Below are 57093 nucleotides of genomic sequence, written 5' to 3'. Positions count from 1 at the left end.
GGCGCGTCGAGCGACCCGCCGACGATCAGCTCGCCGCGCTGCTTGATCTTCTCCATCGTGGAGCCGGGCAGGATGTCCGCGGCGGCGGCGACCGGCGCCGAGGCGATCAGGTCGTTCCCCTTGGCCTCACCCGGTACGGCCGGGCTTCCCGAATCGGTACCGGCACAGGCCGAGAGGCCGAGCATGGACACAGCGGCGACAGCGGCCAGCCGCTTCATGGACACCATCGGGCCCACCATCCTTTTCGATCGATCTGATCAATGAGTGAGAACTTTGGCCAGGAAGTCCCTGGCCCTGTCTGTCTTGGGAGCCTCGAAGAAGGCGCCGGGCTCGCCCGTCTCGACGATCTGGCCCGCGTCCATGAAGACCACGCGGTCGGCGGCCCTGCGGGCGAAGCCCATCTCGTGGGTGACGACGACCATGGTCATGCCGTCGGCGGCGAGCCGGACCATCACGTCCAGCACCTCGCCGACCATCTCCGGGTCGAGCGCCGAGGTGGGCTCGTCGAAGAGCATCACCTTGGGCCGCATGGCCAGCGCGCGGGCGATGGCGGCCCGCTGCTGCTGCCCGCCGGACAGCTGAGCGGGCAGTTTTCCCGCCTGCTCGGCGATGCCGACGCGCTCCAGCAGCTTCCGCGCCGCCGCCTCGGCCTCGGCGCGGCTGTCGCCGCGGACCTTCATCGGCGCGAGCACGATGTTCTCCAGCACGGTCTTGTGCTGGAAAAGGTTGAACGACTGGAACACCATGCCGACGTCGGCCCGGAGCCGGGCCAGCTCGCGGCCCTCGACCGGGGCGGGCACGCCGTCGACGAGGATGTCCCCCGACCCGGCGGTCTCCAGCCGGTTGAGGCAGCGGCACAGCGTGGACTTGCCCGACCCCGAGGGGCCGACCACCACGACGACCTCGCCCCGCGCCACATCAAGGTCGATGTCGCGCAACACGTGGTGGTCGCCGAACCACTTGTTCAACCCTTTGACCTGAATCATTGCCATCTTCCTTCGAAATCGAAGATAAAGCGGAAGGTAACGGATGATTCTCACGCAAGTCAACACGTTGCCGTAGTAAGTACAGACGTGGTATTCCTCTAGTTCATGTCAGGCAAAGAGCGGCTGCTGGTGCGGGGAGCACAGGGTGACCTTCTGCGTCTCGTCGCCACCGGTCACGCCGAGTCGCGCGCCCAGCTGGCCCGCGTCTCCGGCCTGGCGGCGTCGAGCGTCTCCCTCCGCGTCGAGGAGCTGATCGACACCGGGCTCCTCGTCGAGGAGGGCTCGGGGACCTCCAGCGGCGGGCGGCGGCCCCGGCGGCTGCGGGTCAGCCCGACCGCCGGACTGCTCGCGGTGGCCGACCTCGGGGCGCACCACGCCCGCCTCGGCCTGCTCGACCTCAGCGGCGTCCCCCTCGTCGTCGAGGAGCGCGCCTGCGACATAGCGCTCGGCCCCGAGGCGACCCTCGACTGGATGGCCGCCGCGTTCGACGAGCTGCTGCTCTCCCACGGCCCGGCAGGCGTCCCGCTGCGCGGCGTCGGCACCGGCGTACCCGGCCCCGTCGACCCGGGCAGCGGCCGGGTGGTGTCCCCCTCGCGCATGCCCGGCTGGAACAACTTCCCCGTCGCCGAGCACCTCGGCGCGCACTACGACCTGCCCGTGCTCGTCGAGAACGACGCCAACCTCCTGGCCGTCGGCGAGGCCCGCTCGTGGCCGGGGTTCGACAACCTCATGGTGCTCAAGGCCGGCAGCGGCATAGGGTGCGGCGTGATCGTCGACGGCCGCCTGCACCGGGGCAGGGGCGCGGCCGGCGACATCAGCCACGTCCGGGTCAGGACCGACTCCTCCACCATGTGCTCGTGCGGCCACCCCGACTGCCTGGAGGCCTACGCGAGCGGCGCCGCGCTCATGGACGCCCTGTCCGGGCTCGGCATCGCGACGCGGCGCCCCGCCGACGTCGTCGCCCTGGTCGAGGACGGCGTGCCCGAGGCCACCGCCCTGGTCAGGAACGCGGGCCGCCTCATCGGCGAGGTGCTCACCGTCCTGGTCAACTTCCTCAACCCCGACGCCATCGTCGTCGGCGGCAGTCTCTCCACCGCCGAGCCGCTGATCTCCTCCATCCGCGCCGCCGTCTACGAGCGCTGCCTGCCCCTGGCCACCCGTGACCTGGAGATCGCCGTCACCCGGGGCGGCCCCGACGCCGCTCTCCTCGGCGCGGGCTCCCTCCTGCTGGACGCCGTCCTCAGCTGAGGGGCCACGGGCGGTACGCCCTGCTCAGGCGAGGGACCGCAGGCGGTACGCCCTCTTGCGAGGGAACACCGGCGGTACGGAGGAGGCGCGGCGGACCCCTTTACCCAACGGGGTTAAATGTGTCCTTTTAGCAGGTTTTACCACTAATAACGCCATATAGACCTATATGTGCGTAGATGAAAGGGAGGAAGGTACCAGCTCTGCCCGTGGATTGATCGACGGAGGATCCGATGGTTCGAATGATGATCATCCTGCTCGCCATCGTCATGGCCGCGATGGCCGGCACGGCCGGTGCCGCCGTCTCCCCCACCCCCCGGCCTGTCAGCCCGCAGGACTGGGAGTTCCTCATCAAGGCGCACCAGGGCAGCCTGGCCGAGATCGAGGCGGGCCTGGCCGTCAGGCGGAAGGCCGGCGAACAGGACGAGAAGGTCGGCCGGGCCGTTCGCGAACTGGGAGAGCAGCTCATCGTCGACCACATGAGACTCGACAGGCTCATCCAGCAGGTGGCCGGGGAGGTGGGCGTCAAGCTCCCCGACGAGCCCAGTGCGGCGCAGCGCAAGCAGCTCGAAGAGGTGATGGCGCTGGACGGAGCGGAGTTCGACAGGGCCTGGATCGACATGGAGATCGCCAGCCACCGCCACGGGGTCATCCTCGTGAGGCAGCAGGTGGAGAACAGCTCCGACCCCAGGATGAGGAAACTCGCCTTCGCCGTCGAGCAGGTCGTGCGGACCCACCTGAACATGTTCCTCCATGTCCAGGTGTCCCCCGCCCCCAGCCCCTCGGAGAGCTGAGGCGAGCCGAGACCCGTCCGCGGCCCGCCCTGGTCCGAGGACGGGCGGGACCTGAGGAGCCTGTTCGAGGCGGGGCCTGTGCTAGACAGGGAGTCAATCAAAGGGAGCCCCATGGATCAGCTCAGCCTCGGAATCGTGTCACGATCACGCAAGGAGAACGAGCACCGGCTGGCGATCCACCCGCTGCACCTGGAGCGGATCGCCCCCGATCTCCGGGGGCGCGTCTACCTCGAACGCGGCTACGGCGAGCACTTCGGCGTCTCCGACGGGCAGCTGGCACCGTACGTCGCCGGCCTGCTCCCCCGGGAGCGGCTCCTCGCGGAGTGCGACGTCGTCCTGCTCCCCAAGCCGCTGGCCGAGGACCTCGAGGGGATGCGCGAGGGGCAGATCGTCTGGGGCTGGCCGCACTGCGTCCAGGACGAGAGGATGACCCAGCTCGCGATCGACCGGCGGCTGACGCTGATCGCCTTCGAGGCGATGAACCACTGGACCAGCGAGGGCGCGTTCAACCTGCACGTCTTCCACAAGAACAACGAGCTGGCGGGCTACTCCTCGGTCCTGCACGCCCTGGAGCTCATCGGGACGACGGGCGTCTACGGCCGGAGGCTGCGGGCGGTCGTCATCGGCTTCGGGGCGACGGGGCGCGGCGCGGTGACGGCGCTCAACGCGCACGGCGTGAACGACATCGATCTCCTCACCTTCCGGGACGTCACCGCGGTCGCCTCGCCGATCCACTCGGCGCGCATCGTGCGCTTCGAGCACGAGGCCGGCGACCCCAACCGCAGTTACGCGCTCACCGGGAGCGGGCGGGTACCGCTGGCGGCCTTCATCGCCGACCACGACATCGTCGTCAACTGCGTGCTGCAGGACACCGCCGCCCCGCTGATGTTCGCCGACGAGGGGGACCTGGCCGCCTTCGCGCCCGGCACCCTCGTCGTCGACGTGTCCTGTGACGAGGGGATGGGGTTCAGCTGGGCGCGGCCCACGACGTTCACGGACCCCATGTTCGAGGTGGGCGACAACGTCCACTACTACGGCGTCGACCACAGCCCGTCGTATCTGTGGGACTCGGCCACCTGGGAGATCAGCGAGGCCCTGCTGCCCCACCTGCGGACGGTGCTCGACGGCCGGGCGGCGTGGGACGCGGACGACACCATCCGGCGGGCCGTCGAGATCCGCGACGGCGTCGTCCAGAACCCCGCCGTCCTGTCCTTCCAGCACCGCTCGCCGGTTTACCCGTACCCGCGCGGGCAGAGCCCGGCCCCGGCACTCGCGGCCGGCGCTCAGCCGTGACCGGCTGAGCCCCCGGGCGGGGCGGTGGAGCCGCGTACCACCAGCTCGGTGGCGAGCTCGACGTGATGGGAGTCGACCCGTTCGCCCGCCGCCAGGCGCAGGGCCGTGCGTACCGCGACGCCGCCCATCTCCCGCAGCGGCTGGCGTACGGTCGTCAGCGGGGGCGAGGCCATCCGGGCGACCTGGGTGTCGTCGAAGCCGACGATGCTGAGGTCCTCGGGCACGCGCAGCCCCCGCGCCCTGGCCGCCTCCAGCACGCCGAGCGCGATGTCGTCGCAGCCGGTGAAGATGGCCGTGGGGGGCTCGGGCAGGTCGAACAGGGCCGCGCCGCCCGCGACCCCCTCCTGGTAGTGGAAGGGCCCCTCCCGCACGTGACTCGGGGGGACCGGGGCGCCCGCGGCCTCCATGGCCGCGCGGTAGCCGTGCAGCCGGGCCTGGTTGCAGGCGGCGGTGGCCGGTCCGCCGAGGTAGGCGATGCGCCGGTGTCCGAGCGCGAGCAGGTGCTGTGTCGCGGCCAGGCCCCCGGCGAAGTTCGTCGAGCCGACGCTGGTGACCCCCCTGGTCTGCGGCAGGTTCAGCGGGTCGATCACGACCAGGGGCAGGCCCGCGCGGGACAGGGCGGAGAGCTGCCCGGCGGTCAGATCGCTGGTGATGGCGATCACGGCCCGCCGTCCGGCCGTGGCCAGGCCGCGGGCCCAGGCTCCGGCGCGGTCGGCGGTCGTCCGGATGCTCACCACGATCGCCGCGTCGGCCTCGGCCCCGGCCCGCACCGCGCCCTGGACGATCTCGGTCGAGTACGGGTTGAGGTCGGCGTCGAGTTCCACCTCGATCGTGGCCGGCACGGCCGTGCCGCCCCGGTCGCCCCGGTCGCCCCGGCGGCGCTGCGGCGGCGCGACGTAGTCGTGCTGCTCCAGCAACGACTCCACGAGGGAGCGGGTCCCCGGGGAGACGTCACCCCGGCCGTTGAGCACCTTCGACACGGTCGCGATCGACACGCCCGCCGAGGCCGCGACCGTGGCCAGCGTGGCCCGTCTAGGACTGGCCGGCATCTGTTCCTCCCTGCTGTGTGGCGGAAGAGCCCGGTGCCGGTTCCACGTCCGCGCGGGTGACCAGCCGCCGGCCCACGCCGACGTGACGCAGCGGGCCGGTCAATCGTATGTGGCCCCGACAGGGCAGGTCGGACGCCGACGCGCCGACGAACACCTCGAGATCCCCGGGTTCGACGACGCGCCGCAGGTCACGCCCGGTGAACGCGGTCCGGTCGGCGGGCACGGTGAAGGTCGCCACGGCGCTCGCGCCGGGCTCCAGCCTGACCCGGGCGAACCCGGTGAGCTGCCGCACCGGCCGGGTCACCTGGGCGAGCACGTCGCGCAGGTAGAGCTGGACGACCTCCTCACCCGCCCGGCCGCCGGTGTTGCGCACGCGCACCGACACGGTGAACTCGCCGTCGGTGGGCACCTCGGCGTCGCTGATCCTCAAGGAGTCGATCGCGAAGGTGGTGTACGAGGTGCCGTGCCCGAACGGGAACAGCGGGGTCGGGTCGAGGTTGCTGATGCCGTGGCTGTCGGCACCGAGCGGCGGCTGCAGGTAGGTGCCCGGCTGCCCGCCGGGGCCGCGCGGGATCTGCACCGGCAGCTTCCCGCTGGGCTGCACCCGGCCGGACAGGACCCCGGCGATGGCCGCCCCGCCCTCCTGGCCCGGCATGAACGACTGGACGAGCGCGGCGGCCGTCCCGGCCACGCCGCCCAGCGCGTACGGGCGGCCCGAGACGACGACCACCACGACCGGTGTGCCGGTGGCGGCCAGCTCGGCCAGCAGGTCCTCCTGCGCGCCGGGCAGCCGCAGGTCCTCGGCGTCGCAGCCCTCGCCCGAGGTGCCCAGCCCGAACATCCCCGCCAGGTCGCCGACGACGGCCACGCACACGTCGGCCTCGCGGGCCGCCCGGAGCGCGGCGGCGAAGCCGGAGCGGTCCTCGCCCCGCACGTCGCAGCCCCGCTCGTGGACCAGCTCGGCGCCGGGCAGCTCGGCCCGCAGCGCGTCGAGCAGGCTGGGCGCGGACACGCCGAGCCCGAGCCCCGGGTGACGGGGCAGCACGTGGTTGGGGAAGGCGTAGCAGCCCATGAACGTGCGCGGGTCGTCGGCGCAGGGGCCGACCACGGCCACCCTGCGCGGCTCGGGACGTCCCTCGCCGAGCAGCGGCAGCGCGGTGCCCGCATCGAGCAGCACGATCGACCGCTCGGCCAGTTCCCCGGCCAGTGCCCGGTTGGCCGGCGAGTCCAGGTCCACGGCCCGCGCCCCGGCCACCGAGCTCTCCGGCGTCCAGTCCGGGTCCAGCAGCCCGAGCTCCACCTTCTGCGTGAGCAGGCGCCGGGCGGCCCGGTCGACCAGGGACTCCGGCAGCTCGCCCCGCCGCACCCGCTCGGCGAGGTGCCGGCCGAAGCCGAGCGTGTCGGGCAGCTCGACGTCGATGCCCGCGGTCAGCGCCTGCACCCCGGCCTCGTCGGTGTCCGCGGCGACCTGGTGCATCGTCGCCAGGAACGGGATCGCCCAGTAGTCCGACACCACCGTCCCGGTGAACCCCCACTCGTCGCGCAGCAGGTCGGTCAGCAGCCACGGGTCGGCCGCGGCGGGGACGCCGTCCAGGTCGGAGTAGGAGTTCATCACCGAACGCGCGCCGCCCTCGACGATGGCGGTCTCGAACGGCGGCAGGATCATGTCCATCAGCTCGCGCCGGCCCATCGGCACCGGCCCGTGGTTGCGGGCCGCCCGGGAGGCGGAGTAACCGGCGAAGTGCTTGAGCGTGGCGATGACCCCGGCGCCCTCCAGGCCGCGCACGTAGGCGGCGCCGAGCATCGCGACGAGGTACGGATCCTCGCCCATGGTCTCCTCGACCCGGCCCCAGCGGTAGTCGCGCACCACGTCCAGCACCGGCGACAGGCCCTGGTGGACGCCCACGGCGCGCATATCCCGCCCGATGGCGGCGGCCATCCGCTCCACCAGGTCCGGGTCGAACGTCGCGCCCCAGGCGATGGCCGCCGGGTAGACGGTCGCGCCGTAGGTGGTGAAACCGGTCAGGCACTCCTCGTGGACCAGCGCCGGGATGCCGAGCCGGGAGTGCCTCACCACCTCGGACTGCAGCCGCACCACCTCCGCGGCGCCCTCCGCCGCGGTCACCGGAGCGCTGCCGAACACCCGCGTCAGGTGGCCGAGCCCGTGGCGGATCGTCTCCTCGAAGGGCACCCGCCCCGAGGCCGCGAAGACGTCCTGCAGCGGGGCGACGTTCGCCGTGCCCTCGGACCTCTCCTCGGGCTCCCCGTCCCGGTCTGCCTGCATGGCGTTGCCGGGCCACCGGCTGCCGAGCTGGCCGATCTTCTCCTCCAGGGTCATCTCCGCGAGGAGGGCGTCGACCCGCTCGGCCACGGGAAGTGCCGGGTCCTGCCACGACCGGAGGGTCCGGCCGGTCGCGGGGGTCCCATCTAGCGCCGTCATCTGCTCTCCTCAAGAAAAACCCGCTCCGGCAACTTCTCGAAACATTTCGGTAAGTTGCGGTAGCTCTGCTCACATCCTGGCGCACCCGAGGTGACCAGGAAAGTCCCAGATGAGAGTACCCCAGGTCCTTCACATACCAAGCTCATGCCGACATGGAACCACCCCTTGACAGGTAGGTAGCTGAAATCTAAATTGACGTGCCACGCGGCCTGTTTCGGAAATGTTTCGACATGCTGGGCTCGGGGGGGGACGGACGCCTGGTAGCAGAGGTGCCGATCCACGACCAGACGGCCACCGCCACTCATGTTTCACCTGAAGCCCCGCCCCGCCTCGGCATTCGACATACGGAGATCAGCGTGGAGTCAACGACACCATCCCGCCGCACCTTCCTCACCCTCTCCATGGGCATCCCCCTCAGCGCCGCGCTGGCGGCCTGCGGCACGTCCGGCCCCGCCCCGGCGGGCGGGGGCGCGACCAGCGGGAGCGGCGGGAACGCCGCGAACAAGGCCACCTACTGGTTCCTGTCGACCCAGCCGCAGGAGGGCGTGCGCACCAGGGCCGTGGAGCGCTTCAACAAGGCCAACCCCAACGGGCAGATCGAGTTCACGGCCATGCAGAACGACGCCTACAAGACGAAGATCAAGACGGCGATCGGGGCGGGCCAGGCGCCCACCATCATCTGGGGCTGGGGCGGCGGGACGCTGCGCACGTACGTGCAGGCCGGCCAGGTGGAGGACCTCACCCCGTGGTTCGAGCAGAACTCGGCGGTGAAGGACCGGCTGTTCGCCTCCTCCTTCGGGGCGGCCACGATCGACGGCAAGATCTACGCGATGCCGGCCGAGACCATGCAGCCCATCGTCCTGTTCTACAACAAGAAGATCTTCGACCAGGTCGGAGTGAAGCCGCCGGAGTCGTGGGGCGACATCATGGCCCTGGTCCCCAAGTTCAACGCCGCGGGCATCGCCCCGTTCTCGCTCGGCGGCCAGTCCCGCTGGACGAACATGATGTGGCTGGAGTTCCTCTTCGACCGCATCGGCGGCCCCGAGGTGTTCCAGGCCGTGTTCGACGCCAAGAAGGACGCCTGGTCCCACCCCGCCGCCCTCGACGCCCTGACCAAGATCCAGGAACTCGTCAAGGCGGACGGGTTCATCAAGGGCTTCTCCTCGATCACGGCCGACTCCAACGCCGACCAGGCACTGCTCTACACCGGCAAGGCCGCGATGATGCTGCACGGCGGCTGGACGTACGGCAGCATGTCGACCGACGGCGGCGACTTCGTCTCCGGCGGCAACCTCGGCTACATGAACTTCCCGCCGGTCGAGGGCGGCAAGGGCGACCCCGGCAACACCGTCGGCAACCCCGGCCAGTACCTGTCGATCTCCTCCAAGGCGACCCCCGAGCAGAAGGAGATCGCGAAGAAGTTCTTCGCGACCGCCGTGCTCAACGACGAGGACGTCAAGGAGTGGGCGGGCACCGGCGCGGTGCCGATCGTCAACGGCGCCGACAGCGCGTTCACCGGCGCCAAGGACGCGGACTTCCTGAATTTCGTCTACGGCATCGCCAGCAACGCCAAGTCCTTCGCCCAGTCCTGGGACCAGGCGCTCAGCCCCACCGCGGCCGAGGTGCTGCTGGACAACATCGCCAAGCTGTTCCAACTGTCGATCACGCCGCAGCAGTTCGTGTCCAACATGAACGCGGTCATCGGCAGTTGAGCGCGCTCGCCACCCCCGCTCGGAGAGGGACGCCGCCGGCCGCCGCGCGCAGGGCCCGCGGCGGCGTCCTGCCGTGGCTGGCCGTGCCGGCCCTGGTGATCTTCGTCGCCTTCGGGGTGATTCCGCTGGTCGGGGTCCTGTTCCTCAGCTTCACGTCCTGGGACGGACTCGGCGAGATCCAGATGTCCGGGTTCACGAGCTGGCGGGCCGTGCTCGCCGACCCCGGCCTCCCGCACGCGCTGTGGATAACGCTGCTGGTGATGGCCGTCTCCTGGGCGGTCCAGACCCCGATCAGCATCCTGATCGGGGTGTTCCTGGCCGGGCCGCAGCGCTACCGCTCGCTGCTGGCGGTGCTGTACTTCATCCCGCTGCTGCTCAGCTCGGCCGCCATCGCGATCGCCTACAAGGCGCTGCTCGACCCGAACTTCGGGCTCGGCGCCGGGCTGGGCATCGACCTGCTCGTGCAGGACTGGCTCGGCGATCCCGTCCTCGCCTTCAGCACCGTGATCTTCGTGGTGTCGTGGCAGTTCGTCCCCTTCCACTCGCTGATCTACCAGGGCGGCGTGCGGCAGATCCCGCGCTCCATGTACGAGGCCGCCGAGATAGACGGCGCGGGCCGCGTCCGCAAGTTCTTCAGCATCACGCTGCCGCAGCTCAAGTACACGATCATCACGTCCTCCACCCTCATGGTCGTCGGGTCCCTGACCTTCTTCGACCTGATCTTCGTGCTGACCGCGGGCGGTCCCGGCGACGCCACCCGGGTGCTCGCCCTGGACATGTACAAGCGCGGGTTCCAGGCCAACCTCATGGGACCGGCCAGTGCCATCGCCGTCATCCTCGTCCTCGTGGGCCTCGCCCTGGCGTTGCTCCTGCGCAGGCTCGGCGGCCGCGACGCCAACGCCAGCCAGATGGAAGGGGCCTGACCATGGGCGTGACCCAGACGACAAGGCCCAAGCGGGCCACCGCGGCCGGACCGGAGACCCACCGGCACCGGCGCCGGCCGCGGGCGGGCGGCGAAGCGCGGACCCGGGCGCTCGGCGAGCGCCCCAACTGGCTGGGCGGGGTCACGGGCTGGCTGTGGCTGGCGATCGTGATCGTGCCGATCTACTGGATCGTCATCACCAGCTTCAAGGCGCAGAGCAGCTACTACGCCACCAACCCGCTCGCGCCGCCCGCCGAGCCGACCCTCGACAACTACCGGCTGGTCGTCGAGTCCGACTTCCCGCTGTACTTCCTCAACAGCCTCATCGTCACCGTCGGCGCGGTCGTCCCGGCGGTCGCGGTCGCGTTCATGGCGGCGTACGCGATCGTCCGGGGCAGCACCGCCTTCCGCTTCCTGCGCGGGGTGAACGCGCTCTTCCTCATGGGCCTGGCCATCCCGTTGCAGGCGACCATCATCCCGATCTACCTGATCATCATCCGGCTGCGGCTCTACGACTCGCTGACGGGACTGATCCTCCCGTCGATCGCCTTCGCGATCCCGCTGTCGGTGCTGGTCCTGACCAACTTCATCCGTGACGTGCCCAAGGAGCTGTTCGAGTCGATGCGGCTGGACGGCGCGAGCGAACTGGCGACACTCTGGCGCCTGGCGTTGCCGCTCACCATGCCTGCCGTGGTGACGGTGACGATCTACAACGCGCTGACGATCTGGAACGGGTTCCTGCTACCGCTGATCCTCACCCAGAGTCCCGACAAGCGCACGCTGCCGCTCGCGCTGTGGACCTTCCAGGGGCAGTACAGCGTGAACGTGCCGGCGGTGCTCGCCTCCGTGGTGCTGACCACGCTCCCCATCCTGATCCTGTACGTGGTCGGCCGCCGCCAGCTGCTCAGCGGCCTGACGGCCGGTTTCAGCAAGTGACCGGTCACTCCCCGGCCAGGCCGGTGTGGGCGACGCCGCGAATGATCTGGCGCTGGAAGAACACGAAGACGACGAGCAGCGGCAGGCCGGCCAGCACCACGGAGGCCATGATCTGCGCGTAGCGCACGCCGAAGGTGCCCTGCACCACGTTGGCCAGTCCCACCGGCAGGGTCATCGTGTTCGGGTCGGTGGAGACCAGGAACGGCCAGAGGAAGTTGTTCCAGGTCGTGATGAACGTGAAGATCGCCACCGCGGCGAGCACCGGCCGCGAGAGCGGGAGCACGATGGTGAAGAACACCCGCCAGCGGCCGGCCCCGTCGACGAACGCGGCCTGTTCCAGCTCCGGCGGCACGGCCTGGAAGAACTTGTAGAGGATGTACACGATGACGGGCGCGGCGACCTGAGGCAGGATGATGCCCCACCAGGTGTCGACCAGTCCCAGCGCGACCATCTCGGCGAACAGCGGGGCGATCAGCACCTGCGGGGGAACGATGATCCCCGCGAGGATCACGGCGAGCAGCACGCGCCGCCCCCGGAACCGGGTGCGCGCGAAGCCGTAGGCCGCCATCGCCGAGACCAGCACGGTCATCACCGTCACGATGACCGCGGTGACGGTGGAGTTGATCGCCCACTTGACGAGGCCGCCGGTGCCCAGGACCAGCCGGTAGGCGTCAAGGGTGATCTCGCTGCCGACCCACTGCAGCGGGATCTTGTTGGTGTCGGCCTCGGGCTTGAGCGAGGTGGCGACCGCCCAGGCGAGGGGCGCGAGCCAGACCACGGCGAGCGCCCCGGTGACGGCGAGCAGGACCAGCTGGCCGGGGCCGAATCTCTTGGTCATCGGAGAGACTCCTCACGCTTGCGGAACAGCCGCAACTGCACCAGGGACACGGCGACGATCAGGACGAAAAGGATGTAGGAAACGGCCGAGGCGTAGCCGACGCGGTACCCCATGAAGCCGATGTCGTAGGCGTACTCGATGATCGGGCGGGTGGAGTTCTCCGGGCCTCCGCCGGTCATCAGGTAGATCTGGTCGAAGACCTTCAGCGAGGCCAGCAGCTGCAGCACCACGATGAGGCCGGTGGTGCGGCGGAGCAGCGGCAGCGTGATCGAGCGCAGCTTGTGCCAGGCCGAGGCGCCGTCGATCGAGGCGGCCTCGTAGAGCTGCTCGGGGATGCTCTGCAGGGCGGCCAGGTAGAGCAGGAAGTTGAAGCCGACCGTCCACCAGACGGTGGTCATCACGACCGACCACATCGCCAGGTCCGGATCGCCCAGCCAGAGGATGTCGGTCCCGAACGTCCCGTTCAGCAGGCCGAAGCCGGGCTGGTAGATCATATGCCGCCAGAGCAGCGCGACCACGGCGGAGGGCAGCAGGAACGGCGCGAAGAACGACAGCCGCCACAGCCAGCGCACGAAGCGCAGGTTGTGCACCAGCAGGGCGAACACCAGTCCCAGGACGACCAGGGGCACGGTGCTCAGCGCGGTGAACAGCACGGTGTTCCAGAGAGAGCGCCACATCCTGGGGTCGGCGAACGCCTCGGCGTAGTTGGCGAAGCCGACGAACCCGGCGTTGGTCCCGGCGATGTTGACGCTGGACAGGCTCATCCTCAGGCCCAGCAGCAGCGGCCAGACGAGGAAGGCCACGTAGACCACGAGGAAGGGCGCGACGAACAGCAGCCCGTGCTGGGTCCAGCGGCGTCCCGTCCCGATCTTCGCGACCGGTGCGGCGGTGGCGGCGGGGGCTTCGACGCCGGTCGTCATCGGGGCTCCTCGGGGAAGGGGTTGGGGGTCTCCATGAGCCTGCGCAGGGCGGCCTTGGCCAGGGCCAGGCCCTGCTCGGGCGTCCGGGTTCCGCCGATCACCGGGGAGAACGCCTCACCGAACTCGATCCACAGCCTCGAGGCCGATCCGGTGAACCACACCTGCGGATCGAGCGCCACCTCGGTGATGACCGAGCGGTACTCCGACTGCGGGCTCAGCGCCAGGTACTCCGGCTCCTCCAGCGCGGGGAGGTACGCGGGCACGTGACCGGCCACCGCCCAGTCGGCGCTGTTCTTGACCAGGTAGGCGATGAACCGGTAGGTCTCCCGCTCGATCCGCGGATCGCGGTCGCGCTGGTGGGGCAGGACGAAGACGTGGCAGTCGCCCTGGGCCGAGGCTCCGCCGAAGACCGAGGGGAAGCGCGTCATGTTGAAGGGTGTCTTCGCCTGCTTGAAGGTCGTGATCTCCCAGTCGCCGTTCCACAGGAAGGCCGCGTCACCGCTCTGGAAGGCGGCGACCGACGACGCGTAGTCGGTGGTGGGGTCGCACAGTCCCTCCGCGCCCAGCGTGCGCATGAAGGACAGCGCCTCCAGCGCCTTGGCGTCGTCGATCGTGATCTGGGTGCCGTCGTCCGACAGGAGGGTGCCGCCGCTCTGGGGGTACAGCGACCACCACAACCGCCACGGCCCCACCGTCCCGAGGCCGAGCGCGTCGAAGGCCAGCGGGGGCTTGCCGCCGAGCGCCTCCTTGGCCTTGCGCAGCGACTCCAGCAACTGGTCGGCGCCCTTGGTCGCCAGCAGCTTGCCGTCGCCGCCGAGCAGCCCGGCACGGCCGCAGACGTCGGTGTTGTAGTACTGGACCATGGGGTGGGCGTCGAACGGCACCGCGTACAGCACTCCGTCGACGTGGGCGCGCTCCCAGATCGGGGGGCTGAAGTCCTCGGCCCGCAGGCCGTTCTCGGCGAGCAGGTCGAGGTTGATCGGGTCCAGGATCAGGCCGGGGCCGATGCCGGGCAGCCGGGCGAGGTGGAAGGTCGCGAGATCGGGGGAACGGCCTCCGGCTCCCGCCATAGCGACCTTGGTGTAGAAGGCCTCACCCCACTCGAGGACGTTCTCCTCGACGAACAGATCGGGGTTCTCCTTGGCGAACGCCCCGACCATCTCGTTCATGATGACCCCGTCGCTCGCGCCGAGGAAGTGCCAGTACCTGATGCGGGTCCGGGAGGAGCCCAGATCCACGGGGAGGGAGCATCCGGAGCCGAGGAACCCGAGGGCGAGGGCTCCGCCCAGCAGGTTCCTGCGGGTGATCCGGGACGGGGTCGGCGGAGTCCGGGGTGGGGTCGCTGGAATGTCGTCCACTGCTGTCTCCAGGGGGCGAGGCCGCGCCTCCCCTGACGAGCGCGGCCGGATGGATCTACGGGCGGATGAGACGGATCACGTTCCACGAGACGGCGGGCAGTGTGATCTGCAGGGTCCCGCCGTCGAGGCGGACCTCGGTGTTCGTGCGGGGCGCCACCGTGTCCGGGGCGTCGGCGGTGTTGCGGGCGTAGGGGTCGGGACCGGACAGCACCGTGGCCCCGGCGAGCGCCACCGGGCCGAGGGCACGCAGGTCGGCGGTGAGGGTGAGCGGCAGGTCGGTCGAGCGGTTGACGGCGAACAGCGTGGTGGCGCCGGTCTCCTCGTCGTGGGTGGCGACGGCGTCGAGGGCGGCGACCTGCCCGAACCTCGCGGTCTCGTGGGTGGGAGAGGCGGGCTCGACCCGCAGCACCTGGCCGGCCGCGTACCGGGAGGCCTGGGCGAACGGGTGGAAGGTGGTCTGCCTCCAGGCCCTGCCGCCCGGTTCGGTCATGATGGGGGCGATGACGTTGACCAGCTGGGCCAGGCAGGCGGACGTCACCCTGTCGCTGTGCCGCAGCAGCGAGATCAGCAGCCCGCCGAAGGCCACCGCGTCGGCCAGGTGGTAGTGGTCCTCGAGCAGCGGCGGGGCGACCGGCCAGTCGCGCGGCGGCTCGGCGTTCTGGAAGCGGGACAGGTACCAGACGTTCCACTCGTCGAACGAGATGTTGATCTTCTTCTTGCTCCTGAGCCGGGCGCCCACGCTGTCGGCCGTCGCCACCACCGCGTCGACGAAGTGGTCCATGTCCGCCGCCGAGGCGAGGAAGCTCGACAGGTCGCCGTCGTGCTCCTCGTAGTAGGCGTGGCAGGAGATGAAGTCCACCACGTCGTAGGTCTCCTCCAGCACGGTGGCCTCCCACGCGCCGAAGGTCGGCATGGCGGAACCGGAGCTCCCGCAGGCCACGAGTTCCAGGCTCGGGTCGATCATGCGCATGGCACGGGCGGTGCCGGCGGCGAGCCGCCCGTACTCGCGGGCGGTCATGTGGCCGATCTGCCACGGGCCGTCCATCTCGTTGCCCAGGCACCACATCCGGACGTCGTGCGGCCTCTTGGCACCGTGGGCGACCCGCAGGTCCGACAGGTGGGTCCCGGACTCGATGTTGCAGTACTCCAGCAGGTCCAGCGCCTCGGCGATGCCCCGGGTGCCGAGGTTGACGGCCATCATCGGCTCCACCCCGGCCTTGCGCGTCCAGGCGACGAACTCGTCCAGGCCGAACTCGTTGGTCTCGGTACTGTGCCAGGCCAGGTCGAGCCGCCGGGGCCGCCCGGCCCGGGGGCCGACGCCGTCCTCCCAGCGGTATCCGGACACGAAGTTCCCGCCGGGGTAGCGGGCCGTGGTGACGCCCAGCTCGCGGGTGAGCTCCAGCACGTCGCGCCGGAGGCCCTCCTCGTCGGCGGTGGGGTGACCGGGTTCGTAGAGGCCGGTGTAGACGCACCGGCCGAGGTGCTCGACGAACGTCCCGAAGGTGCGCCGGTGGACGGGGGCCACCCTGAACGCGGGGTCAAGGGTGAGGTGCGCGGACAGCACGAAGGTCTCCTCATGAGCGGCCCGCGCCGGCCTCCGGCGCGAGATCGCCAGGCTCGTGGATCAACGGGAAGTTGGGCGACTCCAGTTGTGAGCGTTAACACCAAAAAGGGCCAACCGTTACCTGGAGTGAGTGTTAACGCTCCCATCGTGGCGGGTCAAATCACGATCCGGTAACTACGAAAGATTCCCAGCTCATCGCATGTGCTGTCCGACCTGCCGATTTCACCTCCGCGCGCCGTGAACGATCCGCTCCGTCCCGGACACGCCAAGTGACCGGAACCCGCCCCACGCCTCTCGTGCCCGAATAGAGGCAAGCGTTTACCGGGAAATCAGGGAAACCCTTGGGCTGCTGTTGACAGCGCTATCGAACGGGGTTCCGCTCAGGAACTGTTCCGAGTCCGGATCTCTGGGCGGAGCGGGGCCGGCGCTTCCTGCCGCAGCCCGGTCGTTTCCGCCCGTGGCGCGAAATCCTCCCGCGCTTCTCCATCCGCATCGGTAGGCTCGCAATGTCTGCGAGGCGAGGGCGTGGAGAGAGCGATGCGGCCGGCGGCGGGTGACCCGTTGAGAATGTGCCCGGCCTGCGACTGCTGGGAATACGGCGGAGCTCCCGACTGCGCGCGTTGCGCCGCCCTCGTGGACGACATCGTCGAGGACACCTGGCGAGAGTTCTTGCGCGTGGAGATCGGCCCCGTTTCTCCCGGCGAGGAGAAGACCATCGGGGAAATGGTCGCCGATGAGCCTGACCGGCACGACTGGCGGGTCGTCGACGCGGCGCTCGACAGAATGGTGTGCCCGCGGTGCCACGGTGTTCTGAGCCGCGGGCCGGTCGGTTGCGGCCCCTGCGACCTCGCCCACGGCTTTCGCTACGTGGCGATCGAGACCGACCGGCCCGGAGTCCCCCGGTTGAACGAGCACGCGGTCCGCGTGAACGTCTCGGTCCTGCGCCGCCCCCACGCCGTCTCCGGCCCGGAACTACTGGCCCGCCGGCTGTTCCTGCCGATGCTGCTCGTGGGTGTCCTGCCGAGGACACAGGGCGCCCAGAACTTCAGCGCGCAGGTCAAACAGGGTGCTGGTTACCGGGAGATGATGCCGAAGGTGCTTGCCATCATGAAGGCGGCCAACCATCCCTGCTAGGACTTGTACGGAATTCGATCTTTAGATGGGTTGAAGGTCTCGGATCCGCACGATGGCCTCCGGGATTCACCGTGATTGCAGCACCATGGACATGTAGGCCAGCAGGTCGGCACGGCGGCGGAACGGATCGCGATACAGCGGTGGGCCGCCGACCCTCAGGCGCAGCCCCTCCCGGATGATCCGGTGCCGGCGTTCGTCGAACACCTTCAGCGCGTACTCGCCCGCGGCCGTCTTGGAGGTGACCTCGCCCGCCGCGAGAGTGTGGTGGAGCCGGGTGACACCGAGCACCCCCCACGTGGTCTGGTAGCCGGTGAGAGCGGCCACTCCCCACAGCGACGCCGATCGGGAGCTGCGCTCGACCCAGCGCGTCCAGTAGCCGTCCAGGTTCTCCCGCGTCCGCTGGGCCAGGGTGTCCCAGTCGGTGTGGATCCCCAGCTCCGCGACCGCGGGCCCCCGCACCGCCACCCCGCCCTGGGCCAGCACGTGCCAGGTCACCAGATGCCGCTCGGACCTGCTCTCCTCCTCAAGACGCCACTCGTGCACGGCCGGCCCCGCCGGGGTCAGCTCAGGGTCGCGGCGCAGGTCGTCCCACGTGACGTAGAGACCGTCGAAGTACGGCTTCGCGTACCGGCTCTTCAACTCGGCATGCACCCTGCGCAGGATCCGCGCGTCAGGGGGAGCGCCGACCACGGCGACGAAGTCGATGTCGCTCTTGCCGGGCCGGTAGTCACCGAGGGCGATCGAGCCCTGCAGGTAGAGACCTTCGACCAGGCCCGGCGCGTACCGGTCGGCCAGCTCCAGGTAGGTCGCGCACATACGGGAGGGCATCTCGCCGAGGCTGTTCACCACTTTCGCACCTTAACCGCCGGGCAACGGATCGGACCTCGAAACGGACGCCACGACGATTCAGGAGTGGGAGCCGGGGCGCCGCCCGCCGATGTCCCGGCGTGAGCCGGAGACGATCCTCTACGCTCTGCGCATGATCCACCGAGAGGAAGAGGGGACTTCCGTGGCGGAGGAACTGTCGAGGCTGACGGGCCTGCTGTACGAGATCGGCCTGCTCAAGCGCTACAAGCGCACGGGCTGGCTGGTCGCCGGGGTACGGGACCCCGAGAGCGTCGCCGACCACTCCTTCCGGACGGCGATCATCGCGAGCGTGATCACCGCGCTGGAGGGCGGCGACCCGGAGCGGGCGGCGTTCATGAGCCTGTTCCACGACACCCAGGAGACCCGGATCACCGACATCCACCACCTCGCCAGGCGCTACCTCACCGCGGCCTCCAACGAGGAGGTCACCGCCGACCAGGTACGCGGCGTCCCCGGGCCGGTGGCGCGGATGGTGAGCGGCGCGGTCGGCGAGTACGAGGAGAAGGCCAGCCTCGAGGCCGTCTGCGCCCGTGACGCCGACAAGCTGGAGTGCCTGATCCAGGCCATCGAGTACCGCGAGCAGGGACACCAGAACATGCAACCGTGGATCGACAGCTCACTCGCGGCGCTGAGGACACCCTCCGCCAAACGCCTCGCGGACGAGGCGCTCGGCACGGGCTCGCTGGAGTGGGTGAAACGCGTCCTCGACAACGAGGACCCGGACACCTGACATCGAACCGATCCCGGGTGACGAGACATCCCGTGGCCGACACCTGCGAGCCCGGTCAACGTCACTACGCGACGTCGGGCCGTGTCATCAGCGGCGACCGCAGATGCGACGCCAGGCTGGGGCCGGTCAGGGGCACGGTGTTCCACGTCGCCACCGCTGTCCCCGCCTCGGCGTCGACCACCAGCCGAACCCGGTGCGGGGTGGTGATGACGTAGAGCTCGGCGACGAACGTGTCGCCCCGCCAGGCGCCGGTCGCGACGACAGGGCGGCCGAGCGGCGAGCCTTCCCGCCATTCGCCGTGGCCGACCTCGACGTCGAGGAACGACCCGAATCGCAGCAGCCATCCACCGTCCACGGGATCGACGATCACCGTGGTTCCGTCGGGCAGAGCCGAATCCTCGGCGGAGGCGTCGAGTCTCGCCTTGACGGAACGCTCCGGGGCGGCCGAACCCGGCACCGGCGCGAACGACAGCCGCCGCAGCCGATCGGCGAGGACCTCGTCGTCCCGGGTGCTTCCCGCGTGGTCCGTGCCGGGCAGCAGGCACTCCCATATCGCGTCGAGCATTGCCTGTGCCTGCGTGTGGGCGCCGGTCACGGCGACCACGAGATCGTGCGACGGGACGACCACGCATTGCTGGCCGAAGGAGCCGTCACCGTGGTAACCGTGACGCGACATCCAGAACTGGTAGCCGTAACCGCAAAGGTAGTCGGCGTCCCCCGACCCGTCCTCGAATCGCAGTGTCTCGATGTGCCGTCTGGTCGCGAGCTCCACCCATTCGCGCGGGACGAGCCGCCGGTCGCCCCAAAGGCCTCCGCGCAGCAGCAGTTCGCCGAAGGCTGCGACGGCCTCGGTCGTGAGGTGCAGTCCGTGGAATCCGAAGGCGGCACCGCTCGCCACCCGGTCCCATTCGGCGTGGTCGACGCCCATCGGCGTGAAGAGGCGCTCGTCGAGCAGTTCCGGGAGGCCACGGCCCGTGACCCGTTCCACCATCCGGGCCAGGACGAAGGTGGTCGGATTGTCGTAGGCGTGCCGTGTTCCCTCGGCCTCGGGAAACGGTACGCGCAGGAAGCCCTTCACCAGGTCGCCCGGTTCCAGGCGCCAGGCCTCGGCGAGGCTGTCCGTGCGGTGTCCGGCCGTCATGGACAGCAGGTGGTGAACGGTGAGGCGGCGTCCCCGCTCCGAGATGCCGGCCGGAACGTGGTCGGGCAACACGTCCACCACCCGATCGTCCAGCGAGAGCAGCCCGTCGGCGATCGCGAGCCCCACGGCGATCGAGGTGAACGACTTGGTCAGCGAGTAGAGAAGGTGCGGGCGCTCGGCCGAGTACGGCGCCCACCAGCCTTCGGCGACGACGTGACCGTGGCGTACGACCATGATGGAGTGACACTCGACGGATCGCGCTTCGAGCCGGTCCAGCAGCGCGGTGACCGCACGGGACGACATCCCCGAGGCGGCCGGTGTCGAGCGCGGCAGCAGGGCGCGCTGAGAAGGCATCCGGGCACCCTAACAAAACCGTCCGACCGAGTTACGAGACATGCCTCGGAGCCGCCGACTACGCGAGGCCCGCGCCGGGCGAACGCCGGTTCCCAGGGCTCTCGTTGCGATCCGACCCCGTTCGGCCCCGTTCCTGAGGGGCCGGCTGCGCCCGTCGGTCCAGGTGGAACCGATCTAAACGGGCAGGATCAGAACTGCCGACGCGGTTTGTTCTTCCCGCGCGGCATCCAGTCGGTCATGACAGGAAGCGACCCAGAAGGTTCCGCTGGAGTGCGCCGCCTTAGGCTTGACGCATGCCGGGCTTTGAGATTGTCACGCATGTCATGGCGCCACCGGAACGAGTCTTCGACATCTCGCTGGACGTGGATGTCCACGCGGCATCAATGGTGGGATCTTCCGAGAAAGCAGTCGGAGGTGTGACCACCGGCGGCTTGAGACTAGGCGATACCGTTACATGGGGGGCGCGACACTTCGGCATCCGTTGGCGAATGACGTCTACGATCAGCGCCTACGATCGCCCTGCTCATTTCGTCGATGAGCAGGTGTCAGGACCTTTCGAGCACTGGTATCACGCTCACCATTTTCAGCCTTGCGGCCACGGCGGCACGGTGATGAGCGATGTCGTCGAATTCGCCGCGCCTCTCGGTCCTCTCGGAAGGATCGCCGAAATGCTGGCTCTCCGTCACTACATGCCGAAGTTGATCCGGGTTCGCAATCAGTACATCAAGCAGGTCGCCGAAGCCACGCTCACGGCTGATTGAGAATATCCCCGTTACCGGGGTGCAGAGGATATGCCGCGTGCAACGGGACCGCCGGCCCACGCTCCGGTGGTTACGACCCAGGACTCACCGTTGCCTCCGCGCGGGAACTCGTCGAAGCTCTCGCCGCCGCTCCAGCCACTGTGAGGTCCAGGGATCGGTGGCGTGCCGTCTACGTCGTCATGAAGCGGGTGTCTTACCCCGGAGGTGAGTCCGAGGTCTCGGGCAGTGGCGTCTTCCTTACACGCGACGACGCCGAAGACTTCCGAACCCTCGTCCAACAAAAAGTCACCGACTGCTGGATCGAGCAACTGCCGATCGCTGTCTGAGCGTCCGCGCGGGAGCAATGCTCAGAACCTGTGGATCGGCTCGGGAGCCTACCCTCCCGGGTGATCGGTTCGAAGGTCACCGAGTAGGCCGACGTCGGCACGTCGGCTGGGAGGGCACGCCCATGCTTGCCGTAGTCAATGCCGCTGGCACGGCGTCGAACGGTTCTTTGATCGATGAGATCGTCCGGGAGGGAGCAAGGCGGATGCCGGCCGCCGCCCTGGAGGCCGAGGTCAACTCCCATCTGGCCGGGTTGGCCGACGCTCGTGACGCCGATGGCCGTCGTCTGGTGGTGCGCAACGGGTTCCACGGCGAGCGGACGATAGCCACCTCGGCCGGATCGGTGCAGGTCAAGGCGCCTCACCTGGTCGCCCTGGCGCGTGCCGGAGCCCCCTTCGAACGTGACGAGGTCACCGCGGCATGACCGGCCATACCGAACGCCCGCTGCTCTTCCTCGACGTCGACGGGCCGCTTCTCCCGTTCGGCGAGGATCCGCAACGCGCACCGCGGGTTGCTGCACCGGACTCCCGCTTGGCGTGGCTCACCTCCGGGGTGGGGCGTCGGCTGGCGGCACTGCCCTGCGAACTCGTCTGGGCCACGACCTGGGAAGAGGAGGCGAACGCCGAGATAGCACCCCGGATCGGGCTGCCGCGACTGCCCGTCGTGAGCTGGCCGGAGCCAACCCGCCAGCATGAACGTGAGGACCAATGGTTCGGACTCTGCTGGAAGACCCGAACCTTGGTGAACTGGGCGGGCGGACGCCCGTTCGCCTGGGTCGACGACGAGATCACCGATGCCGACAGGGAGTGGGTCTCCGCGCACCATAGCGGCCGGGCTCTCCTCCACCACGTGGAGTCGTACCAGGGACTCGCCGACGAAGACTTCGCAGCCCTCGATCAATGGCTTCGAGCCCTGTGAATCACCCGCAATCCACAGGGTTTGCCAATCGCTCTCCACGCGGTCGCTCACCCGCTCGTCGCGATGACCGGGCTGTCCCGTCGCGCAACTCCGTTCGGTGAGAAGCGCTTGCAGGTTCCTCCAGTTCCACCGCGTACTGAAGGACGTTGTGGAAGACAGCCCGCTTACGCCGGATCGGGTTCGCAGCCGCCGCATCAACCCTGAGCCCGACAAGTCCCGACATCGCCTCCCAGCAGCGGCCCGTTCAAGACCTCCTGGGTCAACATGACACCGGTCAGTCGCGCCACGAGCATCAGGGCCCCGTCCACTCTCGGATGTCTGACGGTCCTCTCCTCATTGTCCTCGTCCGTCCCGTCTCCCGGCGCGTACGCAGGGTCGAAGCCCGCCTCCCTCATCAGGCTCACCAGCCGATCAGGATCGCTCCCGTACCGCCATGCGGGAATCATCGGGTTGAACGAGGTCACCACCTGCCCGTCAACCGCGTACGCGAAGCGATCGGCCGCGTAGTCATGCCGCAGAACCGACACGGCCTCCGACCCGGCCGACAGCGTTTTCACGGCGTCGAGCGCATCCCAGCCGGACTCCTCGATGAGCACGGCCCAATCGCCCAGACGGCCCGCCAGGAGCGTGTCGGGGAACAACCCCTCGTCGACCAGCTCCTCGTAGGTGAGTGGCCTGATGCTGCTTTCCTCGGCACCCACACGCCGAAGCGCCTCAGCCTCATCGAGCCCACGCACGAAGGTGAGGCACCACAGGTCGCCCAACCCGTGGTCATCGGCGAGCCAGGCGACATCGGCGTAACTGATCTCCACGTGTGTGCTCCCTGCGGATGCTCCGGATGTGCCGCCGCGGTAACGCTCAGATCCGACAGCCACGCCACCCTTCAGGGCCCTACGACCTCGCGCGGCGTTCGCCTTGGTCGGGGCACCCGGGATCCGGGACGGACCGGCGGGCGAGGCGTACGCGTCCGCGCGGGTGAGGAGCCGGTTCGGGTCGCGGTCCGGCGCCGTCCCGTGCCGTTCCGGACGGACCGGGCGCGTCCGTTGGTCCGGGCCGAACCGATCGGGACGGGCAGGATCAGAGCTGCTGACACGGTTTGGCTAGCATCCATGCTTGCCGGACGGACACGATGGAGGACGGCGTGGTGATCGTGCAGCGGATCGTGATCCGGTGGACCAAGCAAGCGCGTGGCGCCGAGGAGGCCGCGCGCCGACGTGAGATTCCCTCGGCGTTCGAGCTGCCGCCGACGCCCGACGCGCCGCTGGTCGTCCACGATCTTCTCGCCGACGAGCGGACCGGATACGCGCCCACCGTCGCGGCCGACGGTCGTTCGTTCCCGGCGCAGCTCAACGGGCTGCGGTTCCAGCTGTCCGGAGCAGCGGTCGAAGTGAAGCGAACCCCGGTGTGGGCCGCGTACCCGACCAACCGTCACCCCGGCCGGGTGTTCCTGCTCCACCCGGGAGAGCGTGCGCGTTACCGGGCCAACTTCCGCTTCAGCGGCTACGGCACTCAGTGGTACTACGAGCAATGGACCGTCAACATCGCTCACGAGCCATGGCGGCGTGACCTTTTCCTGGCGGAGAAGGTAGACCATGACAAGGACGAGCGGGTTTCCTTGTACGGCGGGTACCGCTGACCCACGAGCGACATACCTCAGGACGCGTGAGCCGGCCAGATACCCGCGATACGCGCCGCCCCTGCCGGATCGACCGATCATCTCGGCCCCCATCCGTCTTTCGATCCGTAGGTTCAGGGGTCGGATCCCTGGCACCCCACTCCTGATGAATTGGGCGGACTTTCCGGATCCATGATCAGGAAACCTGCCCGAACTGCATTCACAGGCGCAAGGGGTGGGCCGCACACGCTTCAACCGGAATGTGGATCTCCGGGTGCGCGGGGTTGCCGTGAATTACCATGGAGGCGGCCGGTGGCCGTGAGGACCGGGAGGGCCCAGGATGGCGCTACAGGGAGTAGCCGTTCACGGCAGCGCACTGACGCTCTGTTCCGGGGAGTCCGCGGCGGAGGTCGCCGTCTTCAGGGATGAGCGGGGAGCCGTGCTGCGAGGGCGGCCCGGGGAGAACGCCTCAGTGCTGTTCGCGGTTCCGACGCTCACCGTGAAGCTGGGGCCGGACACCGGGGACAACTTCCGGTCACTGTTGCGGATGGTCTACGTGCTCTGGCGGGGAGAGGGGGCTCGGCCCACACGGGTGACCGTCAGTGACGGGCCGAACGTCGTGTACGTCGCGGACGTCGAGAATCTGGGCGAGAACGAGCACGACGGCGCGCTGCCGCCCGAATACGAGGAGAGCGATCCCGCGGACTTCGACATCGAGGCCGTGGTGCAGTCGAGCATGCGGCTGGGCGTCTCCCGGTGGCCCACCGCGCGCGCCGACGGGTCCAGCCCTTCGGTCCTGTGGGGCATCGCCATCCGGGTCGACGTGGTCTTCGAAGGCGCGGGCTCACCGGAGATCCTCTTCACCACGGCGGGGGCCGACTTCACCGTCCCCGATGAGTGATCGTCGCAGCCGGGGACCCGAGATCGGGTCGGTGACGGCCTCCGGCCGAGGCCTGGCCGTCGGCGCCAACTACGGGACCGTCCAGCAACTCTTCTTCCACGGCCAGTTTACGCGACTGCGCGACTCGACGGTCGCGCTCGACCCGCTCCCCAGCGACCTCCGGTTGCGCAATCCAACCGCCCCTGCCGACCCGCTCGGCATGTTCACCGGCCGGGGCTGGCTACTCGACCGGATCGACGCCTTCATCACACGGTGCGTCACCCGCGGGCACGGCGCCTACCTGCTCGTCGAGGCTGAAGCCGGGATGGGGAAGTCGGCCCTGGCCACCTATCTCGCGTTCGCCCGGGGATGGCCCACCCACGCGACGAGACTCGGCGTCGTCAGTCCCGAGGAGACTCGGACGAACCTGGCCGCCCAACTGATCGCCCGCTGGGGTCTGGCGGATCTGGCCCCCGAGGGGCTCCTCCCGACCGGCCACGACACGACCAGGTTCCTCTACAACTGCCTGATCGAGGCGGCCCGCCGCAGGGACACCGGCGAGCCGGGAATCCCGGTCGTCCTGGTCGTGGACGGGCTCGACGAGGCGCCGCCGCCGGAATCGGGCCAGATGCCCTTCGGCCTGCCCATGAGCCTGCCGCCGGGCACGGTCGTCATAGCGACGAGCAGGCCCGGAGTCCCGATCCCACGACGCCCGGGCCTCGAGGTGACCCGGATCAACGTGGAGAGCCAGTCCAACCGGGCCGACCTCATAGAGCATCTCGACCGGGTCACCCTGGGCGACCCGCTGGTCTCCGACGCGCTGGCCAAGGCGCGGGTCGACCGGGAGCGGTTCCGCCGGACCCTGGTGGAGCGCTCCGCCGGTGTGTGGATCTACGCGGTCTCCGTGCTGGACCAGATCCGGGACGGCGACCGTTCGCCTGCCGACGTGGCCGGGCTTCCGGATGGCCTCGCCGGCTACTACGCCGACAACATCGCCCACTGGCAGGCGCGACTCGCCGAACAGTGGGCGAGCATCGGCCTGCCGCTGCTCGCCACGGTCGCCGCGGTCCGCGACGCCCAGTCCGCCGCGACCCTCGCCGACTGGGCCGGGGTGCCACGGTCCGCTGCTCTCGCCCTGTTGAACGGCTCGTTCAAACCGTTTCTCGCGGTGCGTCCCGGCGGTGACCCGGACGTCTACACGATCCGCCACCAAAGTCTGCGCGACCTGTGTGAGGGACGGCTGCCGGCCGACACGCTCGACGACGGACTCCGCTTCCTCGGCCACGAACTGTCCGTGGCGACCCGCGAGGCCCACGAACGGATCATGCTGGCGCTGACTCCGCCCGGCTCCCCCGCCGATCGCGCCTGGCCCCGCGAGAACCGCTATCTAAGCGCCAACCTGGCCGAGCACGCCGCCGCGTGCGGACGCCTCGACGAGCTGGTCGGGGACCCCGAGTTCCTCCTGCTGTCGGGCGTCCCGGCGCTGCTGCGGCTGCGGCGGTCGCTGACGACGAGAGCCGGGCTGAAGGCGGTCTCCGCGCTGGAACTGGCCTCGAACTCCTGGGGTGAGCAGCACGACGACCAGCTGCACTGGATCGGCGTATCGGGCCGCAAACTTCGGGCTTCCGCGCTCGCCGACGCCGTCCACGCCAAGCTTCCGCGATCCTGGTATCCCGCCGACGCGGCGTGGTCGGGAACCAGCCATCGCGCGCTGTCCGGCCACACCAACCGGGTGACGGCGATGGCCCTGGTGCCGCGCGCGGACGGCACGTTCCTGCTCGCCTCGGCCGGTGAGGACCGCGTCGTCCGGCTGTGGGACCCCGAGACGGTCGCACCCGTCGCGACACTGACCGGCCACACCGGAGGCGTCACCGCACTGGTGGTGGTGCAGCGCATGGACGGCACGTCCCTGCTCGCCTCGGCCGGTGAGGACCGCGTCGTCCGGCTGTGGGACCCCGAGACGGTCGCACCCGTCGCGACACTGACCGGCCACACCGGAGGCGTCACCGCACTGGTGGTGGTGCAGCGCATGGACGGCACGTCCCTGCTCGCCTCGGCCGGTGAGGACCGCGTCGTCCGGCTGTGGGACCCCGAGACCGCCGCACCCGTCGCGACACTGACCGGCCACACCGGAGGCGTCACCACACTCGCGACCGTGCCTCGGCCGGACGGCACCGGCCTGATCGTCTCGGCCGGACTCGACCGTTCGGTGCGGCTCTGGGATCCCGAGACCGCTGAGCCGGTCGCCGTCCTGGGGGGGCACACGGGAAGGGTGACCGTGCTGGCCGCGCTTCGGAGGCCGGACGGCACCGCCTTCCTGGCCTCGGCGGGAGCCGACCGGACCATCCGCCTCTGGGACCTGGAGACGGTCACGCAGACCGCTGTCCTGACCGGTCACACCGACGGCGTCACCGCGCTGACGAGCGTCCCGCGGCTCGACGACGTCCCGCTGCTCGCCTCGGCGGGAGCCGATCGCACTGTCCGGCTCTGGAACCCCGGCACGGGCGAGCAGGTCGCGACGCTCACCGGCCACACCGGACGGATCCAGATGCTGACGACAATTCACCGGCTGGGCGGTGCCTGCCTGGTCGCCTCCGCCGGCACCGACCGGACGATCCGGCTGTGGAGTCCCGGCAACCCGAACTCCGTCGCCACCCTCACGGGGCACTCCGACAGCGTCGCCGTTCTCACCGAGGTGGAACGGCCCGACGGGACCCATCTCCTGGCGTCGGCGGGCGCCGACAAGGCGGTGCGCCTCTGGGATCCGGAGTCGATCGACCTGGCCACCCTGCTCAGCGGCCATACCGGCGGGATCGACGCCCTGACCGTCCTGACCGGGGTGGACGGCGCCCGGTTGCTGGCCTCCGGTGGCAACGACCGCACGGTCCGGGTGTGGAGCACCGGGCCCGTCGACGCGTTCGCCATCTGCTCCGGACACACCGGCAAGATCCGCGCGCTGGCGGCCGTCCCGGGGCCGGCGGGATCAGAACTGCTGGCCTCGACCGGCGACGATCGCACGGTCCGGCTCTGGAACCCTGGCACGGGCGAGCAGGTCGCGACGCTCACCGGCCACACCGGACGGGGAATGGCGCTGGCAGCCGTGCCCCGCGCGGGCGCCGGCGCCCTGCTCGCCTCGGCGAGCGGAGACCGCACGGTCCGGCTCTGGAACCCCGGCACGGGCGAGCAGGTCGCGGTCCTCACCGGGCACACGGGCGTCGTCACCACTCTCGCCGCGATCTCCGGGCCGGACGGTGGCGCCCTGCTGGCCTCGGGGGCGGAGGACCAGACGGTCCGGTTGTGGGACGCCGGGACCGCCGCACCCATCGCCGTCCTCAACGGCCACACCGGAAGGGTCACCGCGCTGACGGTGCTCACGCTGCCGAGCGGCGGGCGCGTGCTCGTCTCGGCGGCCAGCGACCGCTCGGTGCGCCTGTGGGACCCGGCGGCGGCCGCCGCGATCGCCGTGCTGACCGGTCACACCGACGGGCTCAACGCGCTGACCGTTGTGGAGCGAGCGGGTAGAGCCCCGCTGCTCGCCTCCGCGAGCGACGACCGCACGATCCGGCTGTGGGACCCCGAGAGCGCCCGTCCGGTCGCGGTCCTCACCGGCCACGCCGCCAGGGTGACCAGGCTGCTGACACTCCCCCGGCCGGACGAACCGCCGCTCGTGGTCTCGGCCTCCAGCGACCGGACCCTGCGCCTGTGGAACCCCGAGACCGCCGCACCGGTCGCCACGCTCACCGGCCACACTGGCGGGCCGAACGCGATGGCGACCCTCCCTGACGGCCACGGCGCCCCGCTTCTCGTTTCCGCCGGGGACGACGGAGTGATCATCGTCTGGCGGGGTTCTCGATGAACGGATCGTTGCCGACCCCGGAAAACCGCGCTGTACTGTTCTTCTGAAGGTCCGGCAAGGAGGCGGGATGTCGAGAAAGTGGAAGGCCGCCTCGGGCGGCATCGTGGCGTTCATCGCGGCCGGTGTCGCGGGCGTGGCGGGCAATCAGCTCTCGGACTCTCCGCTGTGGGGCTGGCTCGGATTCGTGGGAGCCCTGCTCGTCGGAGCGGCTGCCACGGCCTGGATCGCGCTGAAGACCTCCGACGCCGGCCCCTCCCCGCAAGGCGCACCCTCGCAGGGCGACATGCGTGTGGGCACGGTGACGGCCTCGGACAGCGGAACGGCGATCGGCATCAACTTCGGCGAGGTCCGGACTTCGCGGCCGGATCCGGAGACGCCGCCGAACCCATGACCGCGCAGACCGTCGGCTCCGAGGTCCAGCACGCGACGGAGACGCTCACCATGGTCGGATGCGAGACCCCGCGGGCCGACGCCGAAGAGATCGTGGCCGCTGTCCTCGGGTGCGACACGGCCGGCCTGCATCTCGACGGTTACGTCTCCGGCGACGACGGCAGGCGTATCGCCGAGTACGTCGCGCGCAGGAGCGCCCGCGAGCCGCTGGCCTACATCACGGGCCGATGCCGGTACCGGGGGCTCGTGCTCTCTGTCGACTGCCGAGTCTGCGTCCCCCACCCGCAGAGCGGCCAGCTCGTGAACGTCGCGCTCCGGCTGCCGGCGGGCGCCCGCGTCCACGACGTGGGCACGGGAGCGGGGAACATCGCGCTCGCGATCAAAAACGAACGGCCCGACCTGACCGTGACCGGCTCTGACGTCTCCGCCGAGGCTGTCGGCGTCGCCCATGAGAACGCGGCGCGGCTGGCGCTGGACGTCGCCTTCATGGTCGCGGACGGGGTCCCCCCCGGCGACTACGACCTGATCGTCGCGGACCTCCCGTACGGAGACGACAGCGGGACTCTCGTCCCGCAGTCGCCCGAGAACCGGCACCAGCCGCAGGTCGCCCATTTCGGCGGCGCTCGCGGCCACGAGACCATCGCCGCCGTCGTCCGGAGAGTCCGTACGGGCACGGCTGTCGCCGTCCAGCACGCGGTCGGGCAGACCGACGAGGTGCGGGCGCTCCTCGCCGAGCCCGACACGTTCGGCGACGCCCGCTTCTCCGCCCGCTTCACCGTCGGCCGGGTCCGCTGAGGTGGCGGAGACGGCGGACATCCCCGGGCACCCCGGCGTCGTCATCGTCTCGCCGCATCTCGACGACGCCGTCCTCAGCGCCTGGAGCGTGCTCTCGGGGGCGACGCCCGTCCTGGTCGTCACCGTCTTCGCCGGCATCCCGGAGTCCGGGTTCGTCACCGATCTCGACCGCCGGCTGGGCGCCACCGATTCGGCGGAGAAGGTGCGGATCCGCCGCCGGAACGACGCGGCGATCCTCACCTCCGCAGGCGCCCGTCACGCGCATCTCGACCTGCTGGACGTCCAGTTCACGGCCTACGAGCGAGCGGACGTCCGGGCGCGCATCGCCGAACGCCCCTCCGACTTCGTCGAGCTCGTGGCAGGCGAGCCGGGAGCCTCCCCGGAATCGATCCTGGCGGGCCTCCGTCCCCACGTGGGGCCGGAGGCCGTCGTCTACGGGCCTGCCGGAATCGGCGGGCACCCCGACCACCGGGCTGTGAGCCGGGTGATGCTCGCGCTCGCTGGAGAGGTCCGGGAGCTCCGGCTCTACGCCGACAGCCCCTACTTCGTCAGGCACGGCCTTCCCAGCTGGATCGGCGGGGCGGACAACCCCGAGGCCGACCGGCTCGTCGCCCGGACGCTCGCAGAACTGGGCGTCGCCGGGGCCCGGCGGACGGTCACCGAACTGACACCACCCGAACTCGCGGCGAAGATGCGCGCGCTCCGCCGCTACACCACCGAGTTCCCCACGCTCGAAGCGCATTTCACCAGAGAGCCTGCCACCCCGGCCATGGCCGGATACGAAGTGTCCTGGAACGTCTCCCGCGAGTGAAAGCCGAGCCGGCAATGGTCCCTTCCTGGAGCCTGGTCGTCCCCGCACGCGATTCGGAACGAGACATCAAACATGTGGTGAGATGCGGCCGGAAGGCCGGCGCCCGGCAGATCGTCGTGGTGGAGAACGGCAGCGGCGACGCGACGGCCAGCCGGGCACGCGAGGCAGGCGCGACGGTCATCACCAGCACGCCGGGCAAGGGCCGCGCGGTGAAGGCGGGCCTGCGGTACGTGGAGCGGTTCGGCCACGACGCCGTCGTCACCTCCGACGCCGACCTCTGGGCGCTCGACTCCGATCTGCTCAAGCGGACGGCCGAGGCGGCTGCGGTGACGCCCGTTCGCGGCGAATGGGACCGGCCCGGCCGTGCGGGCGCCCTGCTCCTCCCGCTGATGGAGGAGTCCGGCATCGACACGGGAGGCGTCTCCCCCGCCGCCCTCCTGTCGGGCCTGGCCGGATACCCGATGCCGTTCCCCCTCCCCCTCGACACCCTCCCCGACGACTACGGCTGGGACCTCGCCACCGCCCTCGACCTCCTGGCCGCAGGCCGGCCGATCCGGACCGTCCCGGCGGGCCCCCGCCTCCACCGCCCCGGCGACGAATCCCGCATTTCGACGATAATGATTGACTTGGCTCAGGTCTGCGTTGCCCGCTCCCGCCTCGGCGACCAGATCCTGGATTGAGACGAGGCTTCGGGTGAACCGCTTCCGAACTCATCACAGGGGCTTGAACCAGGAGTTCTCCGGAGCGGCTGCGCAGCTCGGTGATACGCGTTCGTCGGCCCGCCGGAGTGGGTGACACGTCCTCAGCGGAGGGTGGGGCACCCGCTGCTCACCGGCACCACGCCCGTCCGGTTCGCCCGGGTACCAACGGTCATCCCGAAAGTGGCAGGTATTCGAACCAGTCGAAGGCGGCCGTGCTGGTGCTCGGGTGGCCGTTGGAGGAGGCGTAGAGGCCGATCATGGCGCCGGTGAAGCCTCCGGCGACGGTCGAGCCGAGGACGCGACCGTCCACCGGGGCCGCGAGGTCGGTCCACTCGCCGGGGCGCAGCGCGTAGCGGGCCTGGTAGTCCTGGCCGTGGGCCTCCACGCCCAGCCACAGCGGGCCGGACGGGACGACGTCGGCGCGGGCCAGGAGGGTGTCCGTGCCGCCGGAGCGGCGGGTGAGTTCCAGGCCGTGCGCGGTGAGGACGAGCGTGATGTGGAAGTCGTCGTTCTGGAACAGGACGAGCCCGGCGCACTCCTCCCCCCGCGGGCGGAACTCCATCACCGTGTGGGCCGCGAAGGCGATGTGCTGCTGCCGCCGGGCGACCAGGCTGGGCGCGGCCCGCTCGCGCAGGGTCTGCGGTCGCAGCCGCAGGGTGAGACGGCTGCCGGCCAGGTTCCAGTACGGTTCGCGGGGCGTGCGCAGGTGGTTCCACACCGGTGCGAGGCGCGGGGCGTCGAAGTGGTCACAGGCGGGGGTGGCGGGCCAGCGGCGCGCGGGGGTCGAGGGGGCCTGCGCGTACGGTTCGACCTGGTCGAAGACCGGCCAGTCGTCCTCCCAGCGGACGCGGGTGAGGAAGGTCTCGCGGCCCAGGTTGTAGCCCTTGGAGGCGCGGACGGCGGCCGTCGTGGACTGGTCGCCGGCGGATCCACCACGGGAGTCGCCGTCCGGGAAGCCGACGGATCCGGTGTGGGGACGACCCTCAGTGGGAACGGCGGGAGCGGCGGGAGCGAGAGGAGCGGGGAGAGCGCCGTAGGGGCGGGTGGCGAGGAGGACCGACCACCACTCGCCCTCCGCGTTCCGGACCAGGTCGGGGTGGCCGACGCTGGTGATGGGGTGGCGCAGCCCGAGGTGGCGGTGGGTGAGAACGGGGTTGCGCGGGTTGCCCAGGTAGGGACCGGTGATCCGCTCGGCTCTCGCGACCATCACGGCGTGGTCCTCGGCGGTGCCGCCCTCCGAGGTGAGCAGGTAGTAGAAGGCGCCGATCCGGTAGATGTGCGGGCCCTCGCACCAGACGCCGCCGCGCTGCGCCGCCTCCCAGATCACGTGTTCCTCGCCGAGCAGCTTGAGCGTGGCCGGGTCGAACTCGCGCAGCCAGATCTCGCTGTCGCCGTCGTAGCGCCCGTCGTCCCTCGGCCGGGTGCCGGTCATCCAGGCGCGACCGTCGTCGTCGAAGAACAGCGAGGGGTCGAAGCCCCGGGTTTCGGGGAACCACACCGGCTCGCTCCACGGCCCGGCCGGGTCGGTCGCGGTGACCAGGAAGTTGCCCGGCTCGTCCATCAACGTGGTGATCATGTAGAAGACGCCCTCGTGGTGCCGGATGGTGGGGGCGTAGATGCCGCCGGACGGCCGTACGCCGTCCAGGTCGAGCTGGGACGGCCGGTCCAGGACGTGGCCGAGCTGCCGCCAGTGCACGAGGTCGCGGCTGTGGAAGATCGGTACTCCGGGGAACCACTCGAAGGACGAGGTGACGAGGTAGTGGTCCTCGCCCACCCGGCACACCGAGGGGTCGGGGTGGAAGCCGGGGATGACGGGGTTGGTGTACACGAGACTCCCTTGGTGTCCGAATCTTCCTTCGAGGGTCCCGGTGACTCGGGGCGGGGTCGGCGTGGCGGACGTGTCAGGGACCTGCCCCGGGCCTTCGAGCGTCACGGAGGTTCCCCGGAGACGGGTGATCCTCCGAACCCGGGTTCCCGGAAAGGGGTGCCGGACCCCCACCCCCCTGAAGGCCGGGCCCGGCACCCCCCGGAGCCAGGCCCTGTCCCCCCGAAGGAGGACGGACCCGGCAGCATGGCGGTCGTGTCTACCTGGCGAGCCGGAGCACCTCCCGCCTCGACGTGTCGACGTGGCTCCGCCCGGCCGGGTCGCTCCAGGTCGCGGCCGTGCGGGTGGTGCCCGTGGCGTCGTCGGCCTGGACGGTGCGCATCTTCCCTGGGCTCCTCGGTCAGGTAGGTAGGAGTGGAACCCGCCTCAGGCGCCGCGCAGGTTCTCGGCGAGCAGGTCGAGCAGCGGCTGTCGCCGGACGCAGCGGGCGAGGGCGAAGGAGTCGGCCAGGGCGGTCAGTTCCTCGTCGGAGCAGCCGCGCAGCAGCTCCGCGTACTCGGGAAGCAGCGCCTGCGCGATGAGGATGTGCCGGATCAGGTCGTCGGTCTGGTAACGGGCGCCCCACGGGTAGGGGTCCCAGGACGGGAACTCGGTCTCCATCAGCCGGTGCAGCGGGGCCAGCTCGCTCGCCGACTCCTCCATCGTCGAGCCCCACCGGTCGGCGCCCAGCCGCCCCTTCTTGGCGATGAAGTCGCCGAACCGGCTCATGTACGGCTCACCGGCGCTGACCAGGCCCTGCAGCCCGACGTCCTTGTAGGTCCACAGCGACCAGCCGGCCTCGTAGGAGTCGAAGATCTCCAGCTGGTCGCGGAGGATCTGGTAGCGCTGCCGGTCGATCTCCGGGTCCCCGGTGTAGACGGGCCCGAACTCGCCGACCCAGATGGGGGTGCCGGTCTCGCGCTGGAAGACGGTCCGCCGCTCGAAGGATCGCTCCAGCTGCTCCCGGTCCACCCACTCGCCGCGGGTGTGGCCGGGGTAGGGGCCGCCGTGCGCGAACCCGGCCAGGGCGTAGTCGTGGCAGACGAAGACCGTGTTCTCGTACACCTCACGGAAGATCGAGAAGTCGGTGGAGTAGGTGTTGCCGTCCAGGAACAGCACGTGCTTCGGGTCGACGGCGCGGACGGCCTTGACCAGGCGGTCGTAGAAGGGGCCGACGACCCGCCCGCTCCGGTCACCCGGCTCGTTGATCGGGTTGTATCCGGCCACCCAGGGGTTGTCCCGGTACCGGTCGGCCACGACCTCCCACAGATGGACGGCGCGGTCCTGGAAGTGCCGATGCTGCCAGAACGCGGCGACGTGGGTGGGGTTGTCGGAGTGCCAGTGCTGGTTCTGCGCGCCGGGCAGGGCGTGCAGGTCGATGACGCTGTGGATGCCGTGCTCGGCGAGCAGGCCGATCACCCGGTCCAGGTGGCGGAAGCCGTGCTCGACGATCTCGAAGGGGCGGTCGTCGGACTCCAGGTGGCGGTAGTTGATCGGGATGCGGACGCAGTTGGTGCCGAGCCCGGCGAGCAGCGCGGCGTCGTCCGCCCCGAAGAACGAGGTGAGCAACCGGTCGAAGAACAGCTCGGCCCGGTCCTCCCCCAGGACCTCCCGGACGGCCTCGCGCATCGCGGACTCGTTGGCCGGGTAGCCGGTGATGAAGTTCTCCATGTTCAGCCAGCCCCCGAGGCCCACTCCACGCAGCCGTACCGGGGTGCCGGCCGAATCGACGAGACGCGATCCGGCGACACTCAGGGTCATGGTGTCTCACTCTCTACTCAGGCGATGAGATTCGGGTCAGCCCTTGGTGGCACCGGCGGTGAGGCCGCTGATCAACTGACGCTCGGCGACGGCGTAGAAGGCCAGAGCGGGCACCATCGCGACGATGACGTAGGCCAGGACCCTGGCGATGTCCGTCATGTACTCCCCCTGGAACTGCTGGACGCCGAGCGGCAGGGTCCACAGGCTGGGGTCGTTGAAGACCACCAGCGGAAGGAAGAAGTTGTTCCAGCTCGCCACGAGCGCCAGCACCGAGACGGTGGCCAGGGCGGGCTTGGCGATCGGCAGCAGCACCCGCCAGAAGAAGCCGAAGGAGGTGCAGCCGTCGATGATGGCGGCCTCCTCGATCTCCCTGGGGATGGACCGGAAGAACGTCCGCAGGATGATCACGGTGAGCGGAAGGCCGAACGCGGCCTGCGGCAGGATCACCCCGAGCGGGTTGTCCAGCAGGCCGAACGTGCGCAGCAGGACGAACAGCGGCAGGATCGCCACCGCGAACGGGAACATCAGCCCGATGGCGAACAGCGTGAACAGGAACTCCCGGCCCCGGAAGGCGAACCGGGCGAACGCGAAGGCGGCCATCGCCGACAGCCCCACGACCAGCACGGTGGTCGCGACCGCGATGAACAGGCTGTTGAGGAGCTGGCGCCAGAACGCGCCGGAGACGATCACGTCGGTGTAGTTGTCGGTGACCCACGGGGAGGGCAGGCCCAGCGGGTTGGTCGACAGCTGGCCGGAGGTCTTGAAACCGCCGAGCAGCCCGTACAGGAAGGGGATGACGATGAAGACGGCCGCCACCCAGATGACCGCGTGGATCGGGAACGTGCGGAGCCGGGCGATCATCGGCGGTCCCCCATGGTGGTGCTGGCCCCCTCCAGGTCCCGGCGCAGGACGAACCGCTGGTAACCGAGAGCGAAGACGAGACTGATCACGAACATGACGACGCTGATCGCGCTGGAGTAGCCGATCTGGGATCGTTTGAAGCCGTACTCGAACATGCTGACGGCCATGGTCTCCGAGGCGTGCGACGGACCGCCGCCGGTGAGGATCCAGACCAGGTCGAAGAGCTGGATCGTGCCGATGACGGACAGGAACGCGCTGACCCGGATGGTGGGGCCGAGCAGCGGCAGGGTCACGTGGCGGAACACGTTCCAGCCACCGGCGCCGTCGATCCTCGCCGCCTCGCTCAGCTCCTTGGGGATGCCCTGCAGTCCGGCCAGATAGATGATCATGTGGAATCCGAAGTACTTCCAGGTGATCACCAGGAACAGCGAGAACATCACGGTGTCGGGCTCGGACAGCCAGGTCCAGGGCTCCATCCCCCAGGAGACCAGCAGCTGGTTGGCCATGCCCGTCTCGGGCGACAGGATCATCGAGAACAGCACGCCGATGATCGCCTCGGAGAGCATGTACGGCGCGAAGAACAGCAGGCGGTAGAAGGCCCGCCCGCGGATCCGCTGGTTCAGCATCACCGCCAGGCCCAGCGAGAGCGGCAGCTGCACCAACAGGCCCAGCACGATCAGGATGGCGCCGTTGCGCAGGTCGCCGGCGAAGATGTCGCTCTGGAACAGCCGGGTGAAGTTGTCCAGGCCGATGAAGTTGCTCGGCGGGCCGATGCCGTTCCACTTGAAGAGGCTGGTGTAGCCGGCCACCAGGATCGGCAGCAGCACCAGGAGCGCGAACAGGATCAGCGCGGGGAGCACGAACAGGATCGCGGTGACCCAGCCGCGACCTCGGCGAGAGCCGCCCCGCCCCCGCCCCGCGGCGGGCCGATCGGGGTGAGGGGCCGGACGTGCGTCCGGCCCTGTCGTCGTCGTCACCGTTTTCATACCGGGCGGCTACTCCGACTCCGACTTGGCCGTCTCGGTGATGGCCTGGACGACCTCCTCCGGCGTCTTGGTGCCCCCGATCAGCTCGGCCACGACGTCGTTGACCTCCTGGCCGACGGCCGGCGGGTACTCCTGGTCGAGGTAGAGCTGGAAGCCGCTCGCCGCCGCGAGGGTCTCGGAGACCGTCTTGATGTGGGGGTCGGTGACGGCCGCCTCCTCACCCGTCTTGAGCACGGGCAGGACTCCTCCGGCCTTCACGGCCTTGCTGTGGTTCTCCGGCTTGAGCGCGAACTTCAGGAAGTCCAGCGCCGCCGGCGGGGCGTTGACGCTCACGGCGAGGCCGCCCCCGCCGCCGAACGCGTCGCCCGCGGCGCCCTTGCCCCCCTCCACCGCCGGGAAGGGGAAGAAGCCGAGGTCGTCGCCGAGGCCCTTGCCGGAGTCCTTCTGCACCGACGGGGCCCACTGGCCCATCAGCTCCATGGCGGCCTTGCCGTTCGACACGTTCGCGGACTGGCCGTCGGGGGTGGAGTAGTCGGCGCCCAGGAAGCCCTTCTGGAACGGCTGGAGGTCGACGAGTTCCTTGAGTTTCTGCCCGGCGGCGACGAAGTCGGGACCGGTGAAGTCGTTGGTGGTGCCGGCCTGCTTGAGCGCGTCCAGCCCGGCCACCCGCATGGCCAGATAGGCCCAGTAGTAGTGGCCGGGCCACTTGGCCTTGCCCGCGAGGGCGATCGGGGTGGTCCCGCTCGCCTTCAGCTTCTTGACCGCGTCCAGGTACTCGGTCCAGGTGGCGGGCGGGGTGGTGATTCCGGCCTTCTTGAACAGCGCCTTGTTGTACCAGAAGCCGACCATGCCGATGTCGATGGGCAGCCCGTAGGTCTTGCCGTCGAACTGGTAGGCGGCCAGGGCCGCCGGGGTGATGCCGCCGATGACGTCACCGGCCTCGGACGACAGGTCCTTCACCAGGCCCGCGTCGATGTGCTGCTTCAGGACGCCGCCACCCCAGGTGGAGTACAAATCGGGTGCCTTGCCCGACTGGGTGAGCGTGGCGAGCTTCGGCTTGTAGGAATCGTTCTCGATGGAGATGTTCTTGATCGTCACGTTCGGGTGGGCCGCCTGGTATTCCTTGATGGCATTGGCCCAGAACGTCTTCATGGGATCCGCCGTCGCCAGGTTCCAGAACTCGAAGGTGACCTTCTCCGAGCCGGTGCTCGCGCCTGCCTGGGCCCCCTCGCCGTCTCCGCTCGTACTGCAGGCTCCGAGAAGCAGAGCGGATGCCGCCAGAGCCACCACGCCTCGCCGACTCAGCATGGATATCCCCTTTCGGGAGTTTGCTTGAAATTTTCACATATTCCCCGAATATTTCGTGATCCGGAGAATAGGTAAACTCGTGGTTACGCGTCAATAGCCCCGTGGTAGTGATCCCGGACCGTGAGAACCACCTCCCCGGGAAAGCCTCCGAAAGGTTTCAGTTAGTATTCGCCGCATGCCAACCAAGCCGCGCGTGACGATCGCCCTGATCGCCGAGGAGGCCGGGGTCTCCGCGCCCACGGTCTCGAAAGTCATCAACGGTCGGCCCGAGGTCGCGTCCGAGACCAGGCAGCGGATCGAGCACCTGCTGCACAAGCACGGCTACCGGCGCAGGACCGGTCAGGGCGACGCCCCCGTCGGCCTGGTCGACCTGGTCTTCACCGAGATCGAGAGCCCGTGGGCGATGGAGCTGGTGCGCGGCGTGGAGACCGCCGCCCGCGAGGTCGACGCCGGGGTGGTCGTCTCGGTCCTGCACAGCCACGCGGGACCCGGCAGGGACTGGGTGGAGCGGATCGCCGCCCGGCGCACCGACGGGGCCATCCTGGTCGGCTCCCGGATCAGCGCCGACCAGCACGGCCAGCTGGCCGCCAGGTCCATCCCGTTCGTGGTGGTGGACCCGGAGGGCGAGCCGCCGCCCGGGGTCGCCTCGGTCGGCGCCACCAACTGGAACGGCGGCCTGGCCGCCACCCGGCACCTGCTGGAGCTGGGCCACCGCAGGATCGGGATGATCGGCGGCCCCGCCGACATGCTGTGCAGCCGGGCCCGCGTCGACGGCTACCGGGCGGCGCTGGAGACCGCGGGGATCGCGGTGGACGCGGCGCTCATCAGGTACGGCGACTTCCTGGTCGGCTCGGGCCGCGACCACGGCCACGCCCTGCTGTCCCTGGACGAGCCGCCCACCGCGATCTTCGCCGGCAGCGACATGCAGGCGTTCGGCGTCTTCGAGGCGGTCAGGCAGCGCGGCCTGCGGGTCCCGGACGACCTGTCCGTGGTGGGCTTCGACGACCTGCCGCTGGCACGTTCCGCGTGGCCTCCGCTCACCACCGTGCGCCAGCCGCTCCAGGAGATGGCGGCGCTGGCCACCCGGATGGTGCTCGGCCTCGACCGCGGCGGGCACGAGCCCCGGCGGGTGGAGCTGGCCACCGACCTCCTCGTCCGCGAGAGCACCGCCCGCCCGGCCGGCTGACCGCCCCGCGGCCCCGCCGCATCCGGCAGCCGCCTGCCCGGCGATACCGTCCGACCGGCCCCGCCCGGCGACCCCGCCCGCGCCGCGAGGGGCTGTTGACGACCGCTCTCGAAACATTTACGGTACTTGTCACGAAATGTCTCGGTAATCTTGTGAAACTTTCGGAAAGCGGGTTTCCGCATGTCTCGACGTCACAGGGCACTGCTGACACCGGTCCTCGTACTTCCTCTCCTCGGGTTCAGCCCTGCCCCTGCGGAAAGCGCTTCCCATGTTCGGGTGGACCATCACGGCGTTCTCCAGCGGATCGACGGCTTCGGCTTCTCGCAGGCGTTCCGGCGTAACGAGCTGGTCCGCGCGCTGCCCGCCGCCAAGCAGCGGGAGATCCTCGACCTGTGGCTCAGCCCGGAGAGGGGCGCCGGGCTCAGCATCCTGCGCCTGGGCATCGGCTCCTCCCCCGCCGGCAGCCCGTACGACCTGATGACCTCCATCCAGCCCGAGGACCCCGGCGGGCCGGGCGCGCCCCCGAAGTACGTCTGGGACGGCGACGACGGCGGCCAGGTCTGGCTGGCCAAGGAGGCCAGGCGCTACGGCGTGACCCGTTTCTACGCCGACGCCTGGAGCGCCCCCGGCTACATGAAGGACAACGGTTCCGACAGCAACGGCGGGAAGCTGCTCCCCGAATGGCGGCAGGCGTACGCGAACTACCTGGTCCAGTACGCGAAGTTCTACGCCACCGAGGGCATCAGGATCACCGACATCGGGTTCACCAACGAACCCGACCTCACCGTCTCGTACGCCTCGATGCGGTTCACCCCCCAGGAGGCCGCCGAGTTCGTCAAGGTGCTCGGCCCCACCGCGGCCCGTACCGGGCTCAAGGTGATCTGCTGCGACGCCGCCGGCTGGTCCCAGCAGCGCGAGTACACCGCCGCCATCGAGGCCGACCCCGTCGCGCGGCGGTGGGTCGCCACGCACGCCGGGCACCCCTACGTCAGCCCGGTGGACGGCCCGCTGCCCACCGACCGGCCCGTGTGGATGTCGGAGTGGTCGCCCAACGGGACCACCTGGAACGAGGCGTGGGACGACGGCAGCGGCTACGACGGCTTCGCGGTCGCCCAGCAGATCCACGACTCGCTCACCCTGGGCAGGGCGAACGGCTACGTCTTCTGGTTCGGCGCCTCGCGCGGCACCACCCGGGGACTGATCCAGATCGACGAGGCCACCGCGACCTACCGCGTCTCCAAACGCCTGTGGGCGCTGGCCGCCTACAGCCGCTTCGTCCGCCCCGGCGCGGTCCGGCTCTCCGTCGCCTCTGCCGACCCCGCGCTGAAGGTCACCGCCTTCCGCAACGCCGGGGGCTCGGAGGTCGTCGAGATCCTCAACACCTCCACCGCCCCCGTCACCACCAAGATCACCACCCGGCCTGGCCGGGCCACCGCCTACCTGACCGACGCCGAGCACTCGCTCGCCGCCACCCCGCTCCCCGGGCTGAGATCCGGCAGGACCCTCACCCTCGCCCCGCGTTCCCTGACGACGGTGGTCGTACGGTGACGCACCCGCCCGCGGGCGGTCTCCGGGCCTCCGGTCGCGCATCGTGCTCCCCGCGACCGGAGGCCGGGAGCTCGCCCGAGCCGTCCGGACCGCCCGGACGGCCCGGACGGCCCGGTTCCGGGTCGTCCACCTCCGGCCCCTCTGAGACGGAAGGACCGAGATGATCCGGGTGGCGATCGTGGGCACCGGCGGCATCGCGGGGATCTGCCACCTGCCCGCGCTGCGCGCCCAGGCGCACCGGGCGCGGGTGGTGGCCGCCACGGACGTGGACGAGGCGCGGGTCAGGGCGTTCTGCGCCGAGCACGCGATCCCGGGGGCGTACACCTCCCTGGAGGCGATGCTCGACGCGGAGCGGCCCGACCTCGTCCACCTGTGCACCCCTCCGCACCTGCACGCCGCCCAGGCGGTGACCTGCCTGAAGGCGGGCGCCTGGGTGTGGACCGAGAAACCCGTCTGCCTGTCGCTGGCCGAGTACGACCTGATCGCGGCGGCCGAGGGGCCCGGCCACGCCTCGGTCGTCTCCCAGCACCGGTTCGGCTCCGGCGCGCGGCACCTGCGCGCCCTCGCCCCCGAGCTGGGCCGCCCGCTCGTCGCGCTCTGCGTGACCACCTGGTACCGCGACCACGCCTACTTCGACGTGCCCTGGCGCGGCCGGTGGGAGACCGAGGGCGGCGGCCCCACGATGGGGCACGGCATCCACCAGATGGACCTGATGCTGTCGGTCCTCGGCGACTGGTCGGAGATCCGCGCGATGACCGGCACGCTGGACCGCCGGATCGAGACCGAGGACGTCTCGATGGCCGCCGTCCGCTTCGACTCCGGCGCGATGGCCTCGGTGGTCAACAGCGTGCTGTCCCGTCGCGAGGAGAGCTACCTGCGCTTCGACTACACCGAGGCGACCGTGGAGCTGCGCCACCTGTACGGCTACCGCAACGCCGACTGGACCTCCACCTCGGCGCGCTGGAACCCTCCCGAGGACCTGCCGAGCTCGCACGAGGCGCAGCTGGCGGAGCTGCTGGACGCCTACGAGCGCGGCGAGCGACCGCCCATGAGCGGCCCCGAGGGGCGCCAGGCGCTCGAACTGATCACCGGCCTGTACGCGTCGGCGTTCACCGGCCGGCCCGTGCTCCGCTCCGACCTCACCCCCGACCATCCCTTCTACCACCGGCTGGACGGAAACGCATGGAGCTGACCTTCACCGAGCGCGGCGTCGAGATCCTGCGCTACGTCTACCTTCCGGAGACCCCGGTCTTCGAGTCGCCCAAGCCGTACTTCCACCCGATCAGGACCCTGGCCGGAGACGTGGTCAGCACCTTCCGCCCGCACGACCACCGCTGGCACAAGGGCCTGCAGATGACCGTCTCGGACCTGTCGGGGGAGAACTTCTGGGGCGGCGGCAGCTACGTCCGCGAGGCCGCCGGGTACGTGGACCTGCCGAACAACGGGACCATGCGGCACGAGGAGTTCCTCTCCCCCGGCGTGGAGCGCCTGACCTGGCACACCCAGGGCGGCGAGCACTGGGTGGACGAGGTGCGGACCTTCGAGGTGCGGGACGTGCTGGACGACTCCTGGGCGCTGGAGCTGTCCACCTCGATCACCAACGTGCGCGGCGAGGACCTGGTCTTCGGCAGCCCCACCACCAACGGCCGCCCGATGGCCGGGTACTGCGGCCTGTTCTGGCGCGGGCCCCGCTCCTTCGAGCACGGGGAGGTGATCGCGGAGAGCGGCGAGGGACCGGAGATGATGGGCGGGGAGTCGGCGTGGCTGGCCTACACCGGCCACCACGACGAGGTGGACCGCTCGTCCACCCTGCTGTTCCAAAGTGCCCTGCCCACCGTCTGGTTCGTCCGCACGACACCGTTCGCGGCCGTCAACCCGTCCATCGCGTTCCACCGCGAGATGGTCCTGCCGCCCGGCGCGACGCTGCGCCTGAGCTATCGGATGGTCGTGGCCACCGGCGCGTGGGACCGTCCCCGGCTGGAGGCGTACGTCAAGGAGCACCCGTACCCGGAACCGGCGTGACCGGCCCGGCGCCGCGCGGCGTCCGGCGGAGATGCCCGGCGGAGATGTTCGGCAGGAGTGAGGAGCACCCGTGTTCGGCACAGGCGTGAGCGATCTGACCGTCTACGACTGGCCCACCGAGGACGGCCTGCGCGGAGGTTCGCCCCACCTGCACACGCTGTGCGCGGAGGCGTACGCCGTGGTGGCCGGTTCCGGCAGCGTGCAGACCCTGACCTGGAACGGGTACGAGGAGACGGCGCTGGCTCCCGGCTCCGTCGTCCGCTTCACCCCCGGCACGGTCCACCGCCTGGTCAACGGCGGCGGCCTGCGCATCGTGGTCCTCATGCAGAACAGCGGCCTGCCCGAGGCCGGGGACGCCGTCCTGACCTTCCCTCCCGACGTCCTCGCCGACCCCGCCCGGTACGCCGCCGCCGCGGGCTCGGCCCCGCGCGAGCGCCGCGACCTGGCCGTCGAGGGGTTCCTGCGGCTGCGCGCCGAGGGCCGCACGGGCTTCGCCGCCTTCCTGGAGGCCGCCGCCGGAATCGTCGCCCCCCGCCTGGACGCCTTCGAGTCCCGCTGGCGCGAGGGCCCGCTGCGCGCCGCCGAGACGACGGGCGCCCAGCTGGCCGCGCTGCGCGGCGGCGACCTCGCCCACCTGCGTGAGGCCGCGGTCACCCGGGTGCCCGCCGTACCCCGCGACGGCATGTGCGGCCACCTGATGACCTACCCGGCGGACTTTCAGGACCTCCCCGACCGGGGCGGGGCCTGAGGGAGCCGGGGGGCGTGGCACCGGGCGGCGCGGCGGCGCGCGCCGCCCGGTGCCACATGACGGCCGCGACCGGGAAATGTCGGTGCGATCTTCTAGGCTGGGGACATGGCACGAGCTAACGATGACGTCGCCGCCGCCCTGGAGGAGTACGCCGAGCTGTTCGCGATGAACGGCGGCGACGCGTTCCGGGTCCGCAGCTACCAGAAGGCCGCCAGGGCGATCGCGGGGTTCCCCGACGACATCACGACCGTGCCCGTGCGGAGCGTGTCCGGGGTGGGCGAGGCGATCGCCAAGAAGGTCGAGGAATACCTGGAGCGGGGCAGCTTCCGGCAGCTCGACGACCTGCGGGAGAAGGTCCCCCAGGGGGTGCGCCGGCTGACCCGGGTGACCTCGCTCGGGCCGAAGAAGGCCGTCTTCCTCTTCCAGGAGCTGGGCATCGACTCCCCCGAGGCCCTGGTTAAGGCCATCGGCGAGGGGCGCCTCGACGGCGTCAAGGGCTTCGGCGCCAAGACCGTGGAGAACCTCCTCAAAGGTGTCGAGCACCTGGCCGAGCACAGCGCCAGGATGCACACCGGGACCGCGATGGACCTCGCGGAGCGGGTCATCGCCTCGCTGCCGGGCGCCGAGCGGATCGCCTACGCCGGGTCGCTGCGCCGGATGAAGGACACCGTCGGCGACATCGACGTCCTCGTGGTCGGCCCCGAGTCGCTGATGGACGACTTCAAGGCCCAGCCCTACGTCGCGGAGGTCGTCGCCTCCGGGGAGAAGAAGACCTCGATCCGCACCGCCCAGGGCGTCCAGGTCGACCTGCGCCTGGTCCCCGCCGAGTCGTGGGGCGCCGCGATGATGTACTTCACCGGTTCCAAGGAGCACACCGTGCACCTGCGGGAGATCATCGTGAAGAAGGGCTGGAAGCTGTCGGAGTACGGCCTGTTCGACGGCGACCGGGTGATCGCGGCCGCGACCGAGGAGGAGGTCTTCGAGGCGCTCGGCATGGAGTGGATCCCGCCGACCCTGCGCGAGGACGGCGGCGAGATCGCCGCCGCGCTCAAGCACGAGCTGCCCGAGCTGGTCACCGTCGAGGATCTCAAGGGCGACCTGCACACCCACACCGACCTCACCGACGGCATCGCCTCCCTCGAGGACATGGTCGCCGCCGCCGCGGCCCGCGGTTACTCCTACTACGCGGTGACCGACCACGCGCCCGACCTGGCGATGCACCGGATGAAGCTGGAAAAGGCCCTGGAGCAGCGCGAGCGCATCCACGCGCTGCAGAAGAGGTATCCGAAGATGCGGCTGCTGCACGGCAGCGAGCTGAACATCGCCCCCGACGGCTCGGTCGACTGGCCGGCCGAGGTGCTGGAGGGCTTCGACGTGTGCGTGGCCAGCGTCCACTCGCACTTCAACCAGTCACGCGCGGAGATGACCCGGCGGTTCGTCGCCGCCTGCGAGAACCCCCACGTGCACATCATCGGCCATCCGACCACCCGCAGGATCGGCATCCGCCCGCCGGTGGACGCCGACTGGGACGAGGTGTTCCGCGCCGCGGCCCGCACCGGCACCGCGATGGAGATCGACTCCTTCCCCGACCGTTCCGACCTCCCCGCCGACCTGGTGCGGCTCGCGCACCACCACGGCGTGAAGTTCTCCGTCGACAGTGACGCCCACGCGGTCCCGCACCTCGACAACCAGCGGTTCGGCATCGGCGTCGCCCAACGCGGGTGGCTCACCACCGACGACGTGATCAACACCTGGCCGCTGAAGCGGCTGCTGGCCTTCCTCGGCCGCTGAGGCGACGACAGGGGGCGAGGGCGTGTCACCCTCGCTTCTTACCTAGTTATTTGGTAGGAAATACATGTAAAATGGGCGGCGCCGGACGCCCACGGACGGGTATCGCCTTCGGAAAAGATCGCCGGTATCACCCTGTCCGGAAGGCATGCCTACCGTGTGAAATGGGAAGGTTACGGAAAGTGATGATCGGCGGGCCTCCGCACCTCGCCAGAGAAAACACCCGAAAGACGCCGGAGGTCCTACGGAGGAAACGAGAGGGAAACGCGCCGACGTGATGATGGCAACACGTGTTCTCCGATTTCTCGCATTTTCCGCCAGGAGGCCCGACCGATGCGCCAGCTGACCGCGCTCGACGCGCAGTTCCTTCACGCCGAGTCGGCGACCACGGCGGCCCATGTCGCGGGACTGGCCATCCTCGACCCCGCCTGCTCCAGCCTCGGGGCCGTCACCCGCGAGTGCCTGGTCCGGCTGCTGCGCGAGCGGCTGCACCTGGCCCCGGCGCTGAGGCTGCGCCTGGCCACCGTGCCGTTCGGCCTCGACCGGCCGTATTGGACGGAAGACCCCGATCTCGACGTCGCCGGCCACGTCCACGAGGTGACCCTCGCCGGCCCCGGCGACGACGCCCAGCTCGCCGAGAAGGTGGCCAGGATCCACGAGCGGCATCTCGACCGGGACCGCCCGCTGTGGGAGATGCACCTCATCCAGGGCCTGACCGGAGGCCGCGTCGCCCTGTACGCCAAGGTCCACCACTGCGCCATCGACGGGGTGTCGGGGGCGGAGCTGCTCGCGGCGCTGCTGGACCTGACACCCGAACCCCGTGCCGTCGAGCGGCCCGCGCCCGAACCCCGGACCACCGCCCCCGGCCTGGCCGGCATGCTCGCCGGCGCCGTGGCCAGGACGGTGCTCCAGCCCGCCAGGACGCTGTACTCGCTGGGCCGCATGGCGGCCGAGCTCGACACGATGCCGCTGACCTCGGCGCTGCCCGGCGCCCGGCAGGTGGCCGCCGCCACCCGGCTGATCGCGGGAAGGGAGACCGAACCGCCAGAGGCGCCCATGCTGACCGCGCCGCGCACCCCGTTCAACGGCCCGATCGGCGCCGAGCGGCGCTTCTCCTACGGGTCGATCCCGCTCGCGGACGTCAAGCGGGTGGCCAGGAGCGCGGGGGCCAGCGTCAACGACGTGGTCATGACGCTGTGCGCCTCGGCGCTGCGCGCGTGGCTGCGCGAGCACGACGCGCTGCCCGACCGGCCGCTGATCGCCGCGGTCCCGGTCGCGGTCCGCACCGCGAGCGCGCGGGAGGTGGTCGGCAACCAGATCTCCGTCATGGTCACCCCGATCCCGACCGACCTGGCCTGTCCCCGCGAGCGCCTGCGCGTCATGGCGGGCACGATGCTCAGCGCCAAGCGGCGCTTCGCCGGCGCCCCCACGGCCTGGCTGGGCGAGCTGTCGTCGATGCTGCCCTCGGCCGTCACCGCGCTGGCGACCTCCGCGGTGTTCCGGCTGGCCTCGATCGTGCTGCCGCCGATCAACCTGATCGTCTCGAACGTGCCGGGGCCGCAGCTCCCGCTGTACCTGTGCGGGGCCAGGGTGCTCGCCTACCACCCCATGTCGGTGCTCACCGACGTGAGCGGCGGGGTCAACATCACCTGCTTCTCCTACGACGGCTCGCTCGACTTCGGCATCCTGTCCTGCCCGGACCGGGTGGCCGACGTGTGGCGGCTCATGGGCCACCTGCGGGAGGCCATGGACGAGCTGATGGAGCAGGTCGAGCCGCCCCCGGCCGGGCGGATCGACCCGGTGGAACCGCCCGTGCCGGCCAGGGAGATGGCACCCGTCTGAGAGCGGGGCGGCCGGCGGGGGCGTCTCCCGGAGAATCACCGCCGATGTCCCGCAACCGCGCGATTGGTCAAGAAATAGAGTTGGCCCATGAGCTTTTCTGAGCTGAACCTGTTCCCTCTCTGCCTCGGTGGCAACGTATTCGGCTGGACCGCCGACCGGGACGACTCGTTCGCCGTCCTGGACGCCTACGCCGAGGCGGGCGGAAACCTCGTCGACACCGCGGACGTCTACTCCGCGTGGGCTCCCGGGCACGTCGGCGGGGAGTCGGAGACCGTGATCGGCGAGTGGATGGCCTCTCGCCGCAACCGCGACCGGATCGTGGTGGCGACCAAAGTGGGCTCGCTGAGCGGCCGCGCCGGACTGTCGGCGGCCAACATCCGCGCGGCGGCCGAGGACTCGCTCCGGCGGCTCCGCACGGACTACATCGACCTGTACTGGGCCCACATCGACGACGCGGCCACCCCCCTGGAGGAGACCCTCGGCGCGTTCGACGAGCTGGTCACCGAGGGCAAGGTACGCAACATCGGCGCCTCGAACTACAGCGCCGAGCGGCTGGCGGAGGCGCTGTCGATCTCCGAGGAGGCCGGCCTGGCGCGGTACGGGGTGCTGCAGCAGCACTACAACCTGCTCGAGCGCGGCTACGAGGGGGCGCTGCGCGACGTGGTGACCGAGGCGGGGCTGACCAGCACCCCGTACTTCGGCCTGGCCCGCGGCTTCCTGACCGGCAAGTACCGTCCGGGCACCACCGTGGACAGCCCGCGCGCGGGCCAGGCGGCGAGGTACCTGGAGACGGAGCGCGGCCCGCGGGTGCTCGACGCCCTGGACAAGGTGGCCGCCTCCCACGGCGCCGTGCCGGCCACCGTCGCGCTCGCCTGGCTGGCCGCCCAGCCCACGGTGGCCGCGCCGATCGCCAGCGCCCGCAACGTCGAGCAGCTCCGGCCGCTGCTCGCGGTCGCCGACATGACGCTGTCGCAGGACGAGCTGGCCCTGCTGGACGAGGCGTCCCGCTAGGGACGACCGGCGCCCGCCGGGCGCGCATGACGACGGGGCCCGGCCGCGACGCGGCCGGGCCCCGGGTCCCCGCACTCCGCACACGGTTCGTACGGGGGGTCACAGTACGGGGGGCACGGTAGGGGTTTAGTGCGGGGTGGCCTTCTCGGCACCGATGCCGGTGAGCGAGCGGACCTCGATCTCGGCGTACTTCTCCGCGTTGTACTCCTTGCTGAGGCGGGCACCGATGAACCCGGCCAGGAAGCCGATCGGGATCGAGACGATGCCGGGGTTGCTCAGCGGGAACCAGGCGAAGTTCGCGTCGGGGAACAGCGCGGTGGCGCTGCCCGAGACGACCGGCGAGAAGATGACCAGGACCAGCGCGGAGACCAGGCCGCCGTAGATGGCCGAGACCGCGCCCGCCGTGTTGAACTTCTTCCAGAACAGGCTGTAGAGGATCGCGGGCAGGTTGCCCGAGGCCGCCACGGCGAAGGCGAGCGCGACCAGGAAGGCCACGTTCTGGCCCTGGGCGAGGATGCCGAGCCCGATCGCGACCGCGCCGATGACGAAGGCCGAGATCCTGGCGACCAGGACCTCCTCCTTGTCGGTGACGTTGCCGCGCTTGAACACGTGCGCGTACAGGTCGTGGGCGAAGGAGGAGCTCGACGCCAGCGTCAGGCCGGCGACGACCGCCAGGATCGTGGCGAAGGCGACCGCCGCGATGATGGCCAGCAGGACGGTGCCGCCCACGTCGCCGAAGATGGCCTTGCCGACCGCCTCGGCGAGCATCGGCGCCGCCGTGTTGCCCGCCTTGTCCTGCGCCACGATCGCCTTGCCGCCGACCAGGGCCGCCGCGCCGAAGCCGAGCACGAGGGTGAGCAGGTAGAAGGTGCCGATGATGCCGATGCCCCACAGGACCGACTTGCGGGCCTCCCTCGCGGTGGGGACCGTGTAGAAGCGGATCAGGATGTGCGGAAGGCCGGCGGTGCCGAGGACCAGCGCCAGGCCCAGGCTGATCAGGTCGATCTTGCCCGCGAGGCCCTGCGCCTCGGTGCCGTACTTCAGGCCCGGCTCCAGGAAGGCCGCGCCCTTGCCGCTCTGGGTGGCGGCCTCGCCGAGCAGGCCGGACAGGTTGAAGCCGTAGTGGCCGAGCACCAGCAGGGTGACCAGGGTCGCGCCGCCCATGAGCAGCACGGCCTTGACGATCTGCACCCAGGTGGTGCCCTTCATGCCGCCGACGACCACATAGACGATCATCAGGATGCCGACGCCGACGATCGTGAGCGCCTTGCCCGTCGGCGAGGTGACACCGAGCAGCAGGCCGACCAGCGCGCCCGCGCCGACCATCTGGGCCAGCAGGTAGAAGATCGACACCGTGATGGTGGAGACGCCCGCCGCCGTGCGGACCGGGCGGGGGCTCATCCGGAAGGCCAGCACGTCGGCCATGGTGAACTTGCCGGAGTTGCGCATCAGCTCGGCGACCAGCAGCAGCGCCACCAGCCAGGCGACCAGGAAGCCGATCGAGTACAGGAAGCCGTCGTAGCCCGACAGGGCGATGATTCCGGCGATGCCCAGGAAGCTCGCGGCCGACATGTAGTCGCCGCCGATGGCGAGGCCGTTCTGCACGCCGCTGAAGGACCGGCCACCGGCGTAGTAGTCGGTGGCGTCCTTGGTGTTGCGGCTGGCCCAGAAGGTGATGCCCAGCGTTCCCGCGACGAAGAGCAGGAACAGGATCGTGGAGAGGGTCTGGTGGCTCATTCGGTCTTCCCCTCGACCCCGTGGCGGATCTCGTCCGCCAGCGGGTCAAGCTTCTTCTCGGCGAAACGGGAGTAGGCCCAGGCGATGCCGAACGTCGACACGAACTGGAGCAGACCGAAGATCAGCGCCACGTTGATGTTGCCGAAAACCTTCGTGCCCATGAAGTCGCGCCCCCAGGCGGACAGGACGACGTACAGCAGGTACCAGGCGAGGAACGCCGCGGTCATCGGGAACGCCCAGGCCCGGAAACGCCTCTTCAACTCCTGGAATCGTGCGTCGGTCTGAATTTCTTCGTAGACCGACGAATCATGTTGCCTGGCGGTCACAGGACCTCCCAAAATGTGATCTGGATCACGGACAACGTAGGGGTGGACGCTACCCCTGGAGGAGACCCGCACGCGCTCTCTTCGCCGAGGCGCCGCCGCGTCGCGTTCAGTTGGATCGGGCTTGCGGTGAAAGGTCCGTCTCGTACGACGAACGGTTCCCGCAGGGGCCCGATCTCACCACGGCCCGCCCCGCAGGGCGTAAACGCCGGCGCAGCAGACCGTCAGGCCGACCACCGCCAGCAGCAGGCGGTGGTCGACGAGCGACACCAGCACGGCTCCGCCGAGCAGGGACAGCAGCTGGGTGAACCCGGTGAGCGACTCCAGGGCGGTGGAGACCCGGCCGACGAGGTGAGCCGGGCTGCGGCGCTGCACCAGGGTCGTCCTGGCCACCCCCTCCAGGGTCAGCCCGGCGCCCGCCACCGTCATCGCCCCCAGCACGACCGTCTCCGCGGGGATCACCCAGCACAGGACCGCCACGCCGTACAGGCCGATGCCCGTGCCGATCGCGAAGAGCTCGCCCCGGCGCGCGATCACCGTGGAACTGCGCAGCCCCCCGGCGATCGCGCCGAGGCCCATCGCCGTCGAGGTGAACGCGGTGAACTCCGGCGACCTGGCGAGACCGTGCTCGATGACCGCGAAGATCAGCGATTCGGCGGCCCCGGCCACCGAGAACATCAGGCAGAGCGCCACGGTCGCGCGACGCAGCGTCGGATCGGCGGAGAGGTAGCGGGCCCCGGCCCAGAACTCCTCGCGCCAGCGCCCCGAGGGGTCCGGCGAGACGCGCGGCAGGGGCTCCGGCGCGGGGAGCATCGCGAAGACCGCCGCGGCGACCAGGAAAGTGATCATGTCGAACAGCACGAGCGCGCCGAGCCCGAAGGCGGTGTAGACGGCCACGCCCAGCAGCGGCCCGAACAGGCGCAGTCCCTGCCGGGTGGTCTGCAGGGCCCCGTTGGCCTCGGCCAGCAGGTGCTCGGGCAGGATGACCTTGAGCAGCCCGCCGAGCGCGGAGAAGATCACCGCGTACGAGCAGCCCATGGCCGCGGACACCGGGTAGATCAGCCAGACCGTGTCCGGCCCGGTGACCGCGACCAGCGGGGCGAGCGAGACGCCCGACAGCACGCAGGTGACGATCAGGAGCCTCCTGCGGTCCACCCGGTCGATCAGGTATCCGAAGAGGGGCGAGAAGCACAGGGGCAGGATGAAGAAGAACAGAGTCAGCCCGGCCGCGGCGTCGGAACCGGTGAGACTCTTGGCCAGGATCCCGGGTACCAGCAGCAGCGAGGCGTCGCCCAGCAGGCTGACGGCCATCCCGAAGTAGACGAGCCGGAACCGGGGCCGGCGCAGGACCTCCGGCATCACCGCTGACCGGCGCACCGGTGTGCCGGCCGGCTCTCATGTGGCACGGCGGCGCACCGATGTGCCACCCGGCTCCCGCACGGTACGGCGGTGGGCCGGTGCGCCGGCCGGCTCCCGGGCGGCACGGCGGGCCGATGTGCCACCCGGCTCCCGGGTAGCACGGCAGTGGCGTCGCCGACCTCGGCGAGCGCCTCATCACCGGAGCCGGCGAGTACCAAACCTAGTCAGAACAACCGAAATATCGGCCCATAAGCGTCATTCCGTCACAGCTCGCCGGAGCCGTCAAGAGGACCGGGGCCGCCAGTCACCCCGGTCCAGATTGAGGATCTCGGGGGTGTGCAGGCGCACCATCGTGCGCGCCACGTTCGGCGGGATGCGCCCCGGCGTCAGCAACGAGACCACCACCATGACGAGGAAGGCGATCGGCACCGTCCACGCGGCGGGCTGGGCCAGCAGAGCACCGACCAGGCCGGTGTGCGGCCCCCCGCCGATCGTCATCAGCACCGCGCCGCAGGCCAGGCCGCCACCGGCGAGCAACCCGGCCATCGCGCCGACGGGGGTGAGCCGCCGCCACCAGATGCCCAGCACCAGCAGCGGGCAGAAGGAGGAGGCCGCCACCGCGAACGCCAGGCCGACGACGTCGGCGACCGGCAGCGAGCGGGCGAAGGCCGCCAGCCCCAGCGGAACGATCACCGCCAGCACCGCCGCCGCCCGGAACGACCGCACCCCGCCCTTGAGGATGTCCTGCCCGATGACCCCGGCGACCGAGACCGTCAGCCCCGAGGAGGTCGACAGGAACGCCGCGAACGCCCCGGCCGTCACCAGCGCCGTCAGCAGATCCCCGGCCACGCCGCCGATCAGCCGCCCGGGCAGCGACAGGACCACCGTGTCACTGCCCTCCAGCTCCGGGACGTAGATCCGGCCCAGCGCGCCGTACACCGCCGGCAGCAGGTAGAAGGCGCCGAGCAGCGACAGGACCACCAGCGTCGTACGGCGCGCCGCCCGGCCGTCGGGATTGGTGTAGAAGCGGACCAGCACGTGCGGCAGCCCCATGGTGCCCAGGAACGTGGCCAGGATCAGCGAGTAGGTCGAGTAGAGGCCGTACTCCCTGCCGGTCGACAGCGGCAGCGCCCACGTGGCCGCGTCCTGCGCGCTCAGCCCCGGCGAGCCGTCGCCGCGCCACGCCAGCAGCAGGAACACCAGCGGCACGGCCAGGGCGGTGAGCTTCAGCCAGTACTGGAAGGCCTGCACGAACGTGATCGACCGCATGCCGCCGGACATGACGTTCACCGCGACCACGGCCGCCACCAGCAGGCCCCCCGCCCATTCGGGAGCACCGGTGATGGCCCGCAGGACCAGGCCCGCGCTCTGGAACTGCGGCATCAGGTACAGCCAGCCGATCAGCACGACCAGCACCCCGGCCATCCGCCGCACCGCCATCGACTCCAGCCGCGCCTCGGCGAAGTCGGGCAGCGTGTACGCGCCCGAGCGGCGCAACGGCGCGGAGACCAGCACGAGCAGCACCAGATAGCCGCCCGTCCAGCCGACCGGCAGCCACAGCATGTCGGCGCCGTAGGTGAGGATCAGCCCGGCGATGCCCAGGAAACTCGCGGCCGACAGGTACTCCCCGCCGATGGCGGAGGCGTTCCACAACGGGGAGACCGTGCGGGAGGCGACGTAGAAGTCGGAGGTGGTCCGCGACAGCCTGATCCCGAACGCGCCGATCAGCACCGCCGCCAGCACCACCAGCACCACCGCCGTCACACCGTACGCGGTGCTCATCCGACGCCTCCCCCGACGTCTTCCATGCCGTCTCCCTTGACGTCCTCTTCGACGTCCTCTTCGACGTCCTCTTCGACGTCCTCTTTGACGCCTCCCGTGACGTCTCCCGTCGCGAAGGCCTCAGGTTCCGGCCGGGAGATCTCGGGCTCCGGCCCCGGAACGGTCCGCCGCCTGGTCAACGGGCCCTGTCCACCAGTTCGGCGAAGTGCCGCTCGTTGCGTTCCGCCTGCCGGACGTAGAGCCAGGCGCCGACCACGAACGCCGGGTAGATCAGACCACCCAGCACCGCCCAGGGCAGCGGGATCCCCAGCACGTGGACCGCGCGCAACTCCGGCACCAGCAGGAACATCAGGGGCAACCCCGCCACCACGCACCCCAGCACCGTGCAGACGAACAGGGCCAGGCGGAACTGGGTACGGACCAGCGAGCGCATGTACACCTCGCCCAGACGGGTCTGCTCGTCGATCTCGCGGGTGACCGGGTATCGGGGGTGGCGAGGCGCCATCGTGCGAGGGCTGGTCACCACCTCGCGCCGCGGACGCTCATCCCTGCGCGACCGCTCGGCGTCCTTACGCGGCCGGTCGGCGTCCCTGCGCGACCGGTCCGCATCCCTGCGCGTCCGGTCGGCGATCCACCGGCGCGGCTCGGCCCCCTCACCGGGCTCTGCGTCACGGCTCATTCGGACCTTCCCCTGCGCGCCCTGCGAACCAGGAGGTCGCGCAGCTCGCGGGTGTGGCGGCGGCTGACCGGGATCTCGGTCTCGCCGATGCGGACCACGCACCGGCCCGAGTCGATGTGCAACTCGTCGATGTGCTTGACCGCGACCAGATGGCTGCGATGCACCCGTACGAACCCCGCGGAGGACCAGCGCTCCTCCAGCGTGGCCAGCGAGATGCGCACGAGATGGCTGCCCCCCGCGGTGTGCAGGCGGGCGTAGTCGCCCTGCGCCTCCACGTACCGGACCTCGGTACTGGCCACGAACCGGGTGACACCGCCGAGCTCCACCGGAATGGTGTCGGGGTCGGCGCGGCCCGCCCCCTCGCTCTCCGGCAGCTCCGCGGAGACGAACACCCTGCGGATCGCCTCGGCCAGCCGCTCCGGCCGTACCGGCTTGAGCAGATAGTCCTCGGCCTTGATCTCGAAGGCGTCGACCGCGTGCTCCTCGTAGGCCGTCACGAAGACCACCCGGGGCGGGTTGGCGAACTGGGAGAGCAACCGGCCGAGCACCACCCCGTCCAGGCCGCGCATCCGGATGTCGAGGAAGACCGCGTCGATCGGCCGCCCGTCGGCGATCGCCCGGTCCAGGACGCGGAGCGCGGCGGCCCCGTCCCTGGCCAGGGAGACCTCTTCGATACGGGGGTCGTCCCGGAGCAGGTAGGCCAGGTCCTCCAGCGCGGGAAGCTCGTCGTCCACCGCAAGGACGCGCAGGCCGGTCACGGTCACTCCTCCAGATCGTTCACGAGGGAATTTCTAGAGGGTGATGAATCAGACATCGCCTGTCAACTTTTCGGTAGGGGGAAAGGTTCGGACCAGGCGCGGGCTCAACGGGCGGAGACACCCGGATGGTACTTGGGCAGACGGACGCTGACCTTCGTTCCCGCCCCCTTGGCCGTCTCCGCCACCAGGCCGTACTCGTCACCGTAGACCTGGCGCAACCGCTCGTCCACGTTGACCAGCCCCACTCCCCCGGCCCCCGAGCGCTCGTCGGCGTCACCGGCCAGGATGCGGCGCAGGCGGTCGGGCTCCATGCCGACGCCGTCGTCCTCCACGCTGATCCGGCACTCGGCCCCGGCGTCCTCGGCGACGATCGAGATGCGCCCGACCCCGGGCTTGCTCTCCAGCCCGTGCTGGACCGCGTTCTCCACCAGGGGCTGCAGGCACAGGAACGGCACCGCGACCGCGAGCACCTCGGGGGCGATGCGCAGCGTCACCTGGAGCTGATCGCCGAAGCGGGCCCGCTCCAAGGTGAGGTAGCGGTCGATGGAACGCAGCTCCTCGGCCAGCGTGGTGAACTCCCCGTGCCTCCGGAAGGAGTACCGGGTGAAGTCGGCGAACTCCAGCAGCAACTCACGGGACCGGTCGGGGTCGGAACGGACGAAGCTGGCGATGGTCGTCAACGAGTTGTAGATGAAGTGCGGGGAGATCTGCGCGCGCAGCGCCCGGACCTCGGCCTCCATCAGACGCGTCCTCGACCGGTCCAGCTCGGCCAGCTCCAGCTGCGAGTCGACCCAGTTCGCGACCTCGTGGGCGGCCCTCACCAGACCCGCCGAGGCGTGCCCGCCGTACGAGGCGAGAGAGCCCACCACCCTGCCGTCGGTGGTGAGCGGCACCACCACGGCGAACCTGATCGGGCACTCGGGAAGGTCGCACGAGACGACCTCGGGGCCCAGGACCCGGGTCCGGCCCCCGGCGAGCGTCTTGGCGGCGTGGGCGAACGCCTCGCGGGCGTGGTGGTCGCCCTCACCGTCGTAGACCAGCAGCCGCTCCTCGTCCGTGATCGCCAGCGCCGGGGAGCCCAGCAGCTCCCGAAGATGGCGGGACGCCTTCTGCGCCCCCGCCTCGGTCAGCCCCGCCCGCAGCGGCGGCGCGGCCAGGGAGGCGGTGTGCAGGGTCTCGAACGTGGCCCGCTCCGCGGGGCTGCTGCCCAGCTCCCTGCGCCCGCGCAGCACCCGCCACAGCACCAGGGCGGGTACGCCGACCAGGGCGGCGACCAGCAACACGGCAACGAGGGGTTCCACGCTCCGGACCTTATACGCCCGGCCACGCCCGCGCCTCACCCATCGGGATCACACCCTCTTTCCACATCGGAACGGGGTTGAACAGGATCTTCCATGCGGTGCGAGGTGCTCTGGACACGAGAGGAACACCCGGCCAAGCCCCTTTACATTGTAGATCAAGATGATGCGCCACCCTGCGGGCGGAGACGGCCGGACGCTCATCGCCGAGCCCCGTGCCCGGCCGGTGAAACCGGTGCCGGAACGTGGGCGGGACGGTTCTCAGGGCCGCTCGGTCCCCACCGGCAGGGCCTCGCGGATGCGGCGGGCGTAGGACTCGGCCTCGGCGGGGTCCTCGTATTTCGTACGGGGCCAGAAGAAGCCGCGCAGGCCGTCCTTGCGGTTGCGGGGAACGATGTGGGTGTGCAGGTGCGGGACGCTCTGGCTGATCCGGTTGTTCATCGCGACGAACGTACCGGCCGCCTCCAGGCCCCGCTCGACGGCGGCGGAGAGGGCGCGGACGCGCTCGAAGAACGGGCCGACCATCGGTACCGGCAGGTCCGCCAGCGTCTCGACGTGGGTCCGCGGGACCACGAGGACGTGGCCCCTGAAGACCGGCCGCGTGTCCAGGAAGGCGGCGGCCACGCCGTCGGAGAGGACGACGTGGGCCGGTCGCTCCCCGGCCGCGATGGCACAGAACAGACAGCCCTCACCTGGTACCACTTCGGAAACCGGCATCACGTCAGGATAGGAGACGCCGGGCGGCCCGCACGATCCCTCGGCGGCGTGAGAGCGGGGCCGTGTCACCGGGCACCGCCGGATGTCACCGGGCGTCACCGGGCGTCACCAACCGAGCTTGGCCGCGCCCGAGATGAGGGACCTCGCGATGACCATCCGCTGGATGTCGTTGGTGCCCTCG

52 protein-coding genes and 1 pseudogene (2 of these 53 cut by a window edge) are annotated in these 57093 nt (G+C 70.5%); 26 read left to right on the top strand and 27 right to left on the bottom strand.

Going from position 1 to position 57093, the window contains the following annotated elements; all coding sequences use genetic code 11:
- Both ACVCAG_RS06370 and ACVCAG_RS06365 read right to left on the bottom strand, forming a co-directional pair.
- Nucleotides 1–227, bottom strand: partial view of a glutamate ABC transporter substrate-binding protein gene (locus ACVCAG_RS06370; protein ID WP_362684243.1) — the 5' portion only. It extends 691 nt beyond the left edge of the window; the window shows 227 of its 918 coding nt (coding positions 1–227); it begins with the start codon at nucleotides 225–227; the stop codon falls past the left edge of the window.
- Between the two features lie 30 nt (nucleotides 228–257).
- A complete protein-coding gene (locus ACVCAG_RS06365; RefSeq protein WP_440082438.1) occupies nucleotides 258–986 on the bottom strand; it encodes an ATP-binding cassette domain-containing protein in 729 nt (242 codons plus the stop codon).
- A gap of 105 nt (nucleotides 987–1091) precedes the next feature.
- Here ACVCAG_RS06365 and ACVCAG_RS06360 point away from each other — a divergent pair, with 105 nt between their 5' ends.
- The 3 genes from ACVCAG_RS06360 (at nucleotide 1092) to ACVCAG_RS06350 (ending at nucleotide 4318) form a co-directional block, all read left to right on the top strand.
- Nucleotides 1092–2234, top strand: coding sequence for an ROK family protein (locus ACVCAG_RS06360; RefSeq protein ID WP_440082437.1), 1143 nt, complete (start codon nucleotides 1092–1094; stop codon nucleotides 2232–2234).
- A gap of 230 nt (nucleotides 2235–2464) precedes the next feature.
- The gene (locus tag ACVCAG_RS06355) at nucleotides 2465–3025 is read left to right on the top strand and encodes a DUF4142 domain-containing protein (RefSeq protein WP_447189574.1); all 561 of its coding nucleotides are present in this window, start codon (nucleotides 2465–2467) and stop codon (nucleotides 3023–3025) included.
- 111 nt (nucleotides 3026–3136) lie between these two features.
- On the top strand, nucleotides 3137–4318 hold the full coding sequence (locus ACVCAG_RS06350) for a N(5)-(carboxyethyl)ornithine synthase (RefSeq protein ID WP_440082435.1): 1182 nt from the start codon (nucleotides 3137–3139) through the stop codon (nucleotides 4316–4318).
- Here ACVCAG_RS06350 and ACVCAG_RS06345 read toward each other — a convergent pair.
- Together ACVCAG_RS06345 and ACVCAG_RS06340 are read right to left on the bottom strand one after the other, a co-directional pair.
- Nucleotides 4309–5367, bottom strand: coding sequence for a substrate-binding domain-containing protein (locus ACVCAG_RS06345; RefSeq protein ID WP_440082434.1), 1059 nt, complete (start codon nucleotides 5365–5367; stop codon nucleotides 4309–4311). The genes ACVCAG_RS06350 and ACVCAG_RS06345 overlap by 10 nt on opposite strands.
- Nucleotides 5351–7807 (bottom strand): beta-xylosidase/alpha-l-arabinosidase, encoded by a 2457-nt coding sequence (locus ACVCAG_RS06340; protein WP_440082433.1) that lies wholly within the window; start codon nucleotides 7805–7807, stop codon nucleotides 5351–5353. The genes ACVCAG_RS06345 and ACVCAG_RS06340 overlap by 17 nt, the downstream gene beginning before the upstream one ends.
- A gap of 356 nt (nucleotides 7808–8163) precedes the next feature.
- On the opposite strand from ACVCAG_RS06340, the gene ACVCAG_RS06335 reads away from it, so the two are divergent.
- The 3 genes from ACVCAG_RS06335 to ACVCAG_RS06325 are packed head-to-tail and all read left to right on the top strand — an operon-like array spanning nucleotide 8164 to nucleotide 11377.
- Nucleotides 8164–9519 (top strand): extracellular solute-binding protein, encoded by a 1356-nt coding sequence (locus ACVCAG_RS06335; protein ID WP_440082432.1) that lies wholly within the window; start codon nucleotides 8164–8166, stop codon nucleotides 9517–9519.
- Entirely contained in the window at nucleotides 9516–10442 is a 927-nt protein-coding gene (locus tag ACVCAG_RS06330; protein WP_440082431.1) for an ABC transporter permease subunit, read from the top strand. The genes ACVCAG_RS06335 and ACVCAG_RS06330 overlap by 4 nt, the downstream gene beginning before the upstream one ends.
- A 2-nt stretch (nucleotides 10443–10444) precedes the next feature.
- Nucleotides 10445–11377 carry an ABC transporter permease subunit gene (locus ACVCAG_RS06325; RefSeq protein WP_440082430.1) on the top strand — a complete coding sequence of 311 codons (933 nt, stop codon included), beginning with the start codon at nucleotides 10445–10447 and terminating at the stop codon, nucleotides 11375–11377.
- Nucleotides 11378–11381: 4 nt separating this feature from the next.
- On the opposite strand, the gene ACVCAG_RS06320 is transcribed toward ACVCAG_RS06325, so the two are convergent.
- From ACVCAG_RS06320 to arfA, 4 genes are read right to left on the bottom strand one after another with little or no spacing between them, the layout of a single operon-like run.
- Nucleotides 11382–12215, bottom strand: a complete 834-nt coding sequence (locus ACVCAG_RS06320) for a carbohydrate ABC transporter permease (RefSeq protein ID WP_447189573.1) — start codon at nucleotides 12213–12215, stop codon at nucleotides 11382–11384.
- Entirely contained in the window at nucleotides 12212–13135 is a 924-nt protein-coding gene (locus tag ACVCAG_RS06315) for a carbohydrate ABC transporter permease (RefSeq protein WP_447189572.1), read from the bottom strand. The genes ACVCAG_RS06320 and ACVCAG_RS06315 overlap by 4 nt, the downstream gene beginning before the upstream one ends.
- Entirely contained in the window at nucleotides 13132–14493 is a 1362-nt protein-coding gene (locus tag ACVCAG_RS06310) for an extracellular solute-binding protein (RefSeq protein WP_440082427.1), read from the bottom strand. The genes ACVCAG_RS06315 and ACVCAG_RS06310 overlap by 4 nt, the downstream gene beginning before the upstream one ends.
- Nucleotides 14494–14548: 55 nt before the next feature.
- On the bottom strand, nucleotides 14549–16057 hold the full coding sequence (gene arfA / locus ACVCAG_RS06305) for an arabinosylfuranosidase ArfA (protein WP_440082426.1): 1509 nt from the start codon (nucleotides 16055–16057) through the stop codon (nucleotides 14549–14551).
- Nucleotides 16058–16690: 633 nt separating this feature from the next.
- Here arfA and ACVCAG_RS06300 point away from each other — a divergent pair.
- The gene (locus ACVCAG_RS06300; protein WP_447189571.1) at nucleotides 16691–17191 is read left to right on the top strand and encodes a hypothetical protein; all 501 of its coding nucleotides are present in this window, start codon (nucleotides 16691–16693) and stop codon (nucleotides 17189–17191) included.
- Nucleotides 17192–17257: 66 nt separating this feature from the next.
- Here ACVCAG_RS06300 and ACVCAG_RS06295 read toward each other — a convergent pair whose 3' ends face one another.
- The gene (locus ACVCAG_RS06295) at nucleotides 17258–18040 is read right to left on the bottom strand and encodes a nucleotidyltransferase domain-containing protein (RefSeq protein WP_447189570.1); all 783 of its coding nucleotides are present in this window, start codon (nucleotides 18038–18040) and stop codon (nucleotides 17258–17260) included.
- A gap of 130 nt (nucleotides 18041–18170) precedes the next feature.
- On the opposite strand from ACVCAG_RS06295, the gene ACVCAG_RS06290 reads away from it, so the two are divergent.
- Nucleotides 18171–18788, top strand: a complete 618-nt coding sequence (locus ACVCAG_RS06290; RefSeq protein WP_440082423.1) for an HD domain-containing protein — start codon at nucleotides 18171–18173, stop codon at nucleotides 18786–18788.
- Nucleotides 18789–18852: 64 nt separating this feature from the next.
- On the opposite strand, the gene ACVCAG_RS06285 is transcribed toward ACVCAG_RS06290, so the two are convergent.
- A complete protein-coding gene (locus ACVCAG_RS06285; RefSeq protein ID WP_440082422.1) occupies nucleotides 18853–20283 on the bottom strand; it encodes a serine hydrolase in 1431 nt (476 codons plus the stop codon).
- Between the two features lie 293 nt (nucleotides 20284–20576).
- Between ACVCAG_RS06285 and ACVCAG_RS06280 the strand changes: the two genes are divergently transcribed.
- From ACVCAG_RS06280 to ACVCAG_RS06270, 3 genes and pseudogenes are all read left to right on the top strand, one after another.
- Nucleotides 20577–21044 (top strand): SRPBCC family protein, encoded by a 468-nt coding sequence (locus tag ACVCAG_RS06280; protein WP_440082421.1) that lies wholly within the window; start codon nucleotides 20577–20579, stop codon nucleotides 21042–21044.
- Between the two features lie 448 nt (nucleotides 21045–21492).
- Nucleotides 21493–21735, top strand: a pseudogene (locus ACVCAG_RS06275) (IS256 family transposase); the annotation flags it as partial.
- A gap of 53 nt (nucleotides 21736–21788) precedes the next feature.
- Nucleotides 21789–22286: an HAD domain-containing protein gene (locus ACVCAG_RS06270; protein WP_440082420.1), complete on the top strand. Its 498-nt coding sequence runs from the start codon at nucleotides 21789–21791 to the stop codon at nucleotides 22284–22286.
- Between the two features lie 194 nt (nucleotides 22287–22480).
- Here the strand turns inward: ACVCAG_RS06270 and ACVCAG_RS06265 are convergent, their stop codons facing one another.
- On the bottom strand, nucleotides 22481–23098 hold the full coding sequence (locus ACVCAG_RS06265) for a DUF6461 domain-containing protein (RefSeq protein WP_440082419.1): 618 nt from the start codon (nucleotides 23096–23098) through the stop codon (nucleotides 22481–22483).
- Between the two features lie 329 nt (nucleotides 23099–23427).
- On the opposite strand from ACVCAG_RS06265, the gene ACVCAG_RS06260 reads away from it, so the two are divergent.
- The 7 genes from ACVCAG_RS06260 (at nucleotide 23428) to ACVCAG_RS06230 (ending at nucleotide 31313) form a co-directional block, all read left to right on the top strand.
- The gene (locus ACVCAG_RS06260; RefSeq protein ID WP_440082418.1) at nucleotides 23428–23922 is read left to right on the top strand and encodes a hypothetical protein; all 495 of its coding nucleotides are present in this window, start codon (nucleotides 23428–23430) and stop codon (nucleotides 23920–23922) included.
- Nucleotides 23923–24241: 319 nt separating this feature from the next.
- A complete protein-coding gene (locus ACVCAG_RS06255) occupies nucleotides 24242–24802 on the top strand; it encodes a hypothetical protein (protein ID WP_440082417.1) in 561 nt (186 codons plus the stop codon).
- Nucleotides 24795–28637, top strand: a complete 3843-nt coding sequence (locus tag ACVCAG_RS06250; protein WP_440082416.1) for a hypothetical protein — start codon at nucleotides 24795–24797, stop codon at nucleotides 28635–28637. Before ACVCAG_RS06255 ends, ACVCAG_RS06250 begins: the two co-directional genes overlap by 8 nt.
- Nucleotides 28638–28704: 67 nt before the next feature.
- On the top strand, nucleotides 28705–29028 hold the full coding sequence (locus tag ACVCAG_RS06245; RefSeq protein ID WP_447189569.1) for a hypothetical protein: 324 nt from the start codon (nucleotides 28705–28707) through the stop codon (nucleotides 29026–29028).
- Nucleotides 29025–29822 (top strand): methyltransferase, encoded by a 798-nt coding sequence (locus ACVCAG_RS06240; protein WP_440082414.1) that lies wholly within the window; start codon nucleotides 29025–29027, stop codon nucleotides 29820–29822. The genes ACVCAG_RS06245 and ACVCAG_RS06240 overlap by 4 nt, the downstream gene beginning before the upstream one ends.
- Nucleotide 29823: 1 nt before the next feature.
- The gene (locus ACVCAG_RS06235; RefSeq protein ID WP_440082413.1) at nucleotides 29824–30633 is read left to right on the top strand and encodes a PIG-L family deacetylase; all 810 of its coding nucleotides are present in this window, start codon (nucleotides 29824–29826) and stop codon (nucleotides 30631–30633) included.
- A gap of 14 nt (nucleotides 30634–30647) precedes the next feature.
- The gene (locus ACVCAG_RS06230) at nucleotides 30648–31313 is read left to right on the top strand and encodes a glycosyltransferase (protein ID WP_440082412.1); all 666 of its coding nucleotides are present in this window, start codon (nucleotides 30648–30650) and stop codon (nucleotides 31311–31313) included.
- A gap of 190 nt (nucleotides 31314–31503) precedes the next feature.
- Here ACVCAG_RS06230 and ACVCAG_RS06225 read toward each other — a convergent pair whose 3' ends face one another.
- From ACVCAG_RS06225 to ACVCAG_RS06200, 6 genes are all read right to left on the bottom strand, one after another.
- On the bottom strand, nucleotides 31504–33162 hold the full coding sequence (locus ACVCAG_RS06225) for a family 43 glycosylhydrolase (RefSeq protein ID WP_440082411.1): 1659 nt from the start codon (nucleotides 33160–33162) through the stop codon (nucleotides 31504–31506).
- Nucleotides 33163–33418: 256 nt separating this feature from the next.
- Entirely contained in the window at nucleotides 33419–33541 is a 123-nt protein-coding gene (locus ACVCAG_RS06220) for a hypothetical protein (protein WP_440082410.1), read from the bottom strand.
- Between the two features lie 44 nt (nucleotides 33542–33585).
- A complete protein-coding gene (locus ACVCAG_RS06215) occupies nucleotides 33586–34959 on the bottom strand; it encodes a cellulase family glycosylhydrolase (protein ID WP_440082409.1) in 1374 nt (457 codons plus the stop codon).
- A 36-nt stretch (nucleotides 34960–34995) separates the two neighbouring features.
- Nucleotides 34996–35820, bottom strand: coding sequence for an ABC transporter permease subunit (locus tag ACVCAG_RS06210; RefSeq protein ID WP_440082408.1), 825 nt, complete (start codon nucleotides 35818–35820; stop codon nucleotides 34996–34998).
- A complete protein-coding gene (locus ACVCAG_RS06205; protein ID WP_440082407.1) occupies nucleotides 35817–36680 on the bottom strand; it encodes an ABC transporter permease subunit in 864 nt (287 codons plus the stop codon). The genes ACVCAG_RS06210 and ACVCAG_RS06205 overlap by 4 nt, the downstream gene beginning before the upstream one ends.
- Before the next feature lie 135 nt (nucleotides 36681–36815).
- Nucleotides 36816–38114 carry an extracellular solute-binding protein gene (locus ACVCAG_RS06200; RefSeq protein WP_440082406.1) on the bottom strand — a complete coding sequence of 433 codons (1299 nt, stop codon included), beginning with the start codon at nucleotides 38112–38114 and terminating at the stop codon, nucleotides 36816–36818.
- A 175-nt stretch (nucleotides 38115–38289) separates the two neighbouring features.
- Between ACVCAG_RS06200 and ACVCAG_RS06195 the strand changes: the two genes are divergently transcribed.
- From ACVCAG_RS06195 to ACVCAG_RS06160, 8 genes are all read left to right on the top strand, one after another.
- The gene (locus tag ACVCAG_RS06195) at nucleotides 38290–39300 is read left to right on the top strand and encodes a substrate-binding domain-containing protein (RefSeq protein ID WP_440082405.1); all 1011 of its coding nucleotides are present in this window, start codon (nucleotides 38290–38292) and stop codon (nucleotides 39298–39300) included.
- 276 nt (nucleotides 39301–39576) lie between these two features.
- Complete coding sequence (locus tag ACVCAG_RS06190) at nucleotides 39577–40848, top strand: glycoside hydrolase (protein WP_440082404.1); 1272 nt, start codon at nucleotides 39577–39579, stop codon at nucleotides 40846–40848.
- Nucleotides 40849–41008: 160 nt separating this feature from the next.
- On the top strand, nucleotides 41009–42040 hold the full coding sequence (locus tag ACVCAG_RS06185; protein WP_440082403.1) for a Gfo/Idh/MocA family oxidoreductase: 1032 nt from the start codon (nucleotides 41009–41011) through the stop codon (nucleotides 42038–42040).
- Complete coding sequence (locus ACVCAG_RS06180; RefSeq protein ID WP_440082402.1) at nucleotides 42031–42870, top strand: DUF6807 family protein; 840 nt, start codon at nucleotides 42031–42033, stop codon at nucleotides 42868–42870. The genes ACVCAG_RS06185 and ACVCAG_RS06180 overlap by 10 nt, the downstream gene beginning before the upstream one ends.
- 70 nt (nucleotides 42871–42940) lie before the next feature.
- Nucleotides 42941–43618: a cupin domain-containing protein gene (locus ACVCAG_RS06175; RefSeq protein WP_440082401.1), complete on the top strand. Its 678-nt coding sequence runs from the start codon at nucleotides 42941–42943 to the stop codon at nucleotides 43616–43618.
- Between the two features lie 105 nt (nucleotides 43619–43723).
- The gene (polX, locus tag ACVCAG_RS06170) at nucleotides 43724–45409 is read left to right on the top strand and encodes a DNA polymerase/3'-5' exonuclease PolX (protein ID WP_440082400.1); all 1686 of its coding nucleotides are present in this window, start codon (nucleotides 43724–43726) and stop codon (nucleotides 45407–45409) included.
- Nucleotides 45410–45739: 330 nt separating this feature from the next.
- On the top strand, nucleotides 45740–47248 hold the full coding sequence (locus ACVCAG_RS06165) for a wax ester/triacylglycerol synthase family O-acyltransferase (protein WP_440082399.1): 1509 nt from the start codon (nucleotides 45740–45742) through the stop codon (nucleotides 47246–47248).
- A gap of 87 nt (nucleotides 47249–47335) precedes the next feature.
- Nucleotides 47336–48259 (top strand): aldo/keto reductase, encoded by a 924-nt coding sequence (locus ACVCAG_RS06160; RefSeq protein WP_440082398.1) that lies wholly within the window; start codon nucleotides 47336–47338, stop codon nucleotides 48257–48259.
- Nucleotides 48260–48385: 126 nt separating this feature from the next.
- Here the strand turns inward: ACVCAG_RS06160 and ACVCAG_RS06155 are convergent, their stop codons facing one another.
- The 10 genes from ACVCAG_RS06155 to ACVCAG_RS06110 form a co-directional block, all read right to left on the bottom strand.
- Nucleotides 48386–49996, bottom strand: a complete 1611-nt coding sequence (locus tag ACVCAG_RS06155) for a sodium:solute symporter family transporter (protein WP_440082397.1) — start codon at nucleotides 49994–49996, stop codon at nucleotides 48386–48388.
- Nucleotides 49993–50322, bottom strand: coding sequence for a DUF485 domain-containing protein (locus ACVCAG_RS06150; RefSeq protein WP_440082396.1), 330 nt, complete (start codon nucleotides 50320–50322; stop codon nucleotides 49993–49995). Before ACVCAG_RS06150 ends, ACVCAG_RS06155 begins: the two co-directional genes overlap by 4 nt.
- 174 nt (nucleotides 50323–50496) lie before the next feature.
- The gene (locus ACVCAG_RS06145) at nucleotides 50497–51678 is read right to left on the bottom strand and encodes an MFS transporter (protein ID WP_440082395.1); all 1182 of its coding nucleotides are present in this window, start codon (nucleotides 51676–51678) and stop codon (nucleotides 50497–50499) included.
- A gap of 282 nt (nucleotides 51679–51960) precedes the next feature.
- Nucleotides 51961–53460 carry a sodium:solute symporter family transporter gene (locus tag ACVCAG_RS06140; RefSeq protein WP_440082394.1) on the bottom strand — a complete coding sequence of 500 codons (1500 nt, stop codon included), beginning with the start codon at nucleotides 53458–53460 and terminating at the stop codon, nucleotides 51961–51963.
- Nucleotides 53457–53639, bottom strand: coding sequence for a hypothetical protein (locus ACVCAG_RS06135; protein ID WP_440082393.1), 183 nt, complete (start codon nucleotides 53637–53639; stop codon nucleotides 53457–53459). Before ACVCAG_RS06135 ends, ACVCAG_RS06140 begins: the two co-directional genes overlap by 4 nt.
- Nucleotides 53636–54139, bottom strand: coding sequence for a hypothetical protein (locus tag ACVCAG_RS06130; protein WP_440082392.1), 504 nt, complete (start codon nucleotides 54137–54139; stop codon nucleotides 53636–53638). Before ACVCAG_RS06130 ends, ACVCAG_RS06135 begins: the two co-directional genes overlap by 4 nt.
- A complete protein-coding gene (locus tag ACVCAG_RS06125) occupies nucleotides 54136–54897 on the bottom strand; it encodes a LytR/AlgR family response regulator transcription factor (protein WP_362693257.1) in 762 nt (253 codons plus the stop codon). The genes ACVCAG_RS06130 and ACVCAG_RS06125 overlap by 4 nt, the downstream gene beginning before the upstream one ends.
- A gap of 104 nt (nucleotides 54898–55001) precedes the next feature.
- Entirely contained in the window at nucleotides 55002–56198 is a 1197-nt protein-coding gene (locus tag ACVCAG_RS06120) for a histidine kinase (RefSeq protein ID WP_440082391.1), read from the bottom strand.
- Between the two features lie 258 nt (nucleotides 56199–56456).
- Nucleotides 56457–56912 carry an HIT domain-containing protein gene (locus tag ACVCAG_RS06115; RefSeq protein WP_440082390.1) on the bottom strand — a complete coding sequence of 152 codons (456 nt, stop codon included), beginning with the start codon at nucleotides 56910–56912 and terminating at the stop codon, nucleotides 56457–56459.
- A 105-nt stretch (nucleotides 56913–57017) separates the two neighbouring features.
- Nucleotides 57018–57093, bottom strand: partial view of an acyl-CoA dehydrogenase family protein gene (locus ACVCAG_RS06110; RefSeq protein WP_440082389.1) — the 3' portion only. It continues 1085 nt past the right edge of the window; the window shows 76 of its 1161 coding nt (coding positions 1086–1161); the start codon falls outside the window, past its right edge — the gene reads right to left on this strand; it ends in the stop codon at nucleotides 57018–57020.

This window comes from Streptosporangium sp. G12 (genome assembly GCF_052983175.1).
Note: the sequence above shows the minus strand (reverse complement) of the source record. Positions and strands in the feature narration are given on the sequence as shown.

Bases quoted from the DNA above. Each gene is read 5' to 3' on its own strand.
- ACVCAG_RS06315 (WP_447189572.1), bottom strand. From the start codon at position 13,135: ATGACGACCGGCGTCGAAGCCCCCGCCGCCACCGCCGCACCGGTCGCG.
- ACVCAG_RS06245 (WP_447189569.1), top strand. From the start codon at position 28,705: ATGTCGAGAAAGTGGAAGGCCGCCTCGGGCGGCATCGTGGCGTTCATC.
- ACVCAG_RS06355 (WP_447189574.1), top strand. From the start codon at position 2,465: ATGGTTCGAATGATGATCATCCTGCTCGCCATCGTCATGGCCGCGATG.
- ACVCAG_RS06360 (WP_440082437.1), top strand. From the start codon at position 1,092: ATGTCAGGCAAAGAGCGGCTGCTGGTGCGGGGAGCACAGGGTGACCTT.
- ACVCAG_RS06280 (WP_440082421.1), top strand. From the start codon at position 20,577: ATGCCGGGCTTTGAGATTGTCACGCATGTCATGGCGCCACCGGAACGA.
- ACVCAG_RS06160 (WP_440082398.1), top strand. From the start codon at position 47,336: ATGAGCTTTTCTGAGCTGAACCTGTTCCCTCTCTGCCTCGGTGGCAAC.
- ACVCAG_RS06130 (WP_440082392.1), bottom strand. From the start codon at position 54,139: ATGAGCCGTGACGCAGAGCCCGGTGAGGGGGCCGAGCCGCGCCGGTGG.
- ACVCAG_RS06340 (WP_440082433.1), bottom strand. From the start codon at position 7,807: ATGACGGCGCTAGATGGGACCCCCGCGACCGGCCGGACCCTCCGGTCG.
- ACVCAG_RS06345 (WP_440082434.1), bottom strand. From the start codon at position 5,367: ATGCCGGCCAGTCCTAGACGGGCCACGCTGGCCACGGTCGCGGCCTCG.
- ACVCAG_RS06210 (WP_440082408.1), bottom strand. From the start codon at position 35,820: ATGATCGCCCGGCTCCGCACGTTCCCGATCCACGCGGTCATCTGGGTG.
- ACVCAG_RS06195 (WP_440082405.1), top strand. From the start codon at position 38,290: ATGCCAACCAAGCCGCGCGTGACGATCGCCCTGATCGCCGAGGAGGCC.
- ACVCAG_RS06140 (WP_440082394.1), bottom strand. From the start codon at position 53,460: ATGAGCACCGCGTACGGTGTGACGGCGGTGGTGCTGGTGGTGCTGGCG.
- ACVCAG_RS06290 (WP_440082423.1), top strand. From the start codon at position 18,171: ATGATCCACCGAGAGGAAGAGGGGACTTCCGTGGCGGAGGAACTGTCG.
- ACVCAG_RS06350 (WP_440082435.1), top strand. From the start codon at position 3,137: ATGGATCAGCTCAGCCTCGGAATCGTGTCACGATCACGCAAGGAGAAC.
- ACVCAG_RS06215 (WP_440082409.1), bottom strand. From the start codon at position 34,959: ATGACCCTGAGTGTCGCCGGATCGCGTCTCGTCGATTCGGCCGGCACC.
- polX (WP_440082400.1), top strand. From the start codon at position 43,724: ATGGCACGAGCTAACGATGACGTCGCCGCCGCCCTGGAGGAGTACGCC.
- ACVCAG_RS06145 (WP_440082395.1), bottom strand. From the start codon at position 51,678: ATGCCGGAGGTCCTGCGCCGGCCCCGGTTCCGGCTCGTCTACTTCGGG.
- ACVCAG_RS06230 (WP_440082412.1), top strand. From the start codon at position 30,648: ATGGTCCCTTCCTGGAGCCTGGTCGTCCCCGCACGCGATTCGGAACGA.
- ACVCAG_RS06240 (WP_440082414.1), top strand. From the start codon at position 29,025: ATGACCGCGCAGACCGTCGGCTCCGAGGTCCAGCACGCGACGGAGACG.
- ACVCAG_RS06320 (WP_447189573.1), bottom strand. From the start codon at position 12,215: ATGACCAAGAGATTCGGCCCCGGCCAGCTGGTCCTGCTCGCCGTCACC.
- ACVCAG_RS06185 (WP_440082403.1), top strand. From the start codon at position 41,009: ATGATCCGGGTGGCGATCGTGGGCACCGGCGGCATCGCGGGGATCTGC.
- ACVCAG_RS06250 (WP_440082416.1), top strand. From the start codon at position 24,795: ATGAGTGATCGTCGCAGCCGGGGACCCGAGATCGGGTCGGTGACGGCC.
- ACVCAG_RS06325 (WP_440082430.1), top strand. From the start codon at position 10,445: ATGGGCGTGACCCAGACGACAAGGCCCAAGCGGGCCACCGCGGCCGGA.
- ACVCAG_RS06255 (WP_440082417.1), top strand. From the start codon at position 24,242: ATGGCGCTACAGGGAGTAGCCGTTCACGGCAGCGCACTGACGCTCTGT.
- ACVCAG_RS06180 (WP_440082402.1), top strand. From the start codon at position 42,031: ATGGAGCTGACCTTCACCGAGCGCGGCGTCGAGATCCTGCGCTACGTC.
- ACVCAG_RS06270 (WP_440082420.1), top strand. From the start codon at position 21,789: ATGACCGGCCATACCGAACGCCCGCTGCTCTTCCTCGACGTCGACGGG.
- ACVCAG_RS06155 (WP_440082397.1), bottom strand. From the start codon at position 49,996: ATGAGCCACCAGACCCTCTCCACGATCCTGTTCCTGCTCTTCGTCGCG.
- ACVCAG_RS06285 (WP_440082422.1), bottom strand. From the start codon at position 20,283: ATGCCTTCTCAGCGCGCCCTGCTGCCGCGCTCGACACCGGCCGCCTCG.
- ACVCAG_RS06220 (WP_440082410.1), bottom strand. From the start codon at position 33,541: ATGCGCACCGTCCAGGCCGACGACGCCACGGGCACCACCCGCACGGCC.
- ACVCAG_RS06165 (WP_440082399.1), top strand. From the start codon at position 45,740: ATGCGCCAGCTGACCGCGCTCGACGCGCAGTTCCTTCACGCCGAGTCG.
- ACVCAG_RS06365 (WP_440082438.1), bottom strand. From the start codon at position 986: ATGATTCAGGTCAAAGGGTTGAACAAGTGGTTCGGCGACCACCACGTG.
- ACVCAG_RS06200 (WP_440082406.1), bottom strand. From the start codon at position 38,114: ATGCTGAGTCGGCGAGGCGTGGTGGCTCTGGCGGCATCCGCTCTGCTT.
- ACVCAG_RS06115 (WP_440082390.1), bottom strand. From the start codon at position 56,912: ATGCCGGTTTCCGAAGTGGTACCAGGTGAGGGCTGTCTGTTCTGTGCC.